Source organism: Peribacillus aracenensis (genome assembly GCF_025175645.1).
Taxonomy (GTDB): domain Bacteria; phylum Bacillota; class Bacilli; order Bacillales; family DSM-1321; genus Peribacillus; species Peribacillus aracenensis.
This window is the reverse complement of sequence record NZ_JANZMJ010000008.1, coordinates 115,343-171,516: the sequence shown is the minus strand read 5'-3', so window position 1 is coordinate 171,516 and position 56,174 is coordinate 115,343. Positions and strand designations below refer to the sequence as shown.

64 protein-coding genes and 2 riboswitches (1 of these 66 cut by a window edge) are annotated in these 56,174 nt (G+C 42.4%); of the genes, 43 read left to right on the top strand and 21 right to left on the bottom strand.

The genetic code is table 11. The features are described 5' to 3' along the window. The 19 genes from N0M92_RS11045 (at window position 1) to N0M92_RS10955 (ending at window position 19,087) form a co-directional block, all read left to right on the top strand. Window positions 1–1,788 (top strand): acyl-CoA dehydrogenase family protein, encoded by a 1,788-nt coding sequence (locus N0M92_RS11045; RefSeq protein WP_260285738.1) that lies wholly within the window; start codon window positions 1–3, stop codon window positions 1,786–1,788. Window positions 1,789–1,929: 141 nt separating this feature from the next. Continuing rightward, a complete protein-coding gene (locus tag N0M92_RS11040) occupies window positions 1,930–2,286 on the top strand; it encodes an arsenate reductase family protein (RefSeq protein WP_192206978.1) in 357 nt (118 codons plus the stop codon). Between the two features lie 95 nt (window positions 2,287–2,381). Further along, window positions 2,382–2,765 (top strand): glycine cleavage system protein GcvH, encoded by a 384-nt coding sequence (gene gcvH, locus N0M92_RS11035; protein ID WP_260285737.1) that lies wholly within the window; start codon window positions 2,382–2,384, stop codon window positions 2,763–2,765. 92 nt (window positions 2,766–2,857) lie between these two features. Continuing rightward, window positions 2,858–3,223: a toprim domain-containing protein gene (locus tag N0M92_RS11030; protein ID WP_048688210.1), complete on the top strand. Its 366-nt coding sequence runs from the start codon at window positions 2,858–2,860 to the stop codon at window positions 3,221–3,223. A gap of 3 nt (window positions 3,224–3,226) precedes the next feature. Beyond that, entirely contained in the window at window positions 3,227–3,535 is a 309-nt protein-coding gene (locus N0M92_RS11025) for a thioredoxin family protein (protein ID WP_260285763.1), read from the top strand. 146 nt (window positions 3,536–3,681) lie between these two features. Beyond that, window positions 3,682–3,788, top strand: a riboswitch (SAM riboswitch). A 99-nt stretch (window positions 3,789–3,887) separates the two neighbouring features. Beyond that, the gene (locus N0M92_RS11020) at window positions 3,888–5,198 is read left to right on the top strand and encodes an O-acetylhomoserine aminocarboxypropyltransferase/cysteine synthase family protein (RefSeq protein ID WP_260285736.1); all 1,311 of its coding nucleotides are present in this window, start codon (window positions 3,888–3,890) and stop codon (window positions 5,196–5,198) included. A 117-nt stretch (window positions 5,199–5,315) separates the two neighbouring features. Continuing rightward, window positions 5,316–5,428, top strand: a riboswitch (SAM riboswitch). Window positions 5,429–5,581: 153 nt separating this feature from the next. After that, the gene (locus N0M92_RS11015) at window positions 5,582–6,616 is read left to right on the top strand and encodes a methionine ABC transporter ATP-binding protein (RefSeq protein ID WP_260285735.1); all 1,035 of its coding nucleotides are present in this window, start codon (window positions 5,582–5,584) and stop codon (window positions 6,614–6,616) included. Next, complete coding sequence (locus N0M92_RS11010) at window positions 6,609–7,277, top strand: methionine ABC transporter permease (protein ID WP_260285733.1); 669 nt, start codon at window positions 6,609–6,611, stop codon at window positions 7,275–7,277. The genes N0M92_RS11015 and N0M92_RS11010 overlap by 8 nt, the downstream gene beginning before the upstream one ends. Window positions 7,278–7,292: 15 nt before the next feature. Further along, window positions 7,293–8,129: a MetQ/NlpA family ABC transporter substrate-binding protein gene (locus N0M92_RS11005; protein WP_260285732.1), complete on the top strand. Its 837-nt coding sequence runs from the start codon at window positions 7,293–7,295 to the stop codon at window positions 8,127–8,129. Window positions 8,130–8,884: 755 nt separating this feature from the next. Further along, the gene (gene sufC, locus N0M92_RS11000; protein ID WP_034310141.1) at window positions 8,885–9,670 is read left to right on the top strand and encodes a Fe-S cluster assembly ATPase SufC; all 786 of its coding nucleotides are present in this window, start codon (window positions 8,885–8,887) and stop codon (window positions 9,668–9,670) included. A 15-nt stretch (window positions 9,671–9,685) separates the two neighbouring features. Continuing rightward, window positions 9,686–10,987, top strand: a complete 1,302-nt coding sequence (sufD, locus tag N0M92_RS10995) for a Fe-S cluster assembly protein SufD (protein ID WP_260285731.1) — start codon at window positions 9,686–9,688, stop codon at window positions 10,985–10,987. Next, window positions 10,987–12,216, top strand: coding sequence for a cysteine desulfurase (locus tag N0M92_RS10990; RefSeq protein ID WP_141992867.1), 1,230 nt, complete (start codon window positions 10,987–10,989; stop codon window positions 12,214–12,216). The genes sufD and N0M92_RS10990 overlap by 1 nt, the downstream gene beginning before the upstream one ends. Beyond that, a complete protein-coding gene (gene sufU, locus N0M92_RS10985; RefSeq protein WP_076368171.1) occupies window positions 12,206–12,634 on the top strand; it encodes a Fe-S cluster assembly sulfur transfer protein SufU in 429 nt (142 codons plus the stop codon). The genes N0M92_RS10990 and sufU overlap by 11 nt, the downstream gene beginning before the upstream one ends. A gap of 55 nt (window positions 12,635–12,689) precedes the next feature. Then, window positions 12,690–14,087: a Fe-S cluster assembly protein SufB gene (gene sufB, locus N0M92_RS10980; RefSeq protein WP_260285730.1), complete on the top strand. Its 1,398-nt coding sequence runs from the start codon at window positions 12,690–12,692 to the stop codon at window positions 14,085–14,087. A 197-nt stretch (window positions 14,088–14,284) separates the two neighbouring features. Further along, a complete protein-coding gene (locus N0M92_RS10975) occupies window positions 14,285–15,133 on the top strand; it encodes a DUF72 domain-containing protein (protein ID WP_260285729.1) in 849 nt (282 codons plus the stop codon). 83 nt (window positions 15,134–15,216) lie between these two features. Further along, window positions 15,217–16,044 (top strand): sulfite exporter TauE/SafE family protein, encoded by an 828-nt coding sequence (locus N0M92_RS10970; RefSeq protein WP_260285728.1) that lies wholly within the window; start codon window positions 15,217–15,219, stop codon window positions 16,042–16,044. 16 nt (window positions 16,045–16,060) lie between these two features. Further along, complete coding sequence (locus N0M92_RS10965) at window positions 16,061–17,452, top strand: bifunctional metallophosphatase/5'-nucleotidase (RefSeq protein WP_260285727.1); 1,392 nt, start codon at window positions 16,061–16,063, stop codon at window positions 17,450–17,452. Between the two features lie 55 nt (window positions 17,453–17,507). Further along, on the top strand, window positions 17,508–17,810 hold the full coding sequence (locus tag N0M92_RS10960) for a YunC family protein (RefSeq protein ID WP_260285726.1): 303 nt from the start codon (window positions 17,508–17,510) through the stop codon (window positions 17,808–17,810). A gap of 179 nt (window positions 17,811–17,989) precedes the next feature. Beyond that, entirely contained in the window at window positions 17,990–19,087 is a 1,098-nt protein-coding gene (locus N0M92_RS10955; RefSeq protein WP_260285725.1) for an HD-GYP domain-containing protein, read from the top strand. A gap of 22 nt (window positions 19,088–19,109) precedes the next feature. Here the strand turns inward: N0M92_RS10955 and yunB are convergent, their stop codons facing one another. Beyond that, window positions 19,110–19,859: a sporulation protein YunB gene (gene yunB, locus N0M92_RS10950; RefSeq protein ID WP_260285724.1), complete on the bottom strand. Its 750-nt coding sequence runs from the start codon at window positions 19,857–19,859 to the stop codon at window positions 19,110–19,112. Between the two features lie 86 nt (window positions 19,860–19,945). Next, entirely contained in the window at window positions 19,946–20,935 is a 990-nt protein-coding gene (locus N0M92_RS10945) for a M23 family metallopeptidase (protein ID WP_397443839.1), read from the bottom strand. A 187-nt stretch (window positions 20,936–21,122) separates the two neighbouring features. On the opposite strand from N0M92_RS10945, the gene lipA reads away from it, so the two are divergent. Then, the gene (gene lipA, locus N0M92_RS10940) at window positions 21,123–22,037 is read left to right on the top strand and encodes a lipoyl synthase (protein WP_063234033.1); all 915 of its coding nucleotides are present in this window, start codon (window positions 21,123–21,125) and stop codon (window positions 22,035–22,037) included. 38 nt (window positions 22,038–22,075) lie between these two features. Here the strand turns inward: lipA and N0M92_RS10935 are convergent, their stop codons facing one another. Next, window positions 22,076–22,738 (bottom strand): YhcN/YlaJ family sporulation lipoprotein, encoded by a 663-nt coding sequence (locus N0M92_RS10935; RefSeq protein ID WP_260285723.1) that lies wholly within the window; start codon window positions 22,736–22,738, stop codon window positions 22,076–22,078. 113 nt (window positions 22,739–22,851) lie between these two features. Here N0M92_RS10935 and N0M92_RS10930 point away from each other — a divergent pair, with 113 nt between their 5' ends. Next, complete coding sequence (locus tag N0M92_RS10930) at window positions 22,852–23,127, top strand: YutD family protein (RefSeq protein WP_076368161.1); 276 nt, start codon at window positions 22,852–22,854, stop codon at window positions 23,125–23,127. A 31-nt stretch (window positions 23,128–23,158) separates the two neighbouring features. On the opposite strand, the gene N0M92_RS10925 is transcribed toward N0M92_RS10930, so the two are convergent. Together N0M92_RS10925 and N0M92_RS10920 are read right to left on the bottom strand one after the other, a co-directional pair. Further along, on the bottom strand, window positions 23,159–23,446 hold the full coding sequence (locus N0M92_RS10925) for a cytosolic protein (RefSeq protein WP_387705441.1): 288 nt from the start codon (window positions 23,444–23,446) through the stop codon (window positions 23,159–23,161). Between the two features lie 70 nt (window positions 23,447–23,516). Continuing rightward, window positions 23,517–23,783, bottom strand: coding sequence for a DUF3055 domain-containing protein (locus N0M92_RS10920; RefSeq protein ID WP_098371475.1), 267 nt, complete (start codon window positions 23,781–23,783; stop codon window positions 23,517–23,519). A 423-nt stretch (window positions 23,784–24,206) separates the two neighbouring features. On the opposite strand from N0M92_RS10920, the gene N0M92_RS10915 reads away from it, so the two are divergent. Both N0M92_RS10915 and N0M92_RS10910 read left to right on the top strand, forming a co-directional pair. Then, window positions 24,207–24,644: a DUF86 domain-containing protein gene (locus tag N0M92_RS10915; protein ID WP_260285722.1), complete on the top strand. Its 438-nt coding sequence runs from the start codon at window positions 24,207–24,209 to the stop codon at window positions 24,642–24,644. Between the two features lie 23 nt (window positions 24,645–24,667). Beyond that, window positions 24,668–25,435, top strand: a complete 768-nt coding sequence (locus N0M92_RS10910; protein ID WP_260285721.1) for a TIGR01457 family HAD-type hydrolase — start codon at window positions 24,668–24,670, stop codon at window positions 25,433–25,435. A 58-nt stretch (window positions 25,436–25,493) separates the two neighbouring features. Here the strand turns inward: N0M92_RS10910 and N0M92_RS10905 are convergent, their stop codons facing one another. Beyond that, complete coding sequence (locus N0M92_RS10905; protein WP_260285720.1) at window positions 25,494–25,991, bottom strand: phosphatidylglycerophosphatase A family protein; 498 nt, start codon at window positions 25,989–25,991, stop codon at window positions 25,494–25,496. A gap of 188 nt (window positions 25,992–26,179) precedes the next feature. Here N0M92_RS10905 and yutH point away from each other — a divergent pair, with 188 nt between their 5' ends. The 5 genes from yutH (at window position 26,180) to thrB (ending at window position 31,688) form a co-directional block, all read left to right on the top strand. Beyond that, a complete protein-coding gene (gene yutH, locus N0M92_RS10900) occupies window positions 26,180–27,181 on the top strand; it encodes a spore coat putative kinase YutH (protein WP_260285719.1) in 1,002 nt (333 codons plus the stop codon). Between the two features lie 104 nt (window positions 27,182–27,285). Beyond that, window positions 27,286–28,200 (top strand): L,D-transpeptidase family protein, encoded by a 915-nt coding sequence (locus N0M92_RS10895; RefSeq protein ID WP_260285718.1) that lies wholly within the window; start codon window positions 27,286–27,288, stop codon window positions 28,198–28,200. A gap of 190 nt (window positions 28,201–28,390) precedes the next feature. Continuing rightward, entirely contained in the window at window positions 28,391–29,689 is a 1,299-nt protein-coding gene (locus tag N0M92_RS10890; RefSeq protein WP_192206941.1) for a homoserine dehydrogenase, read from the top strand. Further along, entirely contained in the window at window positions 29,686–30,747 is a 1,062-nt protein-coding gene (thrC, locus tag N0M92_RS10885; protein ID WP_260285717.1) for a threonine synthase, read from the top strand. Before N0M92_RS10890 ends, thrC begins: the two co-directional genes overlap by 4 nt. Then, window positions 30,744–31,688, top strand: a complete 945-nt coding sequence (thrB, locus tag N0M92_RS10880; RefSeq protein ID WP_260285716.1) for a homoserine kinase — start codon at window positions 30,744–30,746, stop codon at window positions 31,686–31,688. Before thrC ends, thrB begins: the two co-directional genes overlap by 4 nt. 193 nt (window positions 31,689–31,881) lie before the next feature. On the opposite strand, the gene N0M92_RS10875 is transcribed toward thrB, so the two are convergent. Next, window positions 31,882–32,121: a NifU family protein gene (locus tag N0M92_RS10875; protein ID WP_076368151.1), complete on the bottom strand. Its 240-nt coding sequence runs from the start codon at window positions 32,119–32,121 to the stop codon at window positions 31,882–31,884. Window positions 32,122–32,287: 166 nt separating this feature from the next. Between N0M92_RS10875 and N0M92_RS10870 the strand changes: the two genes are divergently transcribed. Beyond that, window positions 32,288–32,617 carry a YuzD family protein gene (locus N0M92_RS10870; protein WP_260285715.1) on the top strand — a complete coding sequence of 110 codons (330 nt, stop codon included), beginning with the start codon at window positions 32,288–32,290 and terminating at the stop codon, window positions 32,615–32,617. Window positions 32,618–32,698: 81 nt separating this feature from the next. Here the strand turns inward: N0M92_RS10870 and N0M92_RS10865 are convergent, their stop codons facing one another. Next, a complete protein-coding gene (locus tag N0M92_RS10865) occupies window positions 32,699–33,766 on the bottom strand; it encodes an NAD(P)/FAD-dependent oxidoreductase (protein ID WP_076368149.1) in 1,068 nt (355 codons plus the stop codon). A gap of 286 nt (window positions 33,767–34,052) precedes the next feature. Between N0M92_RS10865 and N0M92_RS10860 the strand changes: the two genes are divergently transcribed. Next, window positions 34,053–34,289: a YuzB family protein gene (locus N0M92_RS10860; protein ID WP_260285714.1), complete on the top strand. Its 237-nt coding sequence runs from the start codon at window positions 34,053–34,055 to the stop codon at window positions 34,287–34,289. A 53-nt stretch (window positions 34,290–34,342) separates the two neighbouring features. On the opposite strand, the gene N0M92_RS10855 is transcribed toward N0M92_RS10860, so the two are convergent. Beyond that, window positions 34,343–35,050: a DUF2225 domain-containing protein gene (locus N0M92_RS10855; protein WP_260285712.1), complete on the bottom strand. Its 708-nt coding sequence runs from the start codon at window positions 35,048–35,050 to the stop codon at window positions 34,343–34,345. Between the two features lie 212 nt (window positions 35,051–35,262). On the opposite strand from N0M92_RS10855, the gene N0M92_RS10850 reads away from it, so the two are divergent. After that, window positions 35,263–35,625, top strand: a complete 363-nt coding sequence (locus tag N0M92_RS10850; protein ID WP_241592743.1) for a HesB/IscA family protein — start codon at window positions 35,263–35,265, stop codon at window positions 35,623–35,625. Between the two features lie 69 nt (window positions 35,626–35,694). On the opposite strand, the gene N0M92_RS10845 is transcribed toward N0M92_RS10850, so the two are convergent. Both N0M92_RS10845 and N0M92_RS10840 read right to left on the bottom strand, forming a co-directional pair. Continuing rightward, window positions 35,695–36,336: an SDR family oxidoreductase gene (locus tag N0M92_RS10845; RefSeq protein ID WP_260285711.1), complete on the bottom strand. Its 642-nt coding sequence runs from the start codon at window positions 36,334–36,336 to the stop codon at window positions 35,695–35,697. Between the two features lie 154 nt (window positions 36,337–36,490). Continuing rightward, entirely contained in the window at window positions 36,491–37,483 is a 993-nt protein-coding gene (locus N0M92_RS10840; protein ID WP_192206934.1) for an NAD(P)/FAD-dependent oxidoreductase, read from the bottom strand. Window positions 37,484–37,958: 475 nt separating this feature from the next. Between N0M92_RS10840 and N0M92_RS10835 the strand changes: the two genes are divergently transcribed. The 4 genes from N0M92_RS10835 to N0M92_RS10820 all read left to right on the top strand — a co-directional run bounded on the left by N0M92_RS10835 (window position 37,959) and on the right by N0M92_RS10820 (window position 41,295). Next, window positions 37,959–39,173, top strand: a complete 1,215-nt coding sequence (locus tag N0M92_RS10835; protein ID WP_260285710.1) for an NAD(P)/FAD-dependent oxidoreductase — start codon at window positions 37,959–37,961, stop codon at window positions 39,171–39,173. A 233-nt stretch (window positions 39,174–39,406) separates the two neighbouring features. Beyond that, window positions 39,407–39,889 (top strand): NUDIX domain-containing protein, encoded by a 483-nt coding sequence (locus tag N0M92_RS10830; RefSeq protein ID WP_397443835.1) that lies wholly within the window; start codon window positions 39,407–39,409, stop codon window positions 39,887–39,889. Between the two features lie 107 nt (window positions 39,890–39,996). Beyond that, complete coding sequence (locus N0M92_RS10825) at window positions 39,997–40,314, top strand: YuiB family protein (protein WP_260285709.1); 318 nt, start codon at window positions 39,997–39,999, stop codon at window positions 40,312–40,314. Between the two features lie 288 nt (window positions 40,315–40,602). Then, on the top strand, window positions 40,603–41,295 hold the full coding sequence (locus tag N0M92_RS10820; RefSeq protein ID WP_260285708.1) for a 3D domain-containing protein: 693 nt from the start codon (window positions 40,603–40,605) through the stop codon (window positions 41,293–41,295). Between the two features lie 89 nt (window positions 41,296–41,384). Here the strand turns inward: N0M92_RS10820 and N0M92_RS10815 are convergent, their stop codons facing one another. Then, on the bottom strand, window positions 41,385–42,173 hold the full coding sequence (locus N0M92_RS10815; RefSeq protein WP_192206928.1) for a cobalamin-binding protein: 789 nt from the start codon (window positions 42,171–42,173) through the stop codon (window positions 41,385–41,387). 9 nt (window positions 42,174–42,182) lie between these two features. Beyond that, window positions 42,183–42,665, bottom strand: coding sequence for a divergent PAP2 family protein (locus tag N0M92_RS10810; protein WP_260285707.1), 483 nt, complete (start codon window positions 42,663–42,665; stop codon window positions 42,183–42,185). Window positions 42,666–42,935: 270 nt separating this feature from the next. Here N0M92_RS10810 and N0M92_RS10805 point away from each other — a divergent pair, with 270 nt between their 5' ends. Beyond that, window positions 42,936–44,441, top strand: a complete 1,506-nt coding sequence (locus tag N0M92_RS10805) for a leucyl aminopeptidase (protein ID WP_260285706.1) — start codon at window positions 42,936–42,938, stop codon at window positions 44,439–44,441. Between the two features lie 61 nt (window positions 44,442–44,502). On the opposite strand, the gene N0M92_RS10800 is transcribed toward N0M92_RS10805, so the two are convergent. Next, the gene (locus tag N0M92_RS10800; protein WP_260285705.1) at window positions 44,503–44,832 is read right to left on the bottom strand and encodes a hypothetical protein; all 330 of its coding nucleotides are present in this window, start codon (window positions 44,830–44,832) and stop codon (window positions 44,503–44,505) included. A 321-nt stretch (window positions 44,833–45,153) separates the two neighbouring features. On the opposite strand from N0M92_RS10800, the gene N0M92_RS10795 reads away from it, so the two are divergent. The 6 genes from N0M92_RS10795 to N0M92_RS10770 all read left to right on the top strand — a co-directional run bounded on the left by N0M92_RS10795 (window position 45,154) and on the right by N0M92_RS10770 (window position 50,038). Then, on the top strand, window positions 45,154–45,903 hold the full coding sequence (locus N0M92_RS10795) for a GTP cyclohydrolase II (RefSeq protein ID WP_260285704.1): 750 nt from the start codon (window positions 45,154–45,156) through the stop codon (window positions 45,901–45,903). Between the two features lie 13 nt (window positions 45,904–45,916). Continuing rightward, complete coding sequence (gene ribD / locus N0M92_RS10790; protein ID WP_260285703.1) at window positions 45,917–47,017, top strand: bifunctional diaminohydroxyphosphoribosylaminopyrimidine deaminase/5-amino-6-(5-phosphoribosylamino)uracil reductase RibD; 1,101 nt, start codon at window positions 45,917–45,919, stop codon at window positions 47,015–47,017. Window positions 47,018–47,034: 17 nt separating this feature from the next. Beyond that, complete coding sequence (locus N0M92_RS10785; protein WP_260285702.1) at window positions 47,035–48,132, top strand: FAD-dependent monooxygenase; 1,098 nt, start codon at window positions 47,035–47,037, stop codon at window positions 48,130–48,132. A 15-nt stretch (window positions 48,133–48,147) separates the two neighbouring features. After that, on the top strand, window positions 48,148–48,711 hold the full coding sequence (locus N0M92_RS10780) for a 5' nucleotidase, NT5C type (RefSeq protein WP_260285700.1): 564 nt from the start codon (window positions 48,148–48,150) through the stop codon (window positions 48,709–48,711). A gap of 110 nt (window positions 48,712–48,821) precedes the next feature. Continuing rightward, the gene (locus N0M92_RS10775; RefSeq protein WP_260285699.1) at window positions 48,822–49,220 is read left to right on the top strand and encodes a hotdog fold thioesterase; all 399 of its coding nucleotides are present in this window, start codon (window positions 48,822–48,824) and stop codon (window positions 49,218–49,220) included. Window positions 49,221–49,318: 98 nt separating this feature from the next. Further along, window positions 49,319–50,038, top strand: a complete 720-nt coding sequence (locus N0M92_RS10770; RefSeq protein ID WP_260285698.1) for an MOSC domain-containing protein — start codon at window positions 49,319–49,321, stop codon at window positions 50,036–50,038. 52 nt (window positions 50,039–50,090) lie between these two features. Here the strand turns inward: N0M92_RS10770 and mnhG are convergent, their stop codons facing one another. Genes mnhG through N0M92_RS10735 form a run of 7 tightly spaced genes read right to left on the bottom strand, consistent with a single transcriptional unit; the run spans window position 50,091 to window position 55,819 of the window. Beyond that, on the bottom strand, window positions 50,091–50,429 hold the full coding sequence (gene mnhG / locus N0M92_RS10765; protein WP_260285697.1) for a monovalent cation/H(+) antiporter subunit G: 339 nt from the start codon (window positions 50,427–50,429) through the stop codon (window positions 50,091–50,093). After that, entirely contained in the window at window positions 50,413–50,685 is a 273-nt protein-coding gene (locus N0M92_RS10760; protein ID WP_370023645.1) for a Na(+)/H(+) antiporter subunit F1, read from the bottom strand. Before N0M92_RS10760 ends, mnhG begins: the two co-directional genes overlap by 17 nt. Before the next feature lie 11 nt (window positions 50,686–50,696). Further along, window positions 50,697–51,173, bottom strand: coding sequence for a Na+/H+ antiporter subunit E (locus N0M92_RS10755; protein ID WP_076368131.1), 477 nt, complete (start codon window positions 51,171–51,173; stop codon window positions 50,697–50,699). 6 nt (window positions 51,174–51,179) lie between these two features. Continuing rightward, window positions 51,180–52,661: a Na+/H+ antiporter subunit D gene (locus N0M92_RS10750; RefSeq protein WP_260285696.1), complete on the bottom strand. Its 1,482-nt coding sequence runs from the start codon at window positions 52,659–52,661 to the stop codon at window positions 51,180–51,182. After that, the gene (locus tag N0M92_RS10745; RefSeq protein WP_192206917.1) at window positions 52,654–52,995 is read right to left on the bottom strand and encodes a Na(+)/H(+) antiporter subunit C; all 342 of its coding nucleotides are present in this window, start codon (window positions 52,993–52,995) and stop codon (window positions 52,654–52,656) included. The genes N0M92_RS10750 and N0M92_RS10745 overlap by 8 nt, the downstream gene beginning before the upstream one ends. Beyond that, window positions 52,995–53,417 carry a Na(+)/H(+) antiporter subunit B gene (locus tag N0M92_RS10740; RefSeq protein ID WP_260285694.1) on the bottom strand — a complete coding sequence of 141 codons (423 nt, stop codon included), beginning with the start codon at window positions 53,415–53,417 and terminating at the stop codon, window positions 52,995–52,997. The genes N0M92_RS10745 and N0M92_RS10740 overlap by 1 nt, the downstream gene beginning before the upstream one ends. Next, window positions 53,414–55,819 (bottom strand): Na+/H+ antiporter subunit A, encoded by a 2,406-nt coding sequence (locus N0M92_RS10735; RefSeq protein WP_260285693.1) that lies wholly within the window; start codon window positions 55,817–55,819, stop codon window positions 53,414–53,416. Before N0M92_RS10735 ends, N0M92_RS10740 begins: the two co-directional genes overlap by 4 nt. A gap of 333 nt (window positions 55,820–56,152) precedes the next feature. On the opposite strand from N0M92_RS10735, the gene N0M92_RS10730 reads away from it, so the two are divergent. Next, on the top strand, window positions 56,153–56,174 hold the beginning of the coding sequence (locus N0M92_RS10730; protein ID WP_260285691.1) for a YufK family protein. Its footprint extends 536 nt past the window's final position; the window shows 22 of its 558 coding nt (coding positions 1–22); its start codon is at window positions 56,153–56,155; its stop codon lies beyond the right edge, outside the window.

Below are 56,174 nucleotides of genomic sequence, written 5' to 3'. Positions count from 1 at the left end.
ATGTCAAATCAAACTACAGGTAACCTCATTAAAGGCGGAGCCTTTTTAGTAGAAGATATTACGTATGATCAAGTGTTTACACCGGAAGATTATTCTGATGAGCATAAAATGATCGCCAAGACTGCGGAAGATTTCGTAGTGAATGAAATTCTGCCGCAGGTTGAACATTTAGAAAACCATGAATTTGACCGTTCCGTTAAATTACTGAAGCATGCAGGAGAAATCGGTTTACTTGGTGCTGATGTTCCTGAGGAATACGGCGGATTGGGTCTTGATAAAATCAGTTCGGCATTGATCACGGAAAAAATGGCGCTTGCAGGCGGGTTCGGAATTACACATGGTGCACATGTAGGTATCGGATCTTTGCCGATCGTATTATTCGGGAATGAAGAACAAAAGAAAAAATATCTCCCTTTACTGGCATCAGGTGAGAAGATTGCTGCGTATGCCTTAACGGAACCAAGCTCAGGTTCAGATGCCTTAGGAGCAAAAACGACGGCGAAATTGAATTCGGAAGGAACACACTATATTTTAAACGGTGAAAAACAATGGATTACAAATGCAGGTTTTGCAGATGTCTTCTGTGTATACGCCAAAATCGACGGCGAACAATTCTCGGCTTTCATTGTTGAGCGTGATTATAAAGGCGTATCAACTGGCGCTGAAGAAAAGAAAATGGGAATCAAAAGCTCATCAACACGTACATTAATACTTGAAGACGTACATGTACCAGTCGAAAACCTTTTGGGTGTAGCCGGAAAAGGGCATGTCATCGCTTTCAATATCCTGAATATCGGCCGCTATAAATTAGGCGTTGGTGCGGTCGGCGGATCTAAACGTGCCCTTGAGATTACAGCTGCTTATACGAATCAACGTCAACAGTTCAAAACGAAAATTTCCGATTTTAACTTGACGAAAGAAAAACTTGCAACAATGGCTGCTAAAATTTATGCAGCAGAAAGCTCTGTATATCGCACCGTTGGCCTTTATGATCAAAGACAAAGCAAATTGACGGATGAGCAAGTGAAAGATGGGAAATCAATGGCGGCCGCAGTTGCTGAATATGCCATTGAGTGTTCATTGAATAAATTCTTCGCTTCCGAAGTATTGGATTATGTTACGGACGAAGGCGTACAGCTTCATGGCGGTTATGGTTTCATGCAGGAGTATGAAATTGAAAAAGCATATCGCGATTCCCGTATTAACCGGATCTTTGAAGGTACAAATGAAATCAACCGATTGCTTGTCCCGGGAACTTTCCTGAAGAAAGCACTTAAAGGGGAATTGCCGCTTCTTCAAAAAGCCCAAGGCCTGCAAGAGGAATTAATGATGATGATGCCGGAAGAGCCTGGCGATGAGCCACTGGCACAAGAAAAGATGCTTGTTAGGAACGCTAAGAAAATCGGTATTTTGGCTGCTGGCCTAGCGGCACAGAAATACGGCAAAACTCTTGATCAAGAACAAGAAATCCTCTCAAACATTGCCGATATCGTATCCCTTGCCTATGCAGCCGAATCCGTGGTATTGCGTACGGAGAAAGCTATTGCAGCTACAGGCCTGGAGAAGAACAAACAAAAAGTGCTTTACACTGAAATCTTCGTTCAGGAAGCTTTCAATGAAATAGAACAGCATGCAAAAGAAACGTTAATTGCGGTGGAAACAGGCGATACTCTTCGAATCATGCTTTCGTCGCTCCGCAAGCTGACAAGACACAATCCGATCAATGTCATTGCGAAAAAACGTGAAGCCTCCGTAAAGGTGATCGAAGCGGAAAAATATGCTCTATAAGCAATGAATCAGAATCTGTAAAGGGAATGCCCGTAAAGGCATTCCCTTTATTTCCTTTGATGAAATCGCAACGGAAATTCAAAAGACATTTCGTTGTATTGCGTGCTGAAAACGGGTATTCTATTGATAGGTGGTGAAATGATGGGCTTAACATTATATTGGTACCCAAAATGCGGCACATGCCGTAACGCGAAGAAGTGGCTGGATAATCATGAACTGCAATATGAAGCGATCCATATTGCTGAAAATCCGCCTTCGCGAACAGAAATAGAAAAACTATATAAAATCAGCAATTTGGAATTGAAGAAGTTCTTCAATACTAGCGGTCAAAAATATCGGGAGCTGGGATTAAAGGATAAGCTGAAAGAAGCTTCTGAAGCAGAGATGCTTGATATATTGTCCACGGATGGCATGCTTCTGAAAAGGCCGATTGTTACAGATGGCACTAAAGTGACGGTAGGTTTCAAAGAAGAGCAATTCGAACAGGTTTGGAACTGAAATTTCACAAAATATTTGGTTAATTCCTTACTTAAACACACTATCTACCTTATAATGAAATAGATAAAATAAGATGTACATATGGAGGGTTAATAATGACGACAACACCAAAAGAACTTCGTTACACTAAAGAACATGAATGGGTCAAAACGGAAGATGGAAAAGTGCGCATTGGGATTACCGCTTTCGCACAGTCCGAGCTTGGGGACATCGTATTCGTTGAGCTTCCGGAAATCGGCGATGAATTGAAAGCGAACGAACCATTTGGAAGTGTTGAATCCGTTAAGACCGTTTCTGAGCTTTATGCACCTATCAGTGGCAAGGTTGTTGAAGTAAACGAAGATTTAAGTGACAACCCTGAATATGTAAATGAGTCTCCTTATGAAAAGGCATGGATGGTCGTGCTTGAACCATCTAATAGCAGTGATATTGAAAACTTGATGAGCGCTGAAGAGTATGAGAGTTTAATCAACGGTTAAAAAGAAGGAGAGGGGGGACTGAATAGGCCTGCTCTCTTTTTCATTTTATACAGCGGCAGTTGCGCACATAATTCATGAGATGGAGTGATGACATGGAGTGGGGCGAATTCGATAAAGTGATCATTGTAGAAGGCAGTTCCGATAGAAGAAAAGTTGCCTCCGTTTTAAATGAAGATGTGGAAATAAGATGTACAAATGGGACCATATCATTGACTAAGCTGGATGAATTAGTGGATGAATTGATGGATCGCGATGTTTATCTCCTTTTTGACGCAGATGAATCAGGAGAAAAGCTGAGGAAGCAGTTCCGAAGGGAAATGCCGGAAGCGAACCACCTGTATATTAATAAAATGTACAAAGAAGTGGAAAGCTCACCCGAACATCATATCGCAACTGTGCTACTATCTGCCAATATGAATGTGAAAATGAAATTTTTAAGTCAAAGGGTGAACGACTAATTGATGCAGGAATGGAAAGAAGAAGAGTGTAAGCTTGCTGTTGAAAATGGGGAAACCTTTTGCTTATATTTATATACGCCTTTATGCGGCACTTGTCAGGTTGCCTCCAAGATGCTGACGATTTCCTTGGAGCTGTTCCCGGAATTGAAGGCAGGCAAAATGAATATGAACTATGTCCAAGCAATTGCCGAATCATATGAAATCGAAAGTGTGCCCTGTTTATTGCTTTTCAAAAAAGGAAAGCTGCACAAGAAAATATATGCCTTTCAATCCGTTCCTTATTTGTACGGATTGCTTAAGGAAATCAACTAAGAAACCAATCAGAACAAGTGGTTGGTTTCTTTGTTGCGGACATTTGAATGCGAGAATGAAATTAAACAAAGAATATTCTAACAATTCGTTGACTGATTTATTCTAAAATGATATATTTTGAATTAAGTAATGGGAAAATTTAATAGTTCTTATCAAGAGTGGCGGAGGGACTGGCCCGACGAAGCCCGGCAACCGGTATAAATTTTATATACGGTGCTAATTCCAGCAGAGTGTTGGCTCTGGTAGATGAGGTGTGTTCTTGAGACCTCTTCTTGTTGAAGTGGTTTTTTTGTTTATAAAAGGCCAGATATCATATAATTCCAACTAAATCCATAGAAAAAGGTGAAACCATATGTCAGGGAAAAACTTGCGTTTCGAAACATTGAGTGTTCATGGCGGTCTGCAAACTGATGAAACAGGTGCCCGTGCAGTTCCTATCTACCAAAGCAATGCATACTTGTTCAAAGACACCGACCATGCAGCGAATTTATTTGGCCTAAAGGAGAATGGATATATATATACACGGCTTCATAATCCCACGGTCAGCGTTTTTGAGGAAAGAATGGCCTTATTGGAAGGTGGCATCGGCGGATTGGCAACAGCAAGCGGAATGGCTGCCATCTCACTTTCAATCCTGAACATTGCCGCTGCAGGTGATGAGATTGTTTCAGCCTCTACATTATATGGCGGTACGTATAACCTTTTTGAAAATACTCTTCCTAAATATGGGATCAAAGTGAAGTTCGTTTCTCCCGATGATCCTGAAAATTTCAAAAGGGCGATTACGCCAAGAACTAAAGCCATTTTTGCCGAAACGATCGGTAATCCAAGTTTGAGGGTGCTTGATATTGAAGCGGTAGCGAAAATCGCCCATGAAGCCGGCATACCTTTAATCATCGATAATACCTTTGCAACACCATATCTTTGCAGACCAATTGATTTTGGCGCGGACATCGTCATCCATTCCGCTACAAAATGGCTTCTGGGAAATGGAACGACACTAGGCGGTGTCATCGTGGATGGAGGGAAGTTCGATTGGAACTCGCCAAACTACCCTGGCTTCACGGAGCCTGACCCAAGTTACGACGGTCTTGTATACGCCGAGGCAGTTGGACCTGCCGCATTCATAACGAAAGCCCGAGTCCAGTTACTTCGTGATTTAGGCCCTGCGCTAAGTGCCCAAAGTGCATTCCAGTTTACGCTTGGACTTGAAACGCTGCATGTAAGGATGAAAGAGCATCTATCAAACACCAAGTCTGTCATTGAATATTTAAAAAACCATCCTGCCGTGACTTGGGTTTCGCATCCTGGTGATGAGGATCATCCCGATAAGGCCCTTGCGGATAAATATTTGCCTAAGGGAGCTGGATCTGTCGTGACTTTTGGAATACAAGGTAATCGCGAAGCTGGGGCAAAACTTATCAATTCGGTGGAATTATGGTCCCATGTGGCGAATGTAGGGGATGCGAAGAGCTTGATCATCCACCCAGCCAGTACGACCCATCAACAATTGAATGAGGCGGGTCTTGCGAAAGCGGGTGTAAGTGCCGATCAAGTCCGTTTATCAATTGGGATTGAAAATGTAGACGACTTAATAGAAGATTTAGAGCAGGCAATTGAAAAAGCGACGAATATCGTCTCCTTGACTTCCAAAACGCTTTAAGCAAAGTTCCTGTTCATCCTTGAACTAGAAATAATATACATTGCGCTCCTTTTTTATCTATGATAAAATTTCTCCATACTAAAGAACTTAATGATGTACAAATATTCTATATATTAGCTCTTATCAAGAGAGGTGGAGGGATGTGCCCGATGAAACCCGGCAACCGACAAGGAGATTTCCTTGGAAAGGTGCCAATTCACACAAAGTTTAATTACTTTGGAAGATGAGAGAAAGGCCTGTTTCTTCACCTGCCTTTCTGCTCATGCAGAAAGGTTTTTTCAGTTTTAATGGGGAAAACATGTGCATGATATGAGAAACAGACTAATAATGTAAAGAAATCAACTAAGTTCATAGGTTTTATTGGATAAAAGAGGTGAGGATTAATGATTACATTGACGAAAGTCAGTAAGCTGTTCCGAACAGGAAAAGGAAACAGTGAGACGATCAAGGCTGTAAATAATGTGAATGTTGAAATAAATAAAGGCGAGATTTTCGGTATCATCGGTTACAGTGGAGCGGGGAAAAGTACTTTGATCAGAATGCTCAATGGATTGGAAACTCCTACAGAGGGATCCGTTGTGGTGGCTGAGAAGGAGATTTCAAAAATTAAAGGGGCTCAGCTCCGTAAGGCCCGTCAAGAAATCAGCATGATTTTCCAACATTTCAATCTATTATGGTCAAGGACCGTTCAGGATAATATTTCTTTCCCATTGGAAATTGCTGGTGTTTCTAAAGCGGAACGGACCAAGCGTGTGAACGAATTGATCAAGTTAGTCGGACTGGAAGGCAGGGAAAAGGCCTATCCTTCACAATTAAGCGGAGGGCAAAAGCAAAGGGTGGGCATAGCGAGGGCTCTGGCAAATGACCCTAAAGTGCTGCTGTGTGATGAAGCGACATCTGCCTTGGATCCACAGACTACCGACTCCATACTCGAATTGCTTGTTGACATCAATCAGCGCCTAGGATTGACGATCGTCTTGATAACACATGAAATGCATGTAATACGTAAAATCTGTCATCGCGTCGCCGTGATGGAAAACGGGCAAGTTGTTGAACAGGGTCCTGTCCTGGATGTTTTCAAGAATCCTAAAGAACAAATGACAAAGCGTTTCGTGCAGCAGGTAACTGAACCAGAAGAAACGAAAGAAACGATGGACCATTTGCTCGAACGTTATCCTGCAGGCAAAGTGATTCAATTGACCTTTGTAGGTGATCATGCAGAAAGCCCGTTGATCACCAAGCTTGTACGTAACTTCGAGTTGGATGTCAATATCGTTCAAGGTAAGATATCCCAAACAAGAAGCGGTTCATATGGAACATTGTTTATCCATCTTGATGGCACTGAGGATGAAATGCTCCGCGCAATCGAATTCATTAAAGCACAGCAGGTAGGCGTGGAGGTGATTACTCATGCTTGAAGAATTATTGCCGAATGTTGATTGGGAAGACATTATTGAAGCAACGAAAGAAACGCTTTACATGACAAGCGTCTCTGTAGTGGCAACCTTTTTTATAGGCATAATATTAGGATTGATCCTGTTCCTGACAGGGAAGGGTAATATGTGGGAAAACCGGGTAGTCAACGGGGTCATGAGTGCAGTCGTTAATATATTCCGTTCCATTCCCTTTCTTATTTTGATCGTGCTGCTCATTCCTTTCACTAAAGCACTTGTCGGATCCATGATCGGAGAGAACGCTGCACTGCCGGCACTTATTATCGGTTCCGCCCCATTTTATGCGCGTATGGTTGAAATCGGCCTTCGTGAAATCGATAAAGGTGTAATTGAAGCCGCTAAATCCATGGGGGCAAAAACGAGCACGATCATTTGGAAGGTCCTTCTTCCAGAGTCGATGCCTGCCCTTATTTCCGGGATTACGGTAACATCGATTGCATTGGTTGGATATACCGCAATGGCCGGGGTCATCGGCGCAGGCGGACTTGGTAATCTAGCCTTTTTGGACGGCTATCAAAGAAATCATAATGACGTTACGCTTGTGGCGACTATCGTTATTCTAATTATCGTCTTCATAATTCAAATTATTGGAGATGTGATTACATCTAAATTGGATAAAAGATAAAGGGAGATGAATAGGATGAAAAAGTTTTTAGGCTTTGCATTAATTTTAGTGTTATCTATCGCTTTAGCTGCTTGTGGAAGTGAAAAGGATAAAAGCGGCAGCGATACGGAAAAAGAATCGAAGAAATTGGTTGTAGGGGCATCCAATGTTCCGCATGCTGAAATCCTTGAAGAAGCTAAGCCGCTTCTTAAAGAAAAAGGAATCGATTTGGAAATCGAAACATTCCAGGACTATGTTTTACCGAATAAGGCGTTGAATGATAAGGAATTGGATGCCAACTATTTTCAACACATACCTTTCTTAGAGTCGGCAATTAAAGAGAATGGATATGATTTCGTCAATGCGGGCGGGATTCACATCGAGCCTATCGGTTTATATTCACAAAAATATAAAAGCATCGATAAACTTCCTGATGGAGCAACGATCATTTTAAGCAGCTCTGTCGCTGACCATGGGCGTGCTTTATCACTGTTGGAAAAGAATGGCCTCATCAAGTTGAAAGAGGGCGTCGATAAAACGACAGCTACAACGAAAGACATCATTGAAAATAAGAAAAACCTTAAATTCGACGCTGAATATGAAGCGGCATTACTTCCAAAAATCTATGAAAGCGGCGAAGGCGATGCAGTTTTGATCAATTCTAACTATGCAATCGACGCTGGCTTGGACCCATTGAAAGATTCAATTGCGATTGAAGATTCCGAATCACCTTATGTGAATGTCATCGCTGTAAACAAAGGCGATGAAAATAAAGAAGAGATCAAAGCGCTTGTAGAAGTGTTGCATTCTAAAAAAATTCAAGATTTCATCCTTAAGGAATACAAAGGTGCGGTTGTACCGGCGGATAAATAATTCAAGAATGGCGGCCTGATTTAATTCAGGCCGTTTTTTTATGTTTAATAATGAAAGTGAAGGGTATAGAGGTAATGAAGGCATTAAAATGATACACAAATTTGAAAGGATGGTTCACTATCAATACTCTGGATTTAAATGTAACAAGCGAAATGGAAAAGGCGATGCAGTCTTCACATGGGATTGGCTACAGTGAGTACAGTAGAAACTTAGACCTCCGTATCGAGGTTGAGAAAGAACGGGATAGGGAACATGTAAAGTGCAATAAAATGGTCCAGAACCTACAACGCAAAATTCACGGATAAGCATATAAAAGAGTTCTTTAAAAGATCGGTCTGTAGAGGTAAAATGGAAAGTGGTCCATAAATAAGGGTTGCCTTATTGGATAAACTTACATAGTGCCTGACAGTCCGATTTTTTCTTTTTAAAGCGGAACGTTCATACCTTGCAATCGAATTCTTTGAGCATATATTAATAAGGATGAAGATTTGCTGAATAATAAGATAATTTTAACAAAAACTAAAATAAGTATAGATATGCAGTAAACAGGCCATATCTGTTAGTATTGTAAGAATAGGACGGGTTTTAAACATGGCGGAAGTGAAAACCCCTATCTATTTAGTTGATTCCAAATTGGATTTGTTATAAAATTGGAATGAGAATAAAGTGAGAATGCTTTTACGTAAAATTACAGTATAGAAAGTAATCCTTACTTTCTGGTAATAAAATTGGAATTAGTTCACGGAGGTATTATTATGTCAGCTTCTACATTAACGGTTAAAGATCTTCACGTATCAATTGAAGGCAAAGAGATTTTAAAAGGGGTAAACCTTGAAGTCAAAGGTGGAGAAATCCATGCGATCATGGGACCAAATGGAACTGGTAAATCCACTTTATCATCAGCGATCATGGGTCACCCTAAATATGAAGTGACTAGCGGAAGCATCACATTCGATGGCGAAGATGTATTGGAAATGGAAGTAGACGAGCGCGCTCGTGTCGGCCTATTCCTAGCTATGCAATATCCAAGTGAAATCAGCGGTGTTACAAATGCTGACTTCTTGCGTTCTTCCATTAATGCACGCCGTGAAGAAGGCGATGAGATTTCATTGATGAAATTCATCCGTCAAATGGACCAAAAAATGGAGTTCCTTGAAATGGATGAAGATATGGCGCAACGCTATTTGAATGAAGGATTCTCAGGCGGAGAGAAAAAACGTAACGAGATTCTTCAATTAATGATGATCCAACCTAAAATTGCAATCTTGGATGAAATTGATTCAGGTCTAGATATCGATGCACTTAAAGTCGTTTCAAAAGGAATCAACGAAATGCGCGGAGAAGACTTTGGATGCTTGATCATCACTCACTACCAACGTCTATTAAATTACATCACTCCTGATTTTGTACATGTTATGATGCAAGGACGTGTCGTTAAATCAGGCGGTCCTGAACTTGCTGCCCGCTTGGAAGCGGAAGGTTATGACTGGATTAAACAAGAATTGGGCATTGAAGACGAAACTGTTGGCGAAGAAGCGTAAGTAGGAGGATTTGCAATGACTACAGAAACGAAATTACCGTTTGAACAAGAGGATATAAGCTCCTATTCAACTAAAAATAATGATCCAGCTTGGTTATCCGAGCTTCGGATTCAAGCGTTTTCTGAATTAGAAAAGCTCCCGATGCCAAAGCCGGATAAAACGAAAATCGATAAATGGAATTTTACTTCTTTCCAGACTCATACAGTTGAAAGTGAAGCTTTTGCTTCTTTAGAGGAGCTTCCGGAAGAAATTAAATCCATCGTTGAAGAAAATGAAAACTTATACATTCAACGCAATAATACGCCGGCACATATCAATCTGTCAGCAAATGTGAAAGAACAAGGCGTCATTTTCACGGATATTTTAACAGCGGCTCGCGACCATGCTGAGCTCGTGCAAAAATATTTCATGAAAGACGGCGTTAAGATAGATGAACATCGTTTAACGGCGCTTCATGCTGCATTAGTTAATGGGGGAGCATTCCTTTATGTTCCGAAAAATGTAGAAATCAAAGAGCCGATCCAGTCGGTATTCCTATTGGATAATCCAGATGCTACACTTTTCAACCATGTCTTGATCGTAGCGGAAGATAATAGCTCTGTCACATATGTAGAGAACTACTTCTCAAGCGTTGAGTCTAACGAAGGGGTTGCCAACATCGTAACGGAGGTATTTGCAAATGCGAATGCCAAAGTGGAGTACGGAGCGGTCGATACCCTTTCTAAAGGCTTCACGACGTACGTTAACCGCCGTGGGGTGGCAGGACGTGACGCTCGTATTGAGTGGGCACTTGGCATGATGAACGATGGAAATACGATATCGGATAATACAACATATCTAATGGGCGATGGCTCTCACGGTGATACTAAATCCGTTGTAGTCGGACGCGGGGAACAAAAACAGAACTTTACGACAGCGATCATTCATTATGGCAAACGCTCTGAGGGCTATATCCTTAAGCACGGTGTCATGAAAGACGCTGCATCCTCCATTTTTAATGGAATTGGGAAAATAGAGCATGGCGCTACAAAGTCAAATGCCGAACAAGAATCACGCGTATTGATGTTAAGTGAAAAAGCACGCGGAGATGCCAATCCAATCCTCTTGATTGATGAAGATGATGTAACGGCTGGCCATGCTGCTTCCGTCGGTCGTGTCGACCCGCTTCAACTGTATTATTTAATGAGCCGTGGTATTACTAAGAAAGAAGCAGAAAGACTTGTCATTCACGGATTCTTGGCCCCTGTTGTTAACCAGCTTCCAATTGAGGGAGTTAAAAAACAATTAGTAGCGGTCATTGAAAGGAAAGTACAGTAATGAACCCATACGAAATTCGTAAGCTTTTTCCGATATTAGATCAAGAAGTCAATGGTCAGCCATTAGTTTATTTAGATAGTGCTGCAACCTCTCAAAAACCGGCTGCAGTGATTGAAGCGATTGAGCAATATTACCGCGGATACAACTCGAATGTTCACCGCGGGGTGCATACACTTGGAACAAAAGCTACGGATGCGTATGAAGGTGCACGTGAAAAGGTACGTAAATTCATTAATGCTTCTTCTACAGAAGAAATCATCTTTACAAGAGGCACAACGACTTCTTTAAATACTGTAGCAAGAAGTTACGGTGGTGCAAATATTAAAGAGGGTGACGAAATCGTCATCTCCTACATGGAGCATCACAGTAATATCATTCCGTGGCAGCAGCTTGCCAAAGAAAAAGGCGCTGTACTGAAGTATATTCCGCTTCAAGAGGATTGCACGATTTCCCTTGATGATGTTAGGGCAACGATTACAGACGCAACGAAAATCGTTTCCATCATGCAGGTTTCGAATGTACTTGGTGTCATCAATCCTGTGAAGGAAATCGCGAAAATTGCCCATGAACACGGTGCTGTAATGGTAGTCGACGGGGCGCAAAGCACGCCGCACCTAAAAGTCGATGTCCGTGATCTGGATTGTGATTTCTTTGCCTTCTCAGGTCATAAAATGGTCGGTCCAACAGGTATCGGCGTATTATATGGCAAAAAAGAACTTCTGGAAAAAATGGAGCCGATTGAATTCGGCGGAGAGATGATTGATTTTGTAGGTTTACAAGAGTCTACATGGAAAGAACTCCCGTGGAAATTCGAAGGCGGTACCCCGATCATTGCCGGCGCCATCGGCCTTGGTGCTGCAATTGATTTCTTGGAAGAAATCGGCTTGGATAATATTGAACGGCATGAACATAAGCTTGCCGCTTATGCAATGGAAAAAATGTCAGCAGTCGAAGGGCTGACCATATTCGGTCCTAAAGATGCAGAAAAGCGTGCGGGTGTAATAACCTTTAATATTAATGACGTACATCCACATGATGTCGCTACCGTTCTTGATGCAGATGGAATTGCTGTCCGCGCCGGTCATCATTGCGCACAGCCATTAATGAAATGGTTGGACGTATCATCGACGGCAAGAGCAAGTTTCTATCTATATAACACGGAAGAAGATATTGATAAGCTCGTATCCGGGCTTGTTAAAACGAAGGAGTATTTCAGTAATGTCTTTTGATAACCTAGATACACTTTACCGACAAGTCATTATGGATCACTATAAGAAACCACGTAATAAGGGCATGCTAGAGGATGGCAGCATGACTATCGATATGAATAATCCAACTTGCGGCGATCGGATTCGTTTAACGATGAAGATTGAAGATGGCAAGGTCAGCGATGTTAAATTCGATGGTGATGGTTGTTCGATATCCATGAGTTCGGCTTCCATGATGACTCAAGCCATCAAAGGCAAAGACGTTGATACTGCCCTAGCGATATCCGAGACTTTTTCCTTAATGATCCAGGGAAAAGAATACGACGATGAGATGGACCTTGGGGATATTGAAGCCCTTCAAGGTGTCTCTAAATTCCCAGCCCGAATCAAGTGTGCGACCTTAGCTTGGAAAGCCATGGAAAAGGGATTGAAGGAATAATTAAATTAAAATGAGCTGTTGTCATTCAGCCATTTGAAATGGAGGAATACGAGCTATGGCAAAGAAAATGCCTGAAATCGGCGATTATAAATATGGCTTTGCGGATAAAGATGTTTCCATCTTCCGTTCAAAGCGTGGTCTGACAAAAGAAATCGTGGAAGAAATTTCTCGAATGAAGGATGAACCGCAATGGATGCTTGATTTCCGTTTGAAATCATTGGAGCATTTTTACAACATGCCAATGCCTCAATGGGGCGGCGACATGCAGAGCCTGAATTTTGATGAAATCACATACTATGTTAAGCCATCAGAGAAATCAGAGAAATCTTGGGATGAAGTTCCTGATGAAATCAAACAGACTTTTGATAAATTGGGAATTCCTGAAGCCGAACAAAAATATCTTGCCGGCGTATCTGCTCAATACGAATCAGAAGTGGTTTACCATAGCATGAAAGAAGAATTGGAAGAAATGGGTATCGTCTTTAAAGATACGGACTCAGCACTTCGTGAAAATGAAGATATCTTCCGTGAGCACTTTGGAAAAACAATCCCGCCTACTGACAATAAATTCTCTGCATTGAACTCAGCAGTTTGGTCAGGCGGATCTTTCATCTATGTACCAAAAGGCGTAAAAGTGGATACTCCGCTTCAAGCTTATTTCCGGATTAACTCTGAAAACATGGGGCAATTCGAGCGTACGCTCATCATTGTTGATGAAGGCGCATCCGTTCACTATGTCGAAGGTTGTACAGCACCTGTTTATACGACTAACTCCCTTCATAGTGCGGTTGTTGAAATCGTCATCAAGAAAGATGCCTACTGCCGTTACACGACGATTCAAAACTGGGCAAACAACGTGTTTAACCTGGTTACGAAACGTGCGGTTTGTGATGCCAACGCAACAATGGAATGGGTCGATGGTAACATCGGGTCCAAATTGACAATGAAATATCCTGCTGTCATCTTAAAAGGTGAAGGCGCTCGCGGTATGACATTATCGATTGCCATTGCCGGCAAAGGCCAACACCAAGATGCTGGAGCAAAAATGATTCACCTGGCTCCTAATACATCTTCAACGATTGTATCAAAATCAATTTCTAAACAGGGCGGTAAAGTAACATACCGTGGTATCGTTCATTTCGGACGTAAAGCGGATGGAGCTCGTTCCAACATTGAATGTGATACATTAATCATGGATAATCAGTCTACATCTGATACGATCCCTTATAATGAAATCTTGAATGACAACATTTCCCTTGAACACGAAGCGAAGGTTTCCAAAGTATCTGAAGAACAATTGTTCTACTTGATGAGCCGCGGAATTTCTGAGCAAGAAGCAACGGAAATGATCGTAATGGGCTTCATCGAACCATTTACAAAAGAACTTCCAATGGAATATGCGGTTGAAATGAACCGTCTGATCAAGTTCGAAATGGAAGGATCCATCGGTTAATAACCGACTGGCCTGCCTGTAAGGCGATTCAGGATAACCATTCATACAAAAAGCCTGCCGGGTCTGTCTGGCAGGCTTTTTGTTTTTGATATTCACGTCCTTATACCAAAGATTAGATATGGCTCAATAAGGGTAAAAAATAATAAAAGAAGAAGACTTCAGTAATTGGGGCCTGTCCCAAAGGAGTGATGATGCAGATGATTTATGTTGGTGTGACCGGTTGGGGTGATCATGATAGTTTGTATCATGGCGGTGTGTCCCAGCGTGATAAACTCAAAGAGTACGGTGCTCATTTTCCCGTTGTGGAGGTGGATGCCTCATTCTATGCAGTCCAGCCAAAGAGGAACAGTGAAAAGTGGGTATCCGAGACGCCTGCATCATTCCAGTTTGTCGTTAAAGCCTATCAAGGGATGACAGGACATCAGCGTGGGGAAATCCCATTTGAAAGCAAGAAGGAAATGTTCAAGGCATTTTGCGACTCTCTGGAAGCTTATCAGAAGTCCGGTAAGCTCGCGATGGTCTTATTTCAGTTTCCGCCATGGTTTGATTGTAAACGGGAAAATGTGAATTACCTGCGATGGTGCAAAGCTGAAATGGGCAATATTCCAGTTGCCATTGAATTTCGGAATCAAAGCTGGTACAGGCCCAATGTATTTCAGCAGACTTTGGACTTTATCGAAAAGGAAGGCTGGATCCATACTGTATGCGATGAGCCGCAGGCTGGAGAGGGGTCCATCCCTGTCGTTCTGCATGCCGCCGATAAAGATAAAACCCTGATACGCTTTCATGGCCGTAACCTGCATGGTTGGCAAAGGCCTTCTTCAGGTGATAACTGGCGTGAGGTCAGATACTTATATAGATATAATCACCAGGAATTGATAGACTGGGTGGAGAAAATCAGGAAATTGGAAAAAGAATCCAAGGTGATATATGTCCTATTCAACAATAACTCAGGCGGAGACGCTGCTGATAATGCCAAACAAATGATTGAGTTGCTTGGTATAGAATATGAAGGACTGGCTCCTAAGCAGCTTGGTTTGTTTTAAGGGGCATTATATAATTAATAAAGAGATGATGTGACAAGCTAGAGAGGTAATAACCTCACAAACAGGTAAAGGCGGATTTCTTCATGGTATGGTTAGTATTAGTTGGGATTGGATTATTAGCGGGAGCAATAGGCGCTCTTGTCGGTCTGGGCGGCGGCATTATCATTGTGCCTTCTCTTTTATATTTAGGTACATCTACGAATATTATCGATGAGCTGACTCCTCAGGTCGCCGTAGGTATTTCAACAGTCATCATGATTTTTACCGGCCTTTCTTCTACTTTATCTTATTTAAAACATAAAGTGGTGGATTATAAGGCCGGCTTAATCTTTTTTATTGGCAGTGCTCCTGGTGGAATAATAGGGGCCAATGTGAATAAAAATCTTAACGCCGAAGCTTTTTCGTTGTACTTTGGAATTTTCATGGTTTTCATGGCTATTGTGTTATTAGTGAAAAATCGTTTGAAGCCAATGCTTTTCAAGCCTGGAAAAGGGAAAATTGTAAAGACGTATAAAACTGAAAATGGACATTCATTTTCCTATGGTTACCACCCCCTGTTGGCTATATTGATTTCTTTTGTCGTGGGATTCTGCTCTGGGTTATTTGGAATTGGCGGTGGGGCCTTAATGGTTCCCGTCATGATGCTTCTATTCTTCTTCCCTCCGCATATGGCTGTAGCGACTTCGATGTTCATGGTATTTCTATCTTCCATCACTAATTCGATTACGCATATTTCCCTTGGAAATGTAAATTGGCCATATGCTTTTGCCCTGATTCCTGGTGCTTGGTTCGGTGCTAAATTGGGCGCATTCATCAATACGCGCCTAAAGAGTGGGTCGCTGGAAAATATGTTGAAAATAGTGCTGATAATCATTGGTTTACGTCTTATATATCAAGGTATTACAGGATAAACGAGGAGGAGAAATGATGTCAGAAATCATCCATTTGTATCACACCAATGATCTCCATAGTCATTTTGAGAATTGGCCTCGTATTGATAAGTTTCTTAAGGAAAGAAGACAACTTCATCAAGAAACGGGAGAAGAAGCGATCATACTGGATATAGGCGATCATGTGGACCGTTGGCATCCATATACAGAAGGTACGTTGGGTAAAGGAAATATTGAACTGCTAAATGAAGCGGGCTACCAATATGTGACCATCGGCAATAATGAAGGAATCACTTTACCTCATGAGGCGTTAGACTCCTTGTATGATCATGCAAAGTTCAAGGTCTTGGCAGCCAATATATATTACGGTGATTATGAAAGGCCGGAATGGGCGCTGCCATATTGGATACATACGACGGTAAAAGGCACAAAAGTTGCCATGATAGGTTTGACGGCCTTTTTTCAAAAGTTTTATTCTGCGATGGGCTGGGAAATAACAGACCCATTCGTGGAGTTAAAGGCACAGCTCGAAAAGGTCAAAAAAGAGGCGGATGTAATCATCATCCTTTCCCACCTGGGCATCCATGACGATGAGAGGATGGCAGAGGATTTTCCGGAGATCGACATCATACTTGGCGCGCATACCCACCACATCCTCCACCAAGGTAAATTGATCAATGATACACTCCTTTGCGGTGCAGGGAAATATGGCTTCTATGTTGGACAGGTGGAAATGACCGTCAATCAGGAAAGGAAAGTTAGCCATAAGAGCGCCATTCTTTATGATACCAATGACTTTTTGGAATTGGAGAATGAACGGTCATGGATTGAAGAGATATACCAGGCCGGAGGGGAAACGCTAAAACAGGTTGCAGTGGATTTACCCGAAGCACTGGATAATGAATGGTTCAAAGGAAGTCCTTTGACTGAACTCCTTGGGGATGCCCTAAGGGAGTGGACTCAGGCGGATTGTTCCTTTTTGAATGCCGGTCTTCTGCTCGAAGGGCTGCCAAAGGGACCTGTCACAAAAGGGGATATTCACAGAATCTGTCCACACCCCATCAATCCTTGCGTCGTTGAAGTTAATGGGAATGAATTAAAAGAAATCTTGATGCAATCGAGAAATGAGGAGTGGCCTCATGTACAGGTGAAAGGTTTCGGTTTCCGCGGAAAAATCATGGGAGTCATGCATTATGATCAAATTGAATTTAACGAAATGGAGAATGGAATCGTAAAAGGAATACTTATAAAAGGGGAGAAACTGCAGACGGATAAGTCCTATAAACTGGCAATACCTGATATGTTCACGTTTGGGCACTTCTTCCCAAGTATCCAGCGTTCCAATCGCAAGGAATACTTACTACCGGAATTCTTACGGGATATCCTTTTGTGGAAGCTGGAAAAAATATACGCAAACACCAAACTCTAAATCACGGTTTCGCCCTTTTTTTCATAAAGTATGGGGAAGAGAGGGGCGAAACCATTTGATTAACATGATACCAATCATTCTTGATAATCATACATTCCTTGCCATTTCTGTCCGACTTCCCAAAACGAATTTACTTGCTATCACGTCCGAAAAAGGGTATATAATGTGCGGTGCGTTAGATGTTGGACTGCTGAATGATAAATTGAGAGATCGTAAAATCCTTGCAGGAAGGGCCACAGGAGTTAAATCGTTTGAAGAACTATTGGAAGCGCCGCTTGAATCAGTTACCTGGGAGGCTGTGGAAAAGGGCATTCATCCAGGAATGATTGGTAGAGAGGCATTAATCAAAATGATTTGAAAAGGGGGGCTTTCTTATTTTTGAAGGGGGCCTTATTTTTTTATCTAAGAAAATGCTGATAATATTTTTCAATAAATGCGTTCAAACAGATTCATTTATCAAAATATTTTCCGATAATCCTTATAAAGGAAAGAAACGGTTTGATTTACAAATATTGAATGGGGAAATGGAGTACAAGTATGAGGCTAGCTATTACAAAGTCCCTAAGCCCTGGAGCGAGGCTCGGTAAAAACATCTATAATGAGCGGGGCCATATCCTATTGTGCGAGGGTCTTACATTAACGCAGAAAATGATCAATCGACTGGTGTCCCTAAATATTCCCTTTGTTTACATTCAAGATTCCAGGACGGATGACATTATTCCCAGGCCTCCAGTGTCAGGTAAACTACGAAAAGAAGCCATTAATACGATTGAAACCACTTTCCTGGACATGAAGAACAAAATGAACCTTGCTGGGTCATTCACGATAGAGCAGGCTAACGTCAAGTTCACTCAAATAGTCCGGAACATCATGGGCGAGCTGAAAAGGAATAAGGAGTTAATGACTTTATTGGCCGACGTTTATACATACGATGATTATATCTTTACTCATTCCTTCAATGTGACCTTATATACCCTGGCGATCGGGATGGAATTGAAAATCAATGATAAGAATCTCGAAATTCTTGGGCTGGGAGCGATTTTACATGATGTCGGCAAAATGCTCGTGCCTTTGGAAATCCTCCATAAACCCGGTAAGCTGACGGAAGAGGAGTTTGAACAAATCCAAAAACATGCCGATTATGGTTTCCATCTAATTAAGAATGTTCATGCCGTGTCCCTTTTAGTTGCGAATTGTGCCTATCAGCACCATGAACGGTTAGATGGATCAGGGTATCCCCGTGGGATAAAAGGAGATAAAATCCATTATTTCTGCAAGATCATTGCCGTTGCCGATGTGTTTGATGCCGTGACTTCCAACCGGGCTTACCGTAAGGCCATGCTGCCGCATCAAGGATTGGAAGTCCTTTATGCCGGAGTCGGGAAAAAGTTCGATAATACGGTCATCGAGGCTTTCCGCCGGGCGGTTGCCATTTACCCTAATGGTCTATCCGTTGAATTGAATGATGGGAGGAAAGGGGTAGTATCCGCTCAGAACGAGGGGATAGGAGACCGCCCCATGATAAGGATTCTTGAAGAAGATGGGGAGCAAATCAAAGAGCCGTATGAAGTGGACTTGAATAAAAACCTGCATTTGCTTATCATGAAATGTCTTAATATACAAGAACCAGCCTAACCTCAAGGATAAGCTGGTTTTTTCATTCCTTGTTTTCCTTCATGATGGGAGGTGCCACCGAACCGTTTCCGTTACTAAAATAACTTGGAACATCGCCTTCGATCAGCAGGCTTCCGACTGTCACTTCCTGACTCACCTTGGTCTCCTTTGTGAATGAGGGGATGACGATTTGAATATTGACATCGAAATCCACAATCAATTCATAATAAACATTATTGATGCCTGCGTTTGTCAGTTTTGTCCTCAAATCCGATTCAACATTCCCGATGACCGACATTTTCACTGGGATTTCAGGGCCGTAATTGGAAAGGAGGTTATTCCCGGTTACGACACCAAAGGGTATATAATAGACCACACTTTTATATTGTTCATCATTTATTTTGGCTGAACCTGTTTTAAAAGGGTTTCCCTGTTTGATGCCAAGTTTTTCTTGAATATCATTCGTAATGTTAGCCCGCAATTCACTGTATATGACCGGATTGAAGCTATAGGAAGAGCTGGAGTCCTTACCGCCCTTGGTGCTGGTGATGATTTTGTTCATATCAACCTTCGCTATATTCTCATCGACAGATTCATGAATCGTTTCCGTTGCAATCCGTTTGATTTCATATTCGGCTACACTCATGATCACGGGTTCGATTGATTTGTCCACGTACCAAAGGGTCATGATGCTTGATATGATAAACAGGATAAATGAATAGAGAAATACTTTTCGGGTGGGAAGAGGCCCCTTTTTTCGGAATTTCTTCGTTCGAAATCTTTTTCGGAACACGCTTTAGCCCCCTTTACTAATAACTATGCATCAAGTTTGGGGGTTTATGTTCGAATCAAAAAAAAGCAGCGTAAAATTCACGCCGCTCACTTTTGTTTTTTAGCCAGATCCTTCCTTTCCCATAATCTTAAATAGGGGTAAGGGTCAAAGCTCCATTCTGTAATTCCGTTGTCTTTGTACATTCCGTAATGAAGATGTGGAGGGAATTTTCCGGAAGTTCCTGGAGGGCCGTAACCTGTACTGCCTACACCTCCGATGACTTGTCCTGGCTCGACGATTTGTCCGACTTTCAACCCCTTTTCAAAGCCGCTTAAATGGGCAAAGTAATGATAGGTATTATTTAAGTCCCGTATCCCAATCCGCCAACCGCCGAATTTATTCCAGCCTTTCATTTCAATGATCCCATAGCTCGTGGAACGAACGGGAAGGCTATAATCCGCAAAAATATCAGTGCCCTCATGGATTCTCCTTCCGCCCCATCCACGAGCGCTTCCCCATGTATTTAAGTACGTATAATGAGTGCGTACTGGAACCGGGAAGGCTTTTTCATGTAGATCCAACCGGCCATATTTTTTATAGATCTCGGCATTGCCGATAATGATGCTGACGGCTTTATCTCGTTTATAATAATCCCACAAGCCGATCCGGATATTATCTTCATCAGCACCATAAGATTGGAGATGCCTCGAAAACGCATACAATCGATCTGTATCATTCGTGATATCAGCTTTGCCATCACCATTACCATCGTGGCCCAACCCATCAAAAAATGTGATCGTGAGCGGGTTCACGTCGTTTAAATCAGGATTGAGGGCCCCGCTCCACTTTGAAGGCTCGATGTGGATGCCAATTAAACCCTTTGCCGGCTCTAAATCCCTTCGTGCAGCCCTGAGGCTGTGCTCATATTGATCAGCCCCAGCAAGGTAATACCACGGGATTTGAAGGGTGGCCTCCATATTTTTATATAGCTCGATCCTCCCGGCATATACATCTGGGGCATCGGCAGCATCAGCCACTTGGCCTGGTGCATTCAAAATAAACAAACATGTTATGGTAATAAGGAATAATTTTTTCAACGGGGCAGGCTCCTTTCATGACATTTTCCGTATTTAAAAGACATCAGTCCATCCATCTTTTATAGTTTTGCTGATTTAGCTATAAACATGAAAAATAAATAATGGGAAACCAACTATAACTTGTATAAATGCTTTTTTATTGTTAAAGTAGGGTGTGTTAATTTCTATAGAATGGAGTGGCATTTTCATGTCTTCTACAAATAAAGAAATTCTTCGTAAACCAGATTGGTTGAAAATAAAGCTTAATACTAACGAAAATTACCTCGGTTTAAAAAATATGATGCGCGAGAAAAATCTTCATACCGTCTGTGAAGAGGCAAAATGTCCGAATATTCACGAATGCTGGGCAGTGAGAAGGACAGCTACTTTCATGATCTTAGGTGAGATTTGTACAAGGGCTTGCCGCTTTTGTGCTGTTACAACCGGACGTCCAAATGAATTGGACTGGGCTGAACCGGAGCGTGTTGCCGATTCCGTTGTTTTGATGAATTTAAAGCATGTCGTCATTACAGCTGTTGCCCGTGATGATTTAAAGGATGGAGGCGCTGAAGTTTTCGCTGAAACCGTCCGTGCCATCCGACGGAAAAATCCTTTTACGTCAATTGAAGTATTACCGTCCGATATGGGCGGGGTGTTTGAAAATATCAAGACTTTGATGGATGCTAAACCAGATATCCTGAACCATAATATAGAGACTGTCAGAAGTTTATCCGACCGTGTACGGGCTCAGGCTAAATACGAACGTTCATTGGAGCTTTTAAGAAGAGCCAAGGAACTGTATCCGGAAATTCCGACAAAGTCCAGTTTAATGGTAGGTTTGGGTGAAACGCGGGAGGAAATCCTCGAGACCATGGATGACTTAAGGGCTAATAATGTGGATATCATGACGATCGGCCAGTATTTGCAGCCGACTAAAAAGCATTTAAAGGTGCTGAAATACTACACGCCTGAGGAATTTGCGGAGCTGAAGGAACGTGCATTGGAAAAAGGCTTCAGCCATTGTGAGTCCGGTCCGCTTGTCCGTTCATCCTACCATGCGGATGAACAGGTTAATGCTGCGGCAAAACATAAGCAAAACAAAGGTGAAGAATTATTGAAATAGAGTAAAATAAAGGACCGAAAAAATTCGGTCCTTTTTTATTAACGGTTATCCATTTTTTGATGGATGTTATCGTGATGATCTCTTTTATCGTTAACCATTTCCCCGTTTTCATTTTCTTCGTCACTCATTTTGTAACCTTGAGGCGACTTCAGCATTCGTTTGATGGTTTGTTCGATCGTATAGTCAATCCCTTTGCTGCCGGATTTCAAAGTAGAGAAGTTCTCGACATCTTGGGCAAGGGCTTGATAATCATCACTGACGTAAACATGATAATAGCGAGGCACGACGGACATGGCAGTGCGTTTAACTTGGTCTGCGGTTTCCGTCCGATCCTTGGCATTGGTATCATATACGACAAGCACTTCCTCATCAGTAACAAGGGTAGCGGCATCATTGACATTCGGAATCTGAACACTCAGTTTAGAAATGACATCAGATAGTTGTTCACGGTCAATGGAAGCAGCTTTGTTGGAAATGTTACGGCCATCAATGGTTGCACTATTTGTGCGGGTAAAACCGAAATCATCACTTTTATTGTCATTATTACGATAATCCTCGTCATAATATTGAGTTGGATTATTTACGTTTGTTGGGTTACCGGCATGGTTTTTTGCACCAAGCCCCTGATCTTTTGCTTTATCAGCACATCCGGTCAGTGCAATAATCGAACTTAAACCTATCGTTATTATTGTTTTCTTCATCAATAACACCCCCGTAACTTTAGGATGAACATATTTCTCTATTTTTCGCTTAGTAATTGATGGGGAATCAGTTATAATTTAAAGAAGGAATGTATATATGAGAGGTGAAAACAATGATTAACATCAATAACATGACCTATGAAATAATTGAGAATGAAAGGGAAGGCTATAACGAAGAAGCGTTTAAGGCCAGATACAGTGAGATTTTAACGAAGTATGATTATATAGTAGGGGATTGGGGTTATGGGCAATTGAGACTGCGTGGATTTTTTGACGATAATAATCAGAAAGCGACCTTTGATACGAAAATAAGCACGCTTAGTGAATATTTATATGAATACTGCAATTTTGGCTGTCCTTATTTCGTCGTAAAGAAAATAAAGAAATAAAAAGGCCAGAATTCTCTCTGGCCTTTTCGTGTTAAGAGCTGCCATATCCTTTATATGGAGGCTGTTCATCTTTTTCTGAATCATCATGTGTCGGATGAGCACCAGGATATTTTCGAGGTAAATTTTCGTGCAACGATTTATTTTCATAATTAAAGGCACTTTGATATCGTTGCCCTTCCTGCCAAGGGGTGTTTTTATTCTGAACTGGTGCATCTTTTGCTATGGCTGATCCAAAAGGCCCTTCGGGAAATTCTTCAGGAATTAAATAATCCCTCTGTTTTTCGACATTGGAAAAATCGTGGTATTCTTCTTTGTCCAAGATAATCCCCCCTCATGTAATCGATCTTACATTCAGTAGGTTTCCCGTTTAAGATAAAAAACTTCAGCTCTCAGACGATTTCCATTAAAAAGTGACGCAGCTCTTCGGCCTCCGCTTCTGATAACTGAAAGGCATGCTCAAGATAGCCTTCCTCTTCTAAATCATCAGGCCCAATAATCGCGAAACGATTACTCTGCATATTTAAAACGAGCTTCTTTCCATAAAAACGATCGGTGGTCGTAATGGCCAGATCGAATCTTGATTCCTCTCCCATGAAGCTTATGAACCGGGTTTTTGAATCAACGACGTCATTGTATAAATAAAAACGATCTTCCATAGTATCAATCCCTTCTTATCTTCACATTTGTAGTTCCATCATAACAAAGTGACTTCAATTGGGGAACAAACATTTTCGGGGCTTCTGCCTGAGAACCGCGTCGCTCCTCATGAGCCTTAGGAACCTCCGGCAATCATAAGCGTTCATCGATTAAATGAAAATGGTAAGAATATAAATGGGATCGTGAATTGTTTTTCTTGGAGTTGATCTTGGGAAATGCACCCATAGAAAAGGCAATGTGTAACACACCCGCTTCTGTTAGTTATTGGATGGTACAATGGTTGTGGTTGAAGGAATTGAGAGTAAGGGAGAAGCTATGGTATTATCAAGGAATAAGGTTGGTTCGGCACAGGGGTTTATTATGCCGCTATTTCAACCAATGATTCCCTATATCATCTTAGATCAGAAAGGATCTGGAAAAAAATGTACTTTGTAGACCGCCAAAAGATTGAACAAATATTAGGTTTTCTTGAAAAGCAGCTTGGACTTTTTGAAGGGCATGATAATTGGGATGGAGATCTTTCGGAACTTATCGCTGAAAGGCTCATACAAACTTCCATCGATTCCGTATTGGACGTAGGAAATGCGGTAATTGATGGTTTTATTATGCGTGATCCAGGAAGTTATGAAGATATTATCGATATCCTTCAAGATGAAAAAGTCATTTCTGAAGAAAAAGCGATACAATTCAAAAAGGTGTTGCCGCTAAGGAAAATGCTGGTTCAAGACTTCATTGAAGTGAATCACGAAGAACTGCATGCCGTATTTTCGGAAAATATCAGGGCATTCAAGCAATTCCCGGATTTGGTGAGGAACTATTTAACAAATGAATTGGGACCTGTATCAGCTTTTAAAAACTAGCAGCGTTAGGAAGGCGAATTCAAATGAAGTCGTATAAAGGATATTTAATTGACTTGGATGGCACCATGTATCGCGGGACTGAACAAATTGCGGAAGCCGCAGGGTTTATTAATGACCTAAGGAAAAGGGATATCCCTTATTTATTCGTCACAAATAATTCATCCCGGACTCCGGCACAGGTGGCTGATAAATTGAGAAGCATCGGCATATCGACGGAAGATGACCAGGTTTTCACGACAAGCATGGCCACTGCCAATTACATAGCTGAACAAAATAAAGATGCATCGGTTTATGTGGTAGGTGAAGAAGGCATCATCGAGGCTCTTAAGGAAAAAGGAATGAAGCTTGTGGAAGAGCATCCAGACTTTCTGGTAATGGGCATCGACCGCGGCGTCAATTATGAAAAATTATCAAAAGCCTGTCTTGCTGTAAGAGATGGCGCTGTTTTCATTTCGACCAATGGTGATATTGCCATTCCTACAGAGCAAGGCCTTTTACCGGGGAATGGTGCCTTGACCTCAGTAGTTTCCGTTTCGACCCAGGTACAACCGATTTTCATCGGAAAACCTGAATCCGTCATAGTCGAGCAAGCTCTAAGAGTACTAGGGGTACCTAAAGAAGAGACAATCATGGTTGGAGATAACTATGATACGGATATCCTTGCCGGGATCAATGCAGGGATCGATACACTGCTTGTACATACTGGCGTAACGACAAAAGAACGCTTAAAGCAATATAAGAAGCAGCCGACGCATGTGGTGGACACCCTCGACTTATGGCGCTTCGAATGAAAAAAACCAGGCCTGCGAATGCAGCCCTGGTTTTTTTGTCGTGAATATCATAAGTTTACTATTCCCCATTTTCGGTTCTATGGGCAAGCCGGCTTGAAGCGGCAGCTGCAATTGCCCCAACGATATCATCTAAAAAGGTGTTCACCTTACCCGTGCTTTTATCGTTTAAATATTTTAAGATACCCGGCTTTTGTTTATCGATGAAACCATAATTGGTAAAGCCGATGGATCCATAAACATTCACAATTGAAAATGCCAATATTTCATCGACCCCATATAGGCCTTCATCTATTTCAATGATGCTCTGTAATGGCTCCTCGAGCAGTTTTTTCTCAGCTAGAATATCCAACTGAATGCCGGTAAGGATGGCATTTTGGACTTCGCGTTTTGAAAGGACCCGTTCGACGTTGTGAAGGCAATCGGACATTTGGAGATTTTCATGGTAGCCTGATTGTAAATACATGACAAGCTCAGCGATATCCTCCAATTTCACTCCTCGGTCAATTAGCCATTTTCGAGCCGTTTTTTCAGACATTGATTGTTCGATATTAGCCATGTCATCACCCATTTCTCTATATTTTAAAGGGAAGTTTCTAATGCAGATAGTTTGATTTGATTAAACGTTTTGATTGGAATTTCTAATAAGGTTTCGATAATCATTCAGAAAACGGGTTATTCCACATATATATAAGAGTATGATGTCCAATATTTCTATTATATCCATTTGATGAAGGGGGCCATTCCATGATAGAAGAAATCATTTTTAATAATTATGGGATACAGGTGGAGCTTGAAGAAACCAATGTCAGGTTTCCAAGCTTCCGTTCAGGAAATATGGTGTACAGTATCGTTCCCATTGAAAATATGGAGCAGGAGGAATTAGTGGAACGTTATAAAATGTCTCAACATCTGATTTCACAAGGTGATCGTCACGTATCCGCCTTTGTCCTTGCCAATCATGGAAGCTATGTTTCGGAAGCGGATGAACAATTATTCGTCCTTCTTGCCAATCAGGCATTGGAAGGTCCGAGAAATTTCAACCCAGGAAGGCGTCTGGCAAGATTCCATCAGCGTGGGAGAACGATTAATGATACGATTCGTACATGTTCAAGGATCGGTAAATGGAAAGAACTCTGGGAACAAAGGATCGATCAGTTAGAAAAGATTTGGCGGGATAAGCTCATCGCCCATCCTGATAACCAGTTTGAAAAATTATTTATAGAAACCTTTCCCTATTATATGGTCCTAGGTGAAAATGCGATTCAATATTTAGTCGACACGGAAATCGATGATACCCCGCAAATTGTCGATAGTGGAACGGTATGTTATGAACGTTTTTTACATGATACGTGGAAAAGCAATAAGTGGATGAAAAATCCGTTCGATTGGGTATTTGACCACGGAACCAGGGATGTCGCGGAATGGGTGAGGGAACATTATTTTCAAAATGTGCACACCCATCAGCGGGGAATTGGCCATTTCTTTCACGAATATCAGTCCATAGAACCGTTCTCCAGCTTTTCGGCCCGGTTATTATATTCGAGGATGCTATTTCCCATTCATTATTTTGAAACGGTGGAAGAGTATTTTTCAAAAACGACGGAATCAAGGTCGAACCAATTGGAGGATAAAATATATTCGATCACGAAATCCTCCCAACAATATGAGTCTTTCCTCAAACATTTTTATGAATTGGCAGAGATCCCTGCCAAGCAATATGATTTGCCTAAAATTGACTGGATTTAGATAAAAACGGGAAAGAAATATGATTCATTCTTATTTACTATGTTATGATGATAACAAGATTTTTTAGAATAATTAGATATTGATCACTACGGAAGGATGGGACCATGAAAAGATTGATGATGGCCGCCTTTATAGCCCTTTTAATCATCCAAACAGCAAATCTTGCGAAAGCTGAAACGAAAACGGGCTGCGAAGCAACTCAATTCAAGATTGTCACGAAGTCTGATGCGGATGTGAAGCAAAAGGCGTCGGCTGCAAGTAAAACGTTAAAAACTTATAAGAAAAATAAAGAATTATCGGCAAGCGGAAGAACCGGTAGCTGGTATAAGGTCTGTCACTCAAATAGGACCGCATATATCAATATGGCAGATGCAAAAGAGGTTTTCAGTTCCGGTGAAAAAGCCATTTTGAAGAAATTCGATGGGAGAAAAGGCGTTAACCAAATTGTATCTGTGACAGGTAAAGCGATGAGTGATACGAAGGTCACGATCCAAACTTATGAGAAGAAACAAGGGGAATGGCGCCGGGCATTGAAGAAGATGGAGGGCGTCATTGGGAAAAATGGCTTCACGAAGAGCAAAAAAGAAGGGGATGGGAAATCCCCGGTCGGGATTTATTCATTTGGTACAGCCTTTGGAAGCGAAACGAAGCCGGCAGGAGTGAAAATGAGTTATAAGAAAACGACTAAATATGACTACTGGGTTGATGATCAGACATCCACGGATTATAACAAGTGGAAAACCTATAAAGGAAATCCTACAGTTAAATGGAAGTCTTTCGAAAGGATGAATCATGAACTCTATAAGTATGGGGCTGTCATCAATTATAATACGAATCCCATCGTAAAAGGAAAAGGAAGTGCAATCTTCCTTCATATATGGAGAGGGAGTACAAAACCGACGGCTGGATGTACAGCCACGGCAGAAAAGAATGTCGTCAGTATACTGAAATGGATGGATCCCGTTCAAAAGCCACATATTGTAATGGGCACTAATGATTCATTGAAGAGCGTTAAGTAATAATCATCAAAATGGTTTCCCATAAAAAATTTAGCTTTACCCGTCCTTACTCGTTCAAGGGATGGACGAAAAAAGTTCGTGCATCCATCTTTTCTAACTATTGATAATTATATGAATTAAACTTATAATGTCTACTATACAAATACAAACGTCTTCTTCAGGCAAACAGTTTTTAAGGGGGAATAGAAATATGAAAGCCATCTCGATCGGTTTATTGGGGTTAGGTACAGTTGGATCAGGAGTCGTACAAATCATTGAAAGCCATCAGGACAAGCTCATGCACCAAGTGGGCTGTTCCATATCGATTAAGAAGATACTAGTCAAAGATACGACGAAGGAGAGGCTTATCGAGATCGATAAAGGTATATTAACAGACAATCCTGAGGATATCCTTTCGAATCCCGAGATTGATGTTGTAATAGAAGTGATGGGTGGAATCGAAGAAACACGCGGTTATCTGATAGAGGCAATAAAGAATAAAAAGCATATCGTTACGGCCAATAAAGACCTAATGGCTTTATATGGACCGGAATTGCTGGAATTGGCCACCGAGAATCAATGTGATTTGTTCTATGAAGCAAGTGTTGCAGGGGGAATCCCGATTTTACGCGGACTTGTTGATGGATTATCTTCTGACCGCATCACGAAAATGATGGGAATCGTCAATGGAACGACAAACTTCATTTTAACGAAAATGAGCAAGGAAGGCAGAGCTTATGATGACGTATTGAAGGAAGCTCAGGAGCTGGGATTTGCTGAAGCTGATCCGACAGCCGATGTAGGCGGTTTGGATGCGGCCCGTAAAATGGCGATCCTTTCCACACTTGGGTTCTCCATGAACATTGGCTTGAATGATGTTGAGGTACAGGGCATTACCGAGATATCCGAAGAGGATTTGAGATATAGCAAGAAGCTTGGTTATACAATGAAATTGATCGGTGTCGCTTCCAGGGCAGGGGATCGGGTCGAAGTAAGTGTCCAGCCTGCACTGCTTCCTGAAGCACATCCGCTAGCATCGGTAAATAATGAGTATAATGCTGTATACGTTTATGGGGAAGCCGTAGGGGAAACGATGTTTTACGGACCGGGGGCTGGCAGTCTTCCTACTGCGACTGCAGTCGTTTCGGATATGGTGACGGTCATTAAGAATATGAGGCTGGGCGTAAATGGCCGCAGTGCCGTTTCACCTCAGTACCCGAAACAATTGAAAGATGGTACTGAGATTTTCGCTAAATTCTTCATTCGATTACATGTTCAAGATGAAGTCGGCGTTTTAGCCAAAATCACGAATTTATTTGCCGAGCATGGGGTAGGATTCGATAAAATCCTTCAATTGCCCCTGGATGAAAAGGAATCTTCCGAAATCGTATTGGTTACGCATACTGCCACAAAAGCTGCATTTGAGCAAATAATACAGAAATTAAATGATTACAATATGGTAAGAGAAGTGAAAAGCACATACAGAGTTGAAGGAGAGGACATCAAATGAGCTGGCAAGGACTTATAAGCACGTATAAAGATTTTTTACCCGTTAATGAAAACACACCTGCACTAACCCTTTTGGAGGGTAATACTCCTTTAATCAGACTGAATCGATTATCCGAAGAGTGGGGAATCGATTTACACGTAAAGTATGAAGGGGCAAATCCAACTGGATCATTTAAAGACCGCGGAATGGTCATGGCTGTCGCCAAGGCGATAGAAGAGGGCAGCGACACGATCATCTGTGCTTCCACCGGGAATACATCTGCGGCTGCAGCAGCTTATGCGGCCCGTGCCAACCTGCGCTGTATCGTTGTCATCCCGGAAGGTAAAATAGCCATGGGCAAGCTTGCCCAAGCCGTTATGTATGGAGCGGAAATCATCTCGATCGAAGGGAACTTCGACCAAGCTTTAAAAATCGTTCGTTCACTTAGTGAGAGCTCACCGATAACTCTTGTGAATTCGGTCAACCCATACCGGATTGAAGGGCAGAAGACAGCGGCATTCGAAATTTGTGATGCTCTCGGCTCGGCACCGGATATTTTGGCGCTTCCTGTCGGGAATGCAGGTAATATAACTGCTTACTGGAAAGGCTTTAAAGAATATAACGAATCGAAACAAACGGGCCTTCCTGAAATGAGAGGGTTCGAAGCTGAAGGTGCGGCTGCAATTGTCCGGGATAGCATCATTGAAAATCCAGAAACGATTGCAACAGCCATCCGGATTGGAAATCCTGCAAGTTGGAACTTTGCTGTGGAAGCAGCAAATGAATCCAAAGGCAAAATCGATGAGGTGACAGACGAAGAAATTCTTGAAGCCTACCATTTCCTTGCTAAAAAAGAAGGGGTTTTTGCAGAGCCGGCATCTTGTGCTTCCATTGCAGGTATCTATAAACAACTAAAAAACGGTGAAGTCAAAAAAGGAAGTAAGATTGTTGCTGTATTGACTGGAAATGGATTGAAGGATCCGAATGTGGCAGTCGATACAAGTACGATTCAGCCGACATTGCTGCCAATGGACGAAGAAGTCATTTTAGAACATCTGCAGGGTGTGAAGCAGGCATGAGTGCAGAATCGGAGATGTTCTTGATCCGTGTACCAGCAAGTACGGCCAACTTAGGCCCAGGATTCGATTCCATCGGCTTGGCGTTAGGACTTTACCTGGAAATACACGGATCTTCATCAGATCATTGGGAAGTCGTTCCGCTTTCAGAGGAAATGTCTGTTTTTCCAAAAGATGATCGTAATTATATCGTCCAGATTGCCAAGGAAACGGCGGCTTACTATGGAAAAGAACTATCCCCATGCCGGCTTTTCGTCTCTAGCGAAATTCCGCTGGCGCGGGGTCTTGGAAGCAGTGCCTCTGCCATTGTGGCCGGGATTGAATTGGCGAACATCGTTGGTGAACTGCATTTATCCGATGATGAGAAGAATAGGCATGCTTCCCTCTTTGAAGGGCATCCGGACAATGCGGGGGCATCTGTGTATGGTGGATTGGTCGTGGGTCTTCATACGGATGAAAGAACGGATGTCGTGTCGTTTCCAATCGAGGGAGTTAAGGTGATTGCTGTCATTCCCAATTTTGAATTGCTTACTGAGGATTCAAGAAATGTCCTTCCGAATTCGCTTTCCTATAAAGATGCAATAAGTGGAAGTGCAGCCGCAAATGTTTTGCTGGCGGGTGTTCTATCAAAAGATTGGAAGCTTGTTGGTGAAATGATGCAAAGTGATCGTTTCCATCAACCATATAGAGCGGAGTTAGTCCCTCATTTAGGGCTTATAGAAGAGGTTGTCCTTAATGAAGGCGGATTTGGTGCAGCATTAAGCGGAGCGGGACCAACTGTTTTATGCTTGGCATCGGCAGAAAAAAGTGAAGGTTTGCTCACTGGATTGAAGGAAAGGTTTCCGGAATTTCTTGTGAAAGAATTGGAAATCGATAATGATGGCAGTTATACGGCAATCCTTTCAGAACAGGAAAAAAGGGAATTGAAATTTTTGAAATCGTAAGCCATGTTCATTTGCCGTCCAAATAAAAAAGCTGACTCGCGTCAAGCCGTATCAATTCATTTGATAGGGCAAAAGCCGAGTCAGCTTTATTTTTATTACAGCCCGAAAAGATTCCAGCCTGCATGAAAAAGGTTGAACGTTTATAGATGAAGTGATCCTTCATCCATACGCTGCATGTTATTTTAAAGGGCTATTAGAAAACTTGTTCAACTTCCACTACACCGGGAACTTCTTCAAGAAGGGCACGCTCAATCCCAGCTTTTAGCGTAATGGTCGAACTTGGACAGCTTCCGCAGGCTCCTAGTAATCGTAATTTTACAATTCCATCTTCTACGTCAACTAGTTCACAGTCACCGCCATCACGAAGAAGAAACGGACGAAGCTTATCTAGAACCTCTTGAACTTGGACTTCCATTGTTTGTTGGTCGGACATTGCAATCGACTCCTTTCCTAATCATATTATAATGCGAAGGTAATAAAAAATCCAACTGTAACTTTGCGGAAATATAATCTATATTATTCTGGTATGATGGAAACAGGTGAATGTTTCTAAAAAGTATTCAAAATGAAGTATATATACTAAAATGAAGGAGGAAGAGATGATAATGAAAGAAATTGAAATAGAAGTGTATGGAGCGGAGCAAATTTGCGCGAGCTGTGTGAATCTCCCTTCTTCGAAAGATACTTGCGAGTGGCTAGAAGCCGCTTTAACGAGAAAGTTTCCTGAGCAGAAATTCAAGATATCCTATATAGATATGTATAATCCCCCAGAAACGTTGAAGCAAAAGAGCTTTGCCGCGAAGATGATCGAAGAAGATTTATTTTATCCATTGGTCCTCATTGAAGGCGAGATCATTGCAGAAGGAAATGTGCGTCTCAAAAAAGTGGTGGAAACTATGGAAAAATATGGATATACGATGCAAGTGTGATATATAATGGAAGAAATAAGAAAAACTGACCCATGAGCTGCATGCAGTTCATGGGGCCAGTTTAATGTAGCATGGTTGGAATCAACCGTTATGGTATTTATACATCCAGAGGATGCCTGATTTCATTAGGCGTGCCACTCTGCCTGTAATTGGGCGGTTTGCAACAAGACCAAAACCTTGCTTCTTCCCAAGGGAACCTAATGTTCCTTTTAATTTCATTGTAGGGAAGCTTTCCGGAAGTGGTTCATTTGCCCATTTCTTCACAAGAACTTGGACGATTTGCTCTGCTTGGGACTCCGCTAATTGAGCACTTGGCGCATGAGGGAGGCTCGCACAGTCGCCGACGACAAAGATGCTGTCATCATTAGGTAGGAAATGCTGAGGAGTCAGGACAGCTCTTCCTTGACGGTCCTTTTCAATATCCATATCGCGGATGATCTTACTTGGCTGAATTCCAGCTGTCCATACGATGACGTCGCTTTGAACTGCTTCGTCGCCATTATAAAGAAGGTTTGGCTCAACTTTCGTTATATTTGAATGATGGACGATTTCGATTGTATGTTTATCGAACCATGATTCAACAAAGGTGCTTAATCTTTCTGGGAATGCAGATAGAATATGCGGTCCACGGTCGAATAGCTTAACGTTTAAATCTGAACGGCTTTCAATCAATTCACTTGCAAGCTCAACACCACTCAATCCGCCACCAACGATAGAAACGGTTGCACCGGCACCTAAATTATTCAAAGCTGAATATGTGCGGCGTGATTTATCGATTGTTTGGATACTGTAAGTATGTGTGTCTGCACCAGGAATATCGTGGTATTTATCTTCACAGCCAAGGCCAATGACTAAATCATCATAAACGACAGGATCTTGATTTTCTATAATGACTTGTTTATTTTCCATATCGATGGAAAGTACTTCTCCGTATACGTTCTTCAAGCGAGGATGTTCAGGAAATGCAACACGGATGTGCTGATCTGGAATGGTACCTGCTGCTAAAGCATAATATTCCGTTTTTAAGCAGTGATAAGGATTACGGTCGATAAGCGTGATGCTCACATTTTCAGGAAGCTGATTAGGCAGCAATCTTTGCAACATGCGCATACCACCATACCCGCCACCAAGTATGACTAGATTCTTCATATGATTTTTCCCCTTTATTTGATCTCTTGAAAATTTGACTAGCATTTAACGATAGGATTCCCCCAAATGGTCCCCTTTAAAGTGTAAATAAATATATATACCCCAATTAGTAACAAGAATAAAAAATTAGATAATTTTCTTTTTTTACGTACCCCGACAAAAGTATAACGAATATGAAAGGAAATCACAACCGATATCTTGAAATCGGCTGATTTTTTATGCGTAAATATTGACTGTTAATGGGAAAAGTAATAAGATGGTTTGTTAGTAACTGTGAGGTGAAACAATGTACCCGATTATTGAATTTTGTGTAAGCAATCTGGCCAGTGGCGCTCAGGAGGCTCTGGAAAGATTGGAGCGGGATCCGAATTTAGATGTCATAGAATATGGTTGTCTGGGATATTGCGGCAGGTGCTCCAGTAACTTATATGCACTTGTAAACGGTGAAGTGGTTTTTGGTGACACTACGGATGAATTGGTGGATAAAATATATAAGTACATTGATGAATATGAAATGTTCTAATCATCAACGGCGAATAAAAAAGCTGTTCCTCGATGGAACAGCCTTTTTAATTTTCAGTTATGCAGCATCGGACGGGATGTTTCATGTTTCTGCTTGAGTTCCTGAAAGCGATCCCTGGCCATCTGGATGATGGAGGCTTCCCGGGCATTTTTTTGTCTTTCGAACACTAATGAAAAATACTTGATGGCTGCCTTTTCATTTCCTATCCTTCTGGAAATGTCGCCAGCGAGATAGAGGAGCCTTGCTTCAGATACCTGGGTGCCGCTGAAGTCCCCTGTTGAATAGGATGCCTCATACTCCTTCAGGGCGAACCTCAAAAATCTTTCTTCTTGTTCCTTGGTTTGGTTGATCCTGTATAACCAGGCTATCCGTAAACAGATTCCGGCAAGGATAATATGTTTTTCCTTTTTTAAAGCTCCGCAATAACTCGCCAACTTGTATGTATTGATCGCATCTTTAATGGATCTCTCCTTGCTGAAATGATGGGGAACCCACTGGGAGCTGACTTTTTCCATAATGGTTTCCATTGTCGTGGGGGGGAAGTACCGGGAGAAATCCTCGGAATAAGAAAAGCCGCAGTGAGGGCAAACAAAAATATTATAGTAAAGTGTGTTAACGGTTGAATCAGCATAAATGGGGTGAAAGTCCGTGTCATACTTAGCTACTTTTACAAAACGCGACCGTACCTTTTTAGTGGTTGATTTTTGCTTGCATAAAAGGCATTCCATGCTTTTGTCATATAGAGGATGTATACCTTCCATGGTGATTACCCCCTTTATTGTAATTTGGGAATGGGTCCAATGAATGGGTCCGTTATACCCATTCATCTTATTATAAACTAATTTTTGTTGGTAAAATAGGTGGAGGAATATGAATTTTTCCAAGCTGGAAAATTGAGCGTGTGAATTTCTTTGGTATATACTATAAAGAGGAATAGTTCTATCTCATACATCAGAAGAAGGAGGGATTTATTGTGAGTGAAGTTGTTCAAATAACGGAAGCTGCCGCTTTTCAGATAAAAGAAATGATGAAACATAATGGCGAAGAGGGTTCCTTTTTAAGAGTGGCCGTTAAAGGCGGAGGCTGCAGCGGATTATCTTACGGAATGGGTTTTGAACAAGAGCCTGGGGAAAAAGATAGCCAGCTGGAACAGTTTGAAATCAAGATCCTTGTTGATGCCGAGGATGCAGATATATTGAATGGAACGGTAATTGATTATAAACAAACGATGATGGGCGGAGGCTTTACGATCGAAAACCCAAATGCTATCGCTTCATGCGGTTGCGGGTCTTCCTTCAAAACGGCCAAAAACGCCGGTACGCCGGAAAACTGCTAAGAAACTCCAAAACATTGGAAAAGGGGGCACTTTAACTAGTGCCCCCTTTTTTTATGCTTATTTGCTGCCTTACATATTGTAAAGGGCCTCTTTGATTGGGAGGGTGCCGCTGAAAATCTCGAATGTTTTATTGAATGTTTTTTCCTCTGTGACTGATTGGGCAAGAACGGCGGCGACATCGGCCCTTGGAATGGATTTATTAGTATGATCCACTTTCTCATCCGCAAAGATTTTTCCGATGGCTTGTTCATTTGTCAAAGCAACTGGCCGGACAATCGTGTAGGTCAGTCCGCTTCCTTTTAAATGTTCATCGGCATCATGCTTGGCTTCGAGATAATGGCGCATTCCTTCTTGGGCTTGTTCCGGATTATCGGAACCGACAGAGCTTAACATGACAAACCGTTCGATGCCCTTCTTCTTGGCGGCATCAACCAGTTTAATGGCTCCGTTCTTATCCACAGCTGTCGTTTTATCCGGCCCTGTTTTTGGTCCAGATCCGGCGGCAAAAATGATGGCTTCCATGTTATCCACTGCTTTATCCACATTTCCCTCTAAATCGGCAAGGATTGGATGTCCGCCGAGTTCTTTTATCGTTTGAGCCTGTTCCTCTTTCCGGATCATCCCGTATACTTTCATTTGCGGATTTTTTGATAATTCCCCAATGATCTGTTTCCCGGTCGTTCCGTTGGCGCCTGCAATTAAAATATTCATATATGTGCATTCCCCTTTCTTGGCTTATCCCACTCTTTACCCTTAGAATGACAATGCTAAGCACTGTGGATAACTAAGGGAAATAAGTTATCCACAATCATTGAATTGGGGACAACAAAAAAACCGGCTGTGAAAGCCGGGTTTTTGCGTGATTTTAAAACATGGAAGAGCTGTGCATCGGCTGGACTTTTGCTTTTGGGTCAATATATTGTTTGGCGTGATTGACGGCAGTGGGAGCCTCACCAAAACCACTTGCAATCAATTTTACTTTGCCATCATATGTTGCAATATCACCTGCTGCATAAATTCCAGGGATATTCGTTTCCATTCTGGAATTCACCAAAATACTGTTCTTCTGGATATCGAGTCCCCATTCCTTAATGGGACCAAGGGAAGAAACGAAGCCGTAGTTGACGATGACTGCATCTACCTCCATCGTCTCTGTATCTTCACCATTTGTATCCTTGATGACTATTGTATGGATCCGTCCGTCTGTACCAATCAACTCTGAAGGTATGTAAGGAGTCTTTATTTCAACTTTTGAATTCTTAAGTGTTTCTACACTATGTTCGTGGGCACGGAATTTATCCCTTCTGTGTATGATGCTCACTTTCTCGGCGATTGGCTCAAGCATCAGGGCCCAGTCCACCGCTGAATCTCCACCTCCGAAAACCACCACTTTTTTGCCGGCAAAATGATTGAGGTCATCGATGAAATAGTGAAGGTTACTGCTTTCATATTTTTTTGCATCATCAATCTCGATGCGGCGGGGTTGGAAAGCCCCATTTCCAGCTGTGATGATAATTGTTTTGGAGTAATGGATTTCTTTATCAGTCGTTAACTTGAAAACTCCATCGGCTTGCTTTTCCACTTCTTGAACGGCCTGCTCCAAGACAACATCCTGTTCGAACTTTGCCATTTGTTCTTTCAAATTATTCACTAGCTCCTGTGCGCGCACTTTGGGGAAACCGGCGATATCATAGATGAACTTTTCAGGATAAAGAGCAGACAATTGTCCGCCTAATTGTGGTAGGCTCTCGATGATTTTTACGGATGCCTGTCTCATTCCCCCATAAAATGCAGTGAATAATCCAACTGGGCCTCCGCCAATGATGGTAATATCATAAACTTTTTCATTAACTTCCAACGTTATCCCTCCGATATACTAGGTTTGCTGAAATTTATTCTCTTATTTTAACATAGATGATCTTTTAAAAAACGGGTAAAGTTAGAAAAGTGGGAAAGTTTCGACTATATATGGGCAGTTTCACGGTGAATGTTCTTCATTCTCTTTCAAAAGTGGGTAAAATTACTCTTTACCAATGTTAAGCATTTCGTATAGATATGGTTCGGAACTGGGTGAAAAGTAATGCTTTTCGGCTTTATTTTAACCCGAAATAGTTCGGTTTGTTACTTGAAAAAGGTATGGAAAAAGACTAATATTTAATTAGACATCATTTGGTAAAATTTTTATGAATTTTTTATGACATTTATGAAGTGTTACGTGAAATACGTCACAAATGTATAAGAGTGCTTTTTATAATGGAAATTAATAAGATAGACAATATATTTTAGTTATGGAAAGCATCACAAGAAAATATCGTAAAGGTGGACGAATACTTTTGAAAAAGCCAACTATCGTTGTTTTGGGAGCAGGTTATGGTGGATTGATGACTGTTACTCGCTTACAGAAGGCATTAGGTCAAAATGAAGCAGAAATCGTATTAGTTAACAAAAATGATTACCACTATGAAACAACATGGCTGCATGAAGCATCTGCTGGAACTCTACATCATGATCGTGTGCGCTATCCAATCAAAAGTGTCATTAACAGCAAAGTTAAATTCATCCAGGACTCTGTTTTGGAAGTGAAAACAGAAAACAAAAAAGTCATCCTTGAAAACGGCGAAATTTCTTATGATTACTTAGTGATTGGACTTGGACCTGAATCGGAAACATTCGGAATCCAAGGGCTAAAAGAATATGCTTTCTCTATCTCGAACGTGAACACTGCACGAAAAATCCGTGACCATATCCAATTGCAATTCGCTACGTACAGTACTGAGGTCGAGAAGAATGAAGACCGCTTGACGATCGTTGTTGGAGGAGCAGGATTTACGGGTATTGAATTCCTTGGCGAATTGGCTAACCGTGTCCCTCAACTATGTAAAGAATACGACATCGACTTCCAAAAGGTCCGTATGTACTGTGTGGAGGCGGCACCAGCGGTCCTTCCTGGCTTTGATCCGGAATTGGTGGATTATGCAGTATCTTACCTTGAGAAAAAAGGTGTGGAATTCAAGATCGGTACACCGATCAAGGGGGCGACTCCTGAAGGCATCATCGTGGCAAAAGGCGAGGATGAAGTGGAAGAAATCAAAGCGGGCACCGTTGTCTGGGCAGCTGGCGTACGTGGAAATTCCGTGATAGAGGCTTCCGGTTTTGAAGCTATGCGCGGACGCATCAAAGTGAACCTTGACATGCGGGCACCGGGTCATGACGATATTTTCATCGTGGGGGATTGCGCTTTGATCATCAACGAGGAAATTAATCGTCCATATCCACCTACTGCCCAAATCGCCATGCAGCAAGGTGAGGTCATTGCGAAGAACCTGACTAAATTGGTTCGTAATGAAAGCGCCCTTGAAACGTTCACTTTCGAAAACAAAGGAACGGTATGTTCACTTGGCGAAGACAACGCGATTGGTGTTGTTTTCGGCAAGAAAGTTACAGGTAAGACTGCATCATTCATGAAGAAAATGGTTGATAACAGAGCATTGTTATTGATTGGCGGAGCTTCCCTTGTTGCTAAAAAAGGTAAATTCAACGTCCTTTAATTTTTTCGATATATAAATAATGGCCATTTGGGGATTGTCCCTGAATGGCTTTTTCATTGGAATCTCATCCCATCGATGAGCGTGTCATAGTGGAGTATGCTCCTTTCTTATGTGGAATATAATGGGGATAAGGATGGCGAAGCTGCACCAAGAAAGTCCTTACCTTTGGTACCATATGTTCTTCTGCTGTGTGGAGTTTATCCTGATTATAATGAATATGGGGGAAGTGGACTTTGGTGGAACGATGCAAAAATGTTTGGCTGGCAGTGTCCGGCCTTGTGATATCTGATAAAGGTGAGTGGCTGGTCGTGAATAAAAGGTATGGCGGATTGAAAGGGCAATGGTCGCTTCCGGCAGGTTTTGTCAAAAATGATGAAACCGTCGATGAAGCTGTCGTAAGGGAAGTGTTGGAGGAGACGGGTGTTCAAACAGAAATCGAAGGCATTGTAGGTATGAGAAGCGGAGTCATCAAAGGGGATATTAGTGATAATATGTTGATATTTTTACTTAAACCAGTCAGTTTTGAAGTAACCGCTCAATTGGATGAATTATATGAGGCTAAATTTTATGACCCTGATTTACTCATGCAGGAGGGGAAGCAATCTTTACTCTTGGAACAGCTTTTAGCTTTTAAAAGGGAAAGAATGCAGACGATGCTTGACGGGTTGAACCCGGGAGATCAATTTGGATATACATCATATAAATTATTCATGTGATTTGGGTAATTATCTTTTCTTCGGAATTATTTGGTATAAGTCGTTGACGCGGCAATTATTTTTTCAGTAAACTAAAGGTGTCGCTTTTAAGGAGGGTCAAGAATAACATGCCATTGCCTGTTTTAATTATCTCAATACTCTTATTTTTCATATTATTTTTTGGAATTGGCTTTTTGCTGAATATGCTTTTTCGTTCTTCGTGGATCATGGTCATCTTATTTCCAATCGTCTTCATCATCATTGTCAATGAAACAAAGCTAATAGAATATTTTAGAAATCCGGGAATCTCTTTTTCCAATCTTGGAACGAACCTTACATCCCTTCATACGGCAGACATCGTTATTTTATCAAGCGGGCTGCTTGGTGCGGTTTTAGCGGGTGTGGTCATCAAGATTCTAAGGAAAAAAGGATATCAAATGTTTTGATAATGGAAAGGGCCGTCATTTATGGACGGTCCTTTTTTTGCAGGCTGTTTTCGCATACTTTGTTGCTATTTACCAAGTAGTGCGGTGTGGTTGATTTCCCCTCCCGCTGGTCCCGCAAGAGTCTCACACTTCCGCTCCAATCAACCTTAAATCGTTTCGTTTTAAAAACAACAATCTTTACGAAAAGAGCCTTTTTTGTAAGGAAAATTGGATCTTTCCATGCTTTATGAATACTTTCACTCTGGAAAGGGAACAAATATCCTTGTGAGAGGAGTGGAATTAATACATATGAAGATTGTAAAGGCATTATTTCTGAGGGTTGCTATTATCATATTATTTATCTTGGCCATCGAATCAACCTTAAATCATGTTTTTGGGGCTGTGCCTGAAGGCCATCCTTTTGAAGAGGCAATGAGACAGCATCGAATGCTTGGTCTCGAATATAAAGCGATCCATAGTGGAGGTCAAGTTGCAACGCTAATGGCATCGGCATCCACGAGCAATGGTCCGACGACGATAGCGGAGGCAATCGAGCTCTCGAAATACCCGAAGCATGAAGTTTTGGCTACAGGATATACAGCAGGGTATGAGTCGACAGGAAAGTACCCGGAAAGCCCATCCTATGGAATCACTTATTCAGGGGTGAAGGTGAAACGGGATCTGTTTTCCACCATTGCCGCCGATCTTGCCGTATTCCCTCTCGGAACCATCCTTTGGATTCCGGGCTATGGCTATGGGGTTGTAGCGGACAAGGGTGGTGCGATCAAAGGAAACCACCTGGACCTATACTACGAAACGGTACAAGATGTATACGAGAACTGGGGCAAGAAAACCCTTGAAGTATATGTTGTGCAAAAAGGGAATGGCGAGTTATCTGAAGAACAGCTAAGCAAGTTGAATGAAACAAAGATCAAGCAGGTATTCAAGCCGAAAATCGCTGAGAAAACATTGAACGAGAATGTAGCTTCCTTTGCTTTTTAATGTTTGATAGACAAATCGGAGAAAGTGAAGGTGAAAGGCTGCCTCGATTGAGGCAGCCTTTTTGATTGTCTGTTTCAGTTGTGACGCCCTTAGGCCATGCTTTTGTAGGCTTCAGGATGCAGGGTCTTTGCCAATTTGGAAAGCCCATCCAGTAAACGTGGAGAAGGCCGGCAGAATAATGGTTCTTCCATGATGTGAATATTGTTATCCCGGACGGCCTTCATATCAGACCACCCTTTCCGTTTCTTGACCAGCTCTGGGTTTACCTTTCGTAAAGGGACACCGACCCAAGCTAAGCAAATATGGTCGGGATCCTTTTTTTTGACATCTTCGGAAGTGACTTGAATGCTTGCCATGTCGACATCTTCGAAAAGGTTATATCCTCCTGCAAGCGTGCTGATCTCGGATAACCAATTAACTCCCCCTGGGCTGAATAAGGGATTAGGCCACCATTCCCAATACAGGGAAGGCTTTGTTTCGATTTTGTCGGCGACGTTTTTATATTGAAGGATGGCATGACGGAATTTGGCAGCCTGTTCCTCTGCTTTTTCCTTAAGATCCATGGCCTCGCCCAAGGTCACTAAATCTTTTGCGATATCTTCAAGTGATTGCGGGTTGAAGATGATATGGGGGATGTTCCGTTCTTTTAGCCCTTCAATATTTTTTTCCATGCCCGGTACACTCAGGGAAGCCAGCACCAAATCGGGTTTTAGTGATTCAACATGATTGATGTCGATCGATAAGTCGGGCCCCACCTTGGGTAGGTGCTGTATGGTTTCAGGCCAATCAGAGTAGTCATCGATGGCGATAAGCTGATCTTCAATCCCTAGATATGTGCATAGTTCCGTATTGCTGGGGCAAAGTGAGATTATTTTCAAATTGAACACCTACCCTTGAAAGATGAAAAAGTGAAGTGTCAGTGCAATGAATACTCCGGTCAAGGCTCCGAAAAATACCTCGATTGGCTTATGGCCCAACAGTTCCTTTAATTGTTGCTGTTTTTGTTTATCTTCTTTTTTCTGCCAGTTCTTTGCTTGCTCGACAAATGTATTGAAGTCGGTAACGAGCTGGTTCAGGACAGCTGCCTGTTCTCCTGCCTGCCGTCTCACTCCTGTTGCATCGAACATCGTGATGACTGCAAAGATCGTGGCAACCGCAAATACAGGGGAATCCATTCCGGTTTCGATTCCTACCGCTACGGTTAGGGCTGACACGGCCGCAGAGTGGGAGCTTGGCATACCGCCTGTGGAGTTAATGAGTGACCAGTTCACTTTACGAAATGCTATGAAGTGGATGGGCACTTTAATGAATTGAGCAAAGAAAATGGCAATCAATGCTGCGATTAAAGGGAAGTTGAGTAATAATTCCAACAGTATCAGCCTTCTTTCTAGTTATAAGTAAAGATGAAAACCATATCTGGGTAAATACATCCTGCTCGGAATAAGGCCCTTATTATTAGTTCCATTCAGTCCTGTCGATTCCCTGCTGGTAATAGTATAAATATGATCTTTCTTATACTATTACTCTAAAGTCACCCAATCTAAACTATATCCCTTTTTATTATTATTTTTGCAGGCCTTATTCGAAAATTTTTGAAGATTTCGTTATAATGAGTGTAATTGAATGGAGGAGGTAGCAGGATGTTTACAGTAAAAGATTCCCTGAATATAGATTTGATTGATGAATGTCTGATTCTAGGCGTGTTTGACGGACCTGTAAAATTTACAGGCATAGGAAAAGAAGCGGATGAGCGATTGGACGGCCAGCTAACAGAGTTAGTGAAAGCCGGTGAAATCTCTTCCAAGAAAAAATCGGTGGTCAAAATACATACATTAGGTAAATTAAGCGTAAAGAGATTGATTTTCGTAGGGTTGGGCAAGGAAAAGGAGCTATCCTTTGAAACCCTTCGCGAAGCGTTGGGAAAAGCGCGTAAGACGATTAAGGAATCCAAGGTTACGACTCTTTCGATCGCTTTGGATACATTCACGACTGAAAATCTGGATGCATTGGACGCAGCGCATGCTTGTTCTGAGGCTTTCGAACTTGCTTCCTATAAATTTGAAGGATACAAGCAAAAATCGAATCAGGTTGAAAAAAGCCTCGAATCGATCACGGTTTACAGTGAGTATGGTCAAGAAGAGGTCGGTGCCGCGCTTCATGTAGGGAGAATCTTCGGAAGGGCGACGAACTCAGCCAGAACATTGGTCAACACACCAGGCAATTTGTTGACTTCCACGGATTTGGCAGACTATTCATCCGCCTTGGGCGAACGTTATGGTTTTGAAGTGGAGATACTCGAGAAGGGAGATATGCTCAAGTTGGGAATGGGCGCACTTCTTGCTGTCAATAAAGGTTCGTCCGAACCTCCGAAAATGATCGTTCTGAAGTATCAAGGTAAGGATGAATGGAAGGATGTTATCGGGCTGGTCGGTAAGGGCATCACATTCGATACGGGTGGATACTCATTGAAAACGAAGGCTGGAATCGTCGGGATGAAAACGGATATGGGCGGTGCGGCAGCTGTTTTAGGTGCAATGGAAATTATCGGCGAATTAGGACCCGATCAAAATGTCGTGGCTGTCATTCCAACCACTGATAACATGATCAGCGGTGATGCATTCAAGCCGGATGATGTGATCACTGCCATGAGCGGCAAGACGATAGAGGTATTGAATACGGATGCGGAAGGCCGGCTGGTTTTGGCGGATGCCATGACGTACGCTAAACATCATGGGGCTGACTATCTTATTGACGTTGCCACTTTAACGGGCGGTGTAATAACGGCGCTGGGCATGGATATGACGGGTGCAATGACAAATGACACGGGATTCTATGAACAGGTGGCCAACGCCTCAGAGGAGGCCGGAGAGCCCATTTGGAGATTGCCGATTACAGAAAAGGATAAAGAACGGGTACGCAATAGTAAAATAGCGGATTTGAATAATTCACCTGGAGGGGCAGGACATGCAATCATGGGCGGGGCCTTCATCGGCGAATTTGCTGAAGGCACTCCGTGGGTCCATCTGGATATTGCCGGAACTTCCACAACCTCGAACAACTCCGAATTGTGCACGGCGGGGGCTACCGGTGTCATGGCACGAACGCTTGCACTATTGGTTGAAACCTTTGAAACGAAAACAAGATGAACCCAAATATCCGAAGCCGAAAATAGGCTTCGGTTTTTTTACCAAAAGAGTGTGGTGGACGTTATACATCCCTCCATTTCAAACTGACGATGATATGACAATTTTCTTCCCCCGCTTTAGGATAAAAATCAAAACGGATCCCATCGGGGTTATACGTGATATCAGGCTCGTTATTAATTCCTATCTTTCGGATCATATCGATCACGACACTCTTTTGCGATGCTTGGGCTGCGGTCATCAACCGGTTCGAGAAAGGCTTGGATGTGGCTAAAGTATCCATGACTTTTTTTACATCAAGCATTAAAAATTGCGAGGTCTTTGCCGATTTAACCAGCAGATCTGGATTGGTTGCCGAGTAGGGACGCAATGTTCCTTCCCGTTCCCGATTCATATTCATTGCCCCGGCGTGAGGCGTAAATAGGATGGGGTCATATAAAAAATAAGGGAAATCCTCCAAAAGGTTTCCGTCCTTTCCTTAAGTCTGTCTATAGACACGTTTTCGTTATACGTTAAAATATGTATAAAGGCCAGACGATATGATTGCGGTTTGTGAATGACCTTTCTCCTGCAAACAAACTTCTTGAAAATTATGATCAAAGACACACTATTATTTGTAAACTGCTTCATTGACAGGTATAGTGTATAGTAATATACTTACTTACCTAAAGTAAGGAGAAGGCACACTATAAATTATAAAATAGGTGATGTTAACATGAAAATAACCGAGGAAACAAAAAACCTTTTAATAGATAAAATGAATATCATCAAAACCCCGGGAAAAGCTGATATATGCCTTGTGGGACCTGTGAACCTACCTGTTGAACAAGGAGATTTCTCAACGGTTTTCCAATGGTATACATGGCTTCAGCTTGACGGCGCGGGTAATGACAAGGAAGCAGTGCTTGATTCGCTTTCGGAAGCCAACCTTGCTTTTGGACAGCAATCCTCCGTATTGGTGTATGGAGATTTTAAAAATTCGGGAGATGCACTTGTCCGGATGCATAGCATCTGTCACACGGGTGATATCTTCGGCAGTAAACGATGTGATTGCGGCTACCAGCTCCACCAATCGATGAAAATGATAGCCGAACATGGGTGCGGGGCCATCTTTTACCTTGCAGACCATGAAGGAAGAGGGATTGGCCTGTTTTCCAAGTCACTTGCCTATTTGCTTCAGCAGGAGGGTTATGACACGGTCGAGGCGAATGAGGCTTTAGGATTCGAAGATGATACGCGATCTTACGAGGGAGCCATTCGAGTGTTGAGTGAACTGCGCGAGAATCCGGTGACTTTAATCACGAACAACCCCAAAAAGCTGGACGCCCTCATGAAGCATGGACTTGCGGCAAAGGACCATATTCCGCTTTGGGGCGGTTTGACGGAAGATAATAGTTTCTATCTGGATACAAAAGTTAAGAAGTCTGGACATATTCCCCAAAAGAAGCCAACTTTGATTGTATAAGGAGAGCTATAGTATGAATGATGATCAATATTACATGAAGCTGGCACTGGATTTGGCGGCCAGTGCAAAAGGAAAGACGAATCCGAATCCAGTGGTCGGTGCAGTCATAGTCAAAGACGGCGTGATAGCCGGGACAGGGATCCACCGTAAAGCGGGTGAACCGCATGCGGAAGTGCATGCTTTCAAAATGGCGGGTGAGTATGCAGAAGGGGCAACGCTATATGTGACTCTTGAGCCTTGTTCACATTATGGAAAGACCCCTCCTTGTGCAAATTTGGTGAAAGAATCAGGTGTCCGGAGAGTTGTAGTGGCTACTCAAGATCCGAATCCTGAAGTGGCCGGCAGAGGGATATCGATCATAAAGGAAGCGGGCATTGAAGTGGAAGTTGGCATCCTGGAAAAGGAAGCTCAAAGGCTGAATGAGCGTTTCATTCACAATATGCTGACGAATCGGCCATTTGTCATATCGAAGTATGCGATGACGCTCGATGGAAAACTTGCAACCCACACAGGCCATTCAAAATGGATAACAGGGGAAGAATCACGTCATTCCGTTCATCTGCTGCGTGATGAGGTGGATGCCATTCTTGTTGGTATCGGGACAGTATTGGCCGATGATCCATCACTGACGACCAGACTTCCGGAAGGCGGAGGGAAAAATCCGATCCGGATCATTTTAGACAGTGAATTACGGGTTCCCTTGGATGCCAATGTTGTACAAGTATCAGATGCGAAAACCTTGATCGTAACACAGGAAAATGCACCTGCGGATAAAATGGACCGTTTACGTGAAAAAGGGATCGAATTCATTTTCATCCCCAAAAACGGGACGGGACTGAATCTAAGGGCTTTGATGGAAGAGCTGTATAAAAAGGGGATTACGGATGTCTTGCTGGAAGGCGGAAGCGAAGTGAATGCCTCTTTTCTTAGGGAAGGGCTCATCGATAAATACTTGATTTATATAGCCCCTAAATTATTGGGCGGAAGAAATTCATTAACACCGTTTACTGGAATGAATGTGGATACGATGGATGAAGCGATGGATGTTTCCTTCTCTGGCGTGGAAACGTTTGGCGAGGACATACGCATCACGGCTTATCCTAAATTAAAATAGACAACAGGTGAAGAGGCATGTTGGTTAAATCAGATGTATGCATAGTAGGATCAGGACCTGGAGGAGCCCTGCTGGCCTACCTATTGGCCAAGCAGGACATTTCAGTCGTATTGCTTGAGAGGCATCCTGAGGTTTCAAGGGAATTCAGGGGCGAGTTCCTGAACGATGAAGGAGAGGGCATTCTTAAAAAACATGGTTTATTCGAGAGTGTGGAAAGACTAGGCTTGCTTAGGATGGAACAAATTGAATATTGGAATGACGGCGAAATATTCAAAAGGATTTTCCCTGAATGGCCTGTCGATCATGTTGGGATACATGTCCCTCAAAATCATCTCCTTACAGCTATATTGAATGAAGCCGAAAAGCTGGACTCTTTTCAATTGATGATGAATACGAGGGTTACGGACTTGATACAGAATGAAATGGGCCGTTTTACAGGTGTCAAGGCTCGAAATGGCGGAAATGACCTGGAAGTGCAAAGTTCATTGATAATCGGAGCGGACGGCAGATTTTCCATCGTTCGAAAAAAAGCGGGGATTCCAGTCGTGATAAAAAATCATGGTTATGATTTACTGTGGGCAAAAATTCCAGCCCCCGAGGGATGGAAGCCTTCGATCAAGATGGCATTGGTCAATGGCTCACAGGTTGCCCTCTTCACTCAGGCTGGAGGTTTCATCCAAATTGGCTGGAATATAGAACATGGTTCGTTTCCGCATTTGCGAAAACAACATTTTGATCCGTTCATCGAAGATTTGCTTTTGGCCTTTCCTGAATTAAAAAAGGTTGTGAGTGAAAATATCCGCTCTTGGCATGACTTCATTTTATTGGACGTTTACAGTAGCTATTGTGAAACATGGACAAAGGATGGCGTTGCTTTATTAGGTGATGCAGCCCATACGATGACACCTACAGGTGCATTCGGACTCAATTGTGCCATGAAGGATGCCGATATATTAGCCGAGCTTATTTCTGGATGCATCCTGCAGGGGGATGCTGATTTCTTTGGGCTTAAAATCGCTGAGCCAGAAAGAAAAGCCGAAATCGATAGATTACAGGCCATTCAGGTGGACAAGGAAATTTCCTTCGCATCACAGTTTGCCGCCGTTTATGTTTGAATGGGAGTGAAAGATATGAAATTTGGTTTTGATATTGACGATACCCTTATTAACTTGAGGGAGTTTGCGTTCCATCTTTATAATGAAAAGCTTAATACGAATATAGAGATATCGAAATTCAGAGCTTTAAAGACGTTGGAGATCCATGAAGCTTTCGGGCTTGATAAAGAGGCTGGGGGCAAGATGTGGAACAGCCTTGCCGAGGAAGTTTATTATTCATCCTGTCCAGCCTTCGAGGGCGCAGTGGAAACGCTGCAGGAGCTTGAACGCGATGGTCATGAAATCTATTACATCACAGCCAGAAAAGCGGAGCATGGTGAACGGACGAAAAAATGGCTGATTGAAAACGGCTTTCCGGTTAAGGATGACCATTTTTACTGTGGTATGAAGGATCATGAAAAAATTGATACGATCCGCAAATTGGAATTGGATTATTATTTTGATGATAAACCGGCAGTGCTGGAAACTTTATTGGATATTCCAACGAAAGTGTATGCAATAGATAATTCCTATAACAGGGAATTGGATATTCCAAGACTGACAAGCTGGTTTGAATTAAAAGAAATCCTCTCCAAATAATACAATTCACATTATTGAGGGATGACTTGATAGACTTGGGTCATCCTTTTTTTGTATACTGATATGAATAGTGATTCATTTATTTATAGAAAAAAGTTGGGGGTAATGGGATGGAAAGAAATATTGAACAGTCATTGATCGGCACGCTTGGGATAGAAATGAAAGAAGTCGGTGATGGGAAAGTCATTGCGAAGATGCCTGTAGATGAACGAACTAGGCAGCCGTATGGTTTATTGCACGGGGGAGCGTCCGTTGCCCTTGCTGAATCTGTTGCAAGTTTTGGCGGCATGCAGCTGGTGGATCGTACAAAACAGGCTGTCGTCGGCCTTGAAATCAATGCCAATCATGTAAGGGGCGTCCGTTCCGGTTTTGTTACCGCAGAAGGGAACATCCTCCATCGCGGGAAGACGACGATGGTGTGGGACGTGAAAATCCGTGATGAAGAGGATCATCTTATCTGCGTTTCACGCTGTACATTGGCCGTTATCGACTTACCAAAGCCAAAATGAATCAATAGAACAATCGCAATAAAGTGGCGCAATGATTCCACAGTATCCGGTTTAAGTATAATATGGCAGCAGATTATTGTATGAGAAGAGGTGTTTTTATGCTGGTTGGTCATATACAAGAAATCACCCGTCATCCTGTAAAATCATTCACTGGTGAACAGGTACAGAAAACAAGGGTGATGGATTATGGACTATATGGAGATCGCAGCCATGCCTTTAAAGGTAAAAATGGGAAATTCCTGACGATAACCCAAGTCCCGGAAATGGTCCGTTATCAAGCTGCTTTTTCTGGTGAGGGAACCGTTGACCAATATCCGGAAATCAAGGTGAAGACCCCAACAGGACAGGTGCTGACATGGGGAGAGGAAGCCTTTCAGGAGGAAATGGAGCGGTTGTTGAAACAGGAGGCAGCACCAGTTGTTTATCATCCTGCACATATTCCGTTAGGTGCGATTGAAGAAGAAAACATCCTGCTTGTCAGTGATGCCTCGATTGGCGAATTGACAAAGCTTTGGGGAAAAGAACTGGATGGCAGGAGATTCAGACAAAATTTGGTGCTATCTTTAGTGAACAAAACGCCCTTTTTAGAAGAGCAATGGTTCGGAAAAAGGATTCTAATCGGAAATGAAGTGGAATTGGAGATCAAAAGGTATTGTGAGCGTTGTATGATCATAACGGTCGATCCAAGCGATTCCCATAGAGATCCAACTCTCCTGAAAACTGTCGTCAAGGAAAGGAACAATCATTTTGGCGTATATGCCTCGGTCATCAAAACAGGTGAAATCAGAGTGGGGGACCAGGTATTTTTAAAGGATTGAAATAGAAAAGAGCTGCTCCTGTAATCAGGGCAGCTCTTTTGCATGGCAGGGATCACCGGGTTTTCTTTAAATCATCCTGGACACTCCGATCCCACATCTTGACGCCAGTATGATAAGCCGAGCGCATGATTAAATGTCCGGCAACAGGACTGGTCATGAAGATAAAGATGATCGCGAGCACGACCCGGAAATCGAAATGGCCATGTTCATAGTAAAAATATAACAAGGTGCCGATCAGGATGAACATGATTCCAAGAGTCGAGCTCTTTGAGGCAGCGTGATTTCTGGTATAGACGTCGGGCAGCCGGATGATGCCGAAAGCCGAGACTAAAAAGAGAAAGACTCCCATTAATAGGAATAGGGCTGATAGGACTTCAACGATTGCGGTCATCTTCGATTATCTCCCCTTTCTCAAGGAATTTGGCGAAAGCGACCGTTCCGATGAATGATAGGATCCCGAGCAGTAGAATGGCTTCCAGATATGCGCTTGTATCCATGACAATGGAGGCAAGTGCAACGATTGCGATAAGATTGATTCCCATTGCATCGAGTGCGATGACCCGATCCGGTACGGAAGGCCCTTTGATTAAACGGTATAAGAATCCAATCATGGAAAGCGAAACACCTAGCAACGCGATTTTAAGCATTAGATCGAACATTATTTGCCCACCTCCATAATCGCTTTTTCAAATGTATTCTTAATGCTGTCCACAGCCTCATCTTTGTCGGCAATATCCATCGCGTGGATATAAAGAATCCGATTATCTTCCGATACCTCAACGACAAGTGTTCCTGGTGTAAGTGTAATTAAATTCGATAGTATCGTAATTTCCCAATCCTTGGTCAGCACGGTTTCAAATGCGAATATGCCAGGTCTCATATCCAGGCTCGGTTTAAGCACGGCCTTCAGGACGCTAATGTTGGAAAGTATGAGTTCCCTTGCGAATATGAGGAGCAATAGAACGACGGCATTCACCCTTTTCAAATAAAAACGTTCATTGAAAAAATGACGGAAGACGAACATGATGCCGAGCCCCAATATATATCCGATGATAAAAGTGCTCCCGTTAAACTCATTTTTCAAAAACATCCAGATAACCGCAAGGAACACATTCAATAAAATTTGGAATGACATCAGGCACTACTCCTTTAAAACCGCTTTGTTATAGATTTCGGGATTCATTAATGAATCCACAGCTTGTGTAATGAATGGGTAAATCGATTCAGTTCCTACTCCGAATAAAACGGAAATGATCACAAGTATGACGGCAGGGACCAGCATTTTATTAACCGTTTGATTAGTTAAGGTATAATCAGCTTTCGGAGTTCCCCAAAAGCCATTCATGAATATTTTCATGACGGAATATAGGACCATCAAACTTGAAAGTAAGACAATGGCCATTCCAAAGTAGGCTCCTTTTTCGGCAGCCCCCTGAAGAATCAGGAGCTTGCCGGCAAAACCGCTGAATGGCGGGATTCCCGCCAATGATATGGCAGCTATGAAGAAGGTCCATGCAACGGCCGGGTATTGCTTGATCAAGCCGCCCATGTCCCGCAAATCATCCGATCCGCTGATTTTGATCATGATGCCAACCAGCAGGAAGAGTGCAGCCTTGATCAGCATGTCATGAATGATATATAGAATGGAGCCTGATAAAGCCTGTTCATTCATGACGGAGATGCCGAACAGGATAACCCCGACGGCGATGATGATATTGTAAATGATGATTTTTTTTACATCCCAATAAGCTATCGCACCAATGACACCGATGATGATGGTCAAGATGGCAAGTATCGCAAGGAAAGTATGGGTGAAATCCTGGTCATGATAAAACATGAGTGTATAGGTCCTGAAAATGGAATAGATCCCGACCTTAGTCAGCAATGCCCCGAATAGGGCCATCACGGGAATGGGCGGAGCATAATAGGACCCAGGAAGCCATTGGAAGAGCGGGAAAATGGCTCCCTTCAAACCGAATACGACCAAAAAGCCAATCGCTATCACCGAGACGATACCAGGCTGGTTGACTTCCGCTATCTTCTGGCTGATGTCCGCCATGTTCAAAGTTCCTAGAACTGAATAAAGGTACGCCACCATGATGACGAAAAAGGAAGAGGAAAGCACATTGACGATGATATACTTCAATGATTCCCTCAGTTGGATTTTCGTCCCTCCCAGTACAAGCAGCACGTAGGAAGCCATCAGCATGACTTCGAAGAAAACGAATAGATTGAAAAGATCCCCCGTAAGGAAGGCACCGTTTACACCAATCAGCAAAAATTGAAATACAGGATAATAATAATGTCTTTCACGTTCCTCCCCTATGGAATAAAAGGAGTAAAGCAGTATGGCCAATCCAATGATATTCGTGGTCAGTACGAGCAGCGAAGAAAGCATATCTGCGACGATCACGATCCCGAATGGCGCATCCCAGCTGCCGACACCTAAAGCCAAGATCCCTTGAGCATGGACCGTAAACACTAGATAAAGGGAAATCGCAATTCCTATTAGAGAGGAAAAAAGGGATATCCCTCTTTGGAGTTTGATTTTTTTTGCAAAGAAAATGAGAAAGATGCCTGTGAAAAGCGGCCATAAAACAGGCATGAAAGTTAGATTATTCATTCGCTTCCGTACCTCTCATTTCATCCATGTCATCCGTACCGAGTTCCTGGTAGGTCCGGTAAGCAAGTACCAGCAGAAATGATGTGACCCCGAAACTGATGACGATCGCCGTCAAGATAAGCGCTTGCGGAAGCGGATCGACATAGGATGCAGCTTCATCACTCAGCAATGGAACGGAACCGCCTTTCAAACCGCCCATCGTCAATATCAAAAGGTGGGCGCCGTGACTAAGCAGCCCAGTACCGATTATGATTCTTAAAATGCTTTTGGAAAGCATTAAATATGTCGCGCACATAAATAGTATTCCAATGACAATGGCCATTAAAAGTTCCATTATTCACTCTCCCCTATCGTTTGAATAATGGTCATCGTTACACCAACAACCACAAGATAAACACCCAGATCAAAAAGTACCGCGGTATGAAGCGAAATGTGCCCAAGAAGCGGTAAATCAACATAATGATACACATGTGTCATGAGGGGCACCCCAAACACCAGCCCACCGGCTACGGTCAAGCTTGATATGAGCAAGCCTGAACCGATCATTAACTTATAGTCAATCGGCAAGATGCCGGTAACGGTCTTAATGTCGAAAGCGAGCAACAGCAGGACTATGGCGGCTGAAGTCATTAAACCGCCGACAAACCCGCCTCCTGGTGAATAATGCCCGCCTAAAAAGATGGCAACCGCGAACAGCAGGATAACAAAGGCGGCGACTTTCGTAACCGTTTGAAGAATTAGGTCATTTTGCTTCATGATTTATCTTTCCTCCCCGTCAAACGCAGTTTGATCATCGCGAATATTCCGAGCGCAGCGATGGAAAGGACAGTGATTTCAAACATTGTATCAAGTCCGCGGAAGTCAACGAGAATGACGTTCACGACGTTTTTTCCGCCTGCTTCCTTATAAGCATTTTCAAGATAGTAATTTGATATGGAATCAAATAGTTTATTGCTATGTGCCGATAAGGCAATCAATGTCACGATGACTCCTACACCAATGGATATCAACGCGTTATTCAGCTTGAATGTCATCCGTTCTTCCTTTCTGCTTGCCATTAATGGAAGGTGGAAGAAACAAAGCAAGAACAAGGATACCGAAATCGTTTCGATGACTAGTTGGGTCAGGGCTAAATCTGGTGCCCGCAGCAAAACGAAAAATAAGGAAATCGTATAACCGACCGCTCCTAAGATGATAATGGAAGTTAAACGGGATCTTGCAAACAGAATGGCGATCGAGCCGATTACGATGATCGCAGCCAATATCAATTCATATAGGCCGATCCGGGCAAAGTTCCCTGTATCCAATTTAAATGCATCCTTCCAATAAAGCGTAAAGCCCAATGAGAGAATGAAGAAAAGGAAGATTGAAAGCAGATATGTCCGAATATAACCTGTCATTAAAAATTTCATGACGGATGATGCTGAACGATCGAGCCCTCTAACCCCGTTATCATACAAAGCATTCAGGGAAATGCGTTCAGGAATCCATCTAGTGATCTTCTGCCACTTCGGAAGCGTTTTGTATAAAAGGATTCCGAATGCTATGATGCCGACGGTCATCCATACTTCAGGATTGAATCCATGCCAGAAGGCGATATGAACTTGGAAATCGGGACCCGCCACGCTAGGCTGTATGCTGGCTACCGCAGGTTCAATGATCCGTGAAGATAGCAAGTTTGGAAAAATACCGAAAACGATGACCAACGAAGCAAGGATGATCGGGGATATCAGCATCCCGACCGGTGCCTCGTGGGGCCTCTTGTCCAATAGTTGCAACTGAAGTTTGCCTGTAAAGGGTTTGAGCACGACGATCATGCTATATATGAAAGTGAATACACTGGCTACCCATGCCACCACAGGGAAAAGGACCCCCCATGTCTCCATATTGAAGATATTCAATTCCAATACATTCACCATGCTGGCCAAGAACATTTCCTTGCTCAAAAAACCATTGAAGGGCGGAAGTCCAGCCATTGAAAAAGCGCCTATGACAGCGACGGTGAAAGTGATCGGCATCACCTGCATCAATCCGCCGAGCTTTCTGATATCACGTGTACCGGTTTCATGGTCAATGATGCCGGCAACCATGAAAAGGCTGCCTTTAAATGTCGCATGATTAATCAAGTGGAATACTGCAGCAACCGTGGCTGCCAAATATATATTTTCCCCAAAAGAATCATAGTGGAGGGCTGCTGCACCAAGTCCCAAAAGCGACATGATCAATCCGAGCTGACTGATGGTGGAAAAAGCGAGAACACCTTTTAAATCAGTCTGCTTGATTGCTGAGAATGAGCCCCAGAACAGGGTGATCAATCCGGCGATTGAAACGAGCCAGAACCATAATCCTGATTCTGCAAAAACAGGGCTTAATCGGGCTACCAAATAAATTCCGGCCTTTACCATTGTGGCGGAATGAAGGTAAGCACTGACCGGTGTCGGGGCTTCCATCGCGTCAGGAAGCCAAATATGGAACGGGAACTGTGCAGATTTGGTGAACGCTCCAAGCAGCACAAGCAAAAGTGCAGGAATGAAGAGCGAGTGGTCCATAAGTTCCCCGCTTTGGGCAATCAATTCACGAATGCTGAATGTATTCCCCATAATGGAAAGGAGAATGATGCCGCCAAGCAAGCTTAAGCCGCCAAGCACAGTGATCAACAGGGATTTCTGCGCCCCATAACGTGAACGCTCCCTTTCATTCCAATATCCTATCAAGAGAAAAGATGATAAACTCGTGAATTCCCAAAATGAATAAAGAACAATTAGATTATCGGATAAGACGACACCAAGCATCGCTCCCATGAAAAGTAAAAGGAAGACGTAAAATTGGTTCAGCTTTTCTTTCTCTTTCGATAAATAGAAAATTGAATAAAGAACGACGAGTGAACCTATACCTGTAATGAGCAAGGCGAACAAAAGGCCTAGTCCATCTATATAGAAATCAACGTGAATTCCAAGAGAAGGAATCCATGTAGCGCTTTCCATAATGATATCCCCTTGTTTGGTCAAGGAAATGAACCTTGAAAAATACGTGAAAAGGAGAATCGGTAAAATCAGTACAAACCATCCTGTATGTATTTGTCGAAATAGTTTGTATAATATTGGTACGATGATTGCTAATAGAAACGGTGATAATACCGCCCAATGAAGTAAAGACATAAACTCCCTCCCTTTTTAAAACGAACCTTTAGTCGTCTTATTATGCTTTTTTTTGAGCAATCCTAGACGTTAGGAAATCTTCGCTGAATATGTATTTTTTTATCGAATACGTGCCTCGCTTAAAAGTATAACGCAATTTATGTGGGTTTGCATGGCTTTGAAAACGGTGAAGGCCAACTTGAACGAAGTTTTATATATAGGTAGAAAAGGAGGGGGAACCGACCTGAAAATTTATTAAAAAATTTTTTAAAGGGTGAATTAATAGAGTATCCATTGTGAAATAGTGGATTACCTAGCATAATATAGGGTAAAAGACGCACGGATGGAGAAATCATGAAAAACACATATTTACTTA

Excerpts from the sequence above, each read along its gene's own strand:
- N0M92_RS11045 (WP_260285738.1), top strand. The coding sequence starts at position 1 with ATGTCAAATCAAACTACAGGTAACCTCATTAAAGGCGGAGCCTTTTTA.
- N0M92_RS11040 (WP_192206978.1), top strand. The coding sequence starts at position 1,930 with ATGGGCTTAACATTATATTGGTACCCAAAATGCGGCACATGCCGTAAC.
- gcvH (WP_260285737.1), top strand. The coding sequence starts at position 2,382 with ATGACGACAACACCAAAAGAACTTCGTTACACTAAAGAACATGAATGG.
- N0M92_RS11030 (WP_048688210.1), top strand. The coding sequence starts at position 2,858 with ATGGAGTGGGGCGAATTCGATAAAGTGATCATTGTAGAAGGCAGTTCC.
- N0M92_RS11025 (WP_260285763.1), top strand. The coding sequence starts at position 3,227 with ATGCAGGAATGGAAAGAAGAAGAGTGTAAGCTTGCTGTTGAAAATGGG.
- N0M92_RS11020 (WP_260285736.1), top strand. The coding sequence starts at position 3,888 with ATGTCAGGGAAAAACTTGCGTTTCGAAACATTGAGTGTTCATGGCGGT.
- N0M92_RS11015 (WP_260285735.1), top strand. The coding sequence starts at position 5,582 with ATGATTACATTGACGAAAGTCAGTAAGCTGTTCCGAACAGGAAAAGGA.
- N0M92_RS11010 (WP_260285733.1), top strand. The coding sequence starts at position 6,609 with ATGCTTGAAGAATTATTGCCGAATGTTGATTGGGAAGACATTATTGAA.
- N0M92_RS11005 (WP_260285732.1), top strand. The coding sequence starts at position 7,293 with ATGAAAAAGTTTTTAGGCTTTGCATTAATTTTAGTGTTATCTATCGCT.
- sufC (WP_034310141.1), top strand. The coding sequence starts at position 8,885 with ATGTCAGCTTCTACATTAACGGTTAAAGATCTTCACGTATCAATTGAA.
- sufD (WP_260285731.1), top strand. The coding sequence starts at position 9,686 with ATGACTACAGAAACGAAATTACCGTTTGAACAAGAGGATATAAGCTCC.
- N0M92_RS10990 (WP_141992867.1), top strand. The coding sequence starts at position 10,987 with ATGAACCCATACGAAATTCGTAAGCTTTTTCCGATATTAGATCAAGAA.
- sufU (WP_076368171.1), top strand. The coding sequence starts at position 12,206 with ATGTCTTTTGATAACCTAGATACACTTTACCGACAAGTCATTATGGAT.
- sufB (WP_260285730.1), top strand. The coding sequence starts at position 12,690 with ATGGCAAAGAAAATGCCTGAAATCGGCGATTATAAATATGGCTTTGCG.
- N0M92_RS10975 (WP_260285729.1), top strand. The coding sequence starts at position 14,285 with ATGATTTATGTTGGTGTGACCGGTTGGGGTGATCATGATAGTTTGTAT.
- N0M92_RS10970 (WP_260285728.1), top strand. The coding sequence starts at position 15,217 with ATGGTATGGTTAGTATTAGTTGGGATTGGATTATTAGCGGGAGCAATA.
- N0M92_RS10965 (WP_260285727.1), top strand. The coding sequence starts at position 16,061 with ATGTCAGAAATCATCCATTTGTATCACACCAATGATCTCCATAGTCAT.
- N0M92_RS10955 (WP_260285725.1), top strand. The coding sequence starts at position 17,990 with ATGAGGCTAGCTATTACAAAGTCCCTAAGCCCTGGAGCGAGGCTCGGT.
- lipA (WP_063234033.1), top strand. The coding sequence starts at position 21,123 with ATGTCTTCTACAAATAAAGAAATTCTTCGTAAACCAGATTGGTTGAAA.
- N0M92_RS10935 (WP_260285723.1), bottom strand. The coding sequence starts at position 22,738 with ATGAAGAAAACAATAATAACGATAGGTTTAAGTTCGATTATTGCACTG.
- N0M92_RS10930 (WP_076368161.1), top strand. The coding sequence starts at position 22,852 with ATGATTAACATCAATAACATGACCTATGAAATAATTGAGAATGAAAGG.
- N0M92_RS10920 (WP_098371475.1), bottom strand. The coding sequence starts at position 23,783 with ATGGAAGATCGTTTTTATTTATACAATGACGTCGTTGATTCAAAAACC.
- N0M92_RS10915 (WP_260285722.1), top strand. The coding sequence starts at position 24,207 with ATGTACTTTGTAGACCGCCAAAAGATTGAACAAATATTAGGTTTTCTT.
- N0M92_RS10910 (WP_260285721.1), top strand. The coding sequence starts at position 24,668 with ATGAAGTCGTATAAAGGATATTTAATTGACTTGGATGGCACCATGTAT.
- N0M92_RS10905 (WP_260285720.1), bottom strand. The coding sequence starts at position 25,991 with ATGGCTAATATCGAACAATCAATGTCTGAAAAAACGGCTCGAAAATGG.
- yutH (WP_260285719.1), top strand. The coding sequence starts at position 26,180 with ATGATAGAAGAAATCATTTTTAATAATTATGGGATACAGGTGGAGCTT.
- N0M92_RS10895 (WP_260285718.1), top strand. The coding sequence starts at position 27,286 with ATGAAAAGATTGATGATGGCCGCCTTTATAGCCCTTTTAATCATCCAA.
- N0M92_RS10890 (WP_192206941.1), top strand. The coding sequence starts at position 28,391 with ATGAAAGCCATCTCGATCGGTTTATTGGGGTTAGGTACAGTTGGATCA.
- thrC (WP_260285717.1), top strand. The coding sequence starts at position 29,686 with ATGAGCTGGCAAGGACTTATAAGCACGTATAAAGATTTTTTACCCGTT.
- thrB (WP_260285716.1), top strand. The coding sequence starts at position 30,744 with ATGAGTGCAGAATCGGAGATGTTCTTGATCCGTGTACCAGCAAGTACG.
- N0M92_RS10875 (WP_076368151.1), bottom strand. The coding sequence starts at position 32,121 with ATGTCCGACCAACAAACAATGGAAGTCCAAGTTCAAGAGGTTCTAGAT.
- N0M92_RS10870 (WP_260285715.1), top strand. The coding sequence starts at position 32,288 with ATGATAATGAAAGAAATTGAAATAGAAGTGTATGGAGCGGAGCAAATT.
- N0M92_RS10865 (WP_076368149.1), bottom strand. The coding sequence starts at position 33,766 with ATGAAGAATCTAGTCATACTTGGTGGCGGGTATGGTGGTATGCGCATG.
- N0M92_RS10860 (WP_260285714.1), top strand. The coding sequence starts at position 34,053 with ATGTACCCGATTATTGAATTTTGTGTAAGCAATCTGGCCAGTGGCGCT.
- N0M92_RS10855 (WP_260285712.1), bottom strand. The coding sequence starts at position 35,050 with ATGGAAGGTATACATCCTCTATATGACAAAAGCATGGAATGCCTTTTA.
- N0M92_RS10845 (WP_260285711.1), bottom strand. The coding sequence starts at position 36,336 with ATGAATATTTTAATTGCAGGCGCCAACGGAACGACCGGGAAACAGATC.
- N0M92_RS10825 (WP_260285709.1), top strand. The coding sequence starts at position 39,997 with ATGCCATTGCCTGTTTTAATTATCTCAATACTCTTATTTTTCATATTA.
- N0M92_RS10820 (WP_260285708.1), top strand. The coding sequence starts at position 40,603 with ATGAAGATTGTAAAGGCATTATTTCTGAGGGTTGCTATTATCATATTA.
- N0M92_RS10805 (WP_260285706.1), top strand. The coding sequence starts at position 42,936 with ATGTTTACAGTAAAAGATTCCCTGAATATAGATTTGATTGATGAATGT.
- N0M92_RS10800 (WP_260285705.1), bottom strand. The coding sequence starts at position 44,832 with ATGAATCGGGAACGGGAAGGAACATTGCGTCCCTACTCGGCAACCAAT.
- N0M92_RS10795 (WP_260285704.1), top strand. The coding sequence starts at position 45,154 with ATGAAAATAACCGAGGAAACAAAAAACCTTTTAATAGATAAAATGAAT.
- ribD (WP_260285703.1), top strand. The coding sequence starts at position 45,917 with ATGAATGATGATCAATATTACATGAAGCTGGCACTGGATTTGGCGGCC.
- N0M92_RS10785 (WP_260285702.1), top strand. The coding sequence starts at position 47,035 with ATGTTGGTTAAATCAGATGTATGCATAGTAGGATCAGGACCTGGAGGA.
- N0M92_RS10780 (WP_260285700.1), top strand. The coding sequence starts at position 48,148 with ATGAAATTTGGTTTTGATATTGACGATACCCTTATTAACTTGAGGGAG.
- N0M92_RS10775 (WP_260285699.1), top strand. The coding sequence starts at position 48,822 with ATGGAAAGAAATATTGAACAGTCATTGATCGGCACGCTTGGGATAGAA.
- N0M92_RS10770 (WP_260285698.1), top strand. The coding sequence starts at position 49,319 with ATGCTGGTTGGTCATATACAAGAAATCACCCGTCATCCTGTAAAATCA.
- mnhG (WP_260285697.1), bottom strand. The coding sequence starts at position 50,429 with ATGACCGCAATCGTTGAAGTCCTATCAGCCCTATTCCTATTAATGGGA.
- N0M92_RS10760 (WP_370023645.1), bottom strand. The coding sequence starts at position 50,685 with ATGCTTAAAATCGCGTTGCTAGGTGTTTCGCTTTCCATGATTGGATTC.
- N0M92_RS10755 (WP_076368131.1), bottom strand. The coding sequence starts at position 51,173 with ATGTCATTCCAAATTTTATTGAATGTGTTCCTTGCGGTTATCTGGATG.
- N0M92_RS10750 (WP_260285696.1), bottom strand. The coding sequence starts at position 52,661 with ATGAATAATCTAACTTTCATGCCTGTTTTATGGCCGCTTTTCACAGGC.
- N0M92_RS10745 (WP_192206917.1), bottom strand. The coding sequence starts at position 52,995 with ATGGAACTTTTAATGGCCATTGTCATTGGAATACTATTTATGTGCGCG.
- N0M92_RS10740 (WP_260285694.1), bottom strand. The coding sequence starts at position 53,417 with ATGAAGCAAAATGACCTAATTCTTCAAACGGTTACGAAAGTCGCCGCC.
- N0M92_RS10735 (WP_260285693.1), bottom strand. The coding sequence starts at position 55,819 with ATGTCTTTACTTCATTGGGCGGTATTATCACCGTTTCTATTAGCAATC.